The 57671-nt window shown below is 66.3% G+C and carries 32 protein-coding genes and 5 pseudogenes (1 of these 37 running past the window's edge); 17 read left to right on the forward strand and 20 right to left on the reverse strand.

Annotated features, from left to right (window positions below; genetic code table 11):
- Both X946_RS05910 and X946_RS05915 read right to left on the reverse strand, forming a co-directional pair.
- A partial coding sequence (locus tag X946_RS05910) for an ATP-binding cassette domain-containing protein (protein WP_235363995.1) occupies positions 1-1007 on the reverse strand: 1007 nt, incomplete at its 3' end.
- Positions 1004-2035, reverse strand: coding sequence for a sugar ABC transporter substrate-binding protein (locus X946_RS05915; RefSeq protein WP_052145016.1), 1032 nt, complete (start codon positions 2033-2035; stop codon positions 1004-1006). The genes X946_RS05915 and X946_RS05910, both read right to left, overlap by 4 nt.
- A 72-nt stretch (positions 2036-2107) precedes the next feature.
- Here X946_RS05915 and X946_RS34980 point away from each other — a divergent pair, with 72 nt between their 5' ends.
- The 3 genes from X946_RS34980 to X946_RS30370 all read left to right on the forward strand — a co-directional run bounded on the left by X946_RS34980 (position 2108) and on the right by X946_RS30370 (position 4001).
- Positions 2108-2455 carry a hypothetical protein gene (locus X946_RS34980; protein WP_156443915.1) on the forward strand — a complete coding sequence of 116 codons (348 nt, stop codon included), beginning with the start codon at positions 2108-2110 and terminating at the stop codon, positions 2453-2455.
- 234 nt (positions 2456-2689) lie between these two features.
- Positions 2690-3382: a methyltransferase family protein gene (locus tag X946_RS05920; RefSeq protein WP_235364000.1), complete on the forward strand. Its 693-nt coding sequence runs from the start codon at positions 2690-2692 to the stop codon at positions 3380-3382.
- A gap of 295 nt (positions 3383-3677) precedes the next feature.
- Complete coding sequence (locus tag X946_RS30370) at positions 3678-4001, forward strand: hypothetical protein (RefSeq protein WP_059582318.1); 324 nt, start codon at positions 3678-3680, stop codon at positions 3999-4001.
- Between the two features lie 87 nt (positions 4002-4088).
- Here X946_RS30370 and X946_RS05930 read toward each other — a convergent pair whose 3' ends face one another.
- The 3 genes from X946_RS05930 to X946_RS05940 form a co-directional block, all read right to left on the reverse strand.
- A complete protein-coding gene (locus X946_RS05930) occupies positions 4089-5351 on the reverse strand; it encodes an acyl-CoA dehydrogenase family protein (RefSeq protein WP_038744860.1) in 1263 nt (420 codons plus the stop codon).
- 560 nt (positions 5352-5911) lie between these two features.
- Complete coding sequence (locus X946_RS05935) at positions 5912-7363, reverse strand: MFS transporter (RefSeq protein WP_038744861.1); 1452 nt, start codon at positions 7361-7363, stop codon at positions 5912-5914.
- A gap of 328 nt (positions 7364-7691) precedes the next feature.
- Positions 7692-7940 (reverse strand): hypothetical protein, encoded by a 249-nt coding sequence (locus X946_RS05940; RefSeq protein WP_038744925.1) that lies wholly within the window; start codon positions 7938-7940, stop codon positions 7692-7694.
- Positions 7941-8690: 750 nt separating this feature from the next.
- On the opposite strand from X946_RS05940, the gene X946_RS05945 reads away from it, so the two are divergent.
- Positions 8691-8963 carry a DUF4148 domain-containing protein gene (locus X946_RS05945; protein ID WP_038744862.1) on the forward strand — a complete coding sequence of 91 codons (273 nt, stop codon included), beginning with the start codon at positions 8691-8693 and terminating at the stop codon, positions 8961-8963.
- Positions 8964-9095: 132 nt separating this feature from the next.
- Here X946_RS05945 and irlS read toward each other — a convergent pair whose 3' ends face one another.
- From irlS to X946_RS05975, 6 genes are all read right to left on the reverse strand, one after another.
- The gene (gene irlS, locus X946_RS05950) at positions 9096-10487 is read right to left on the reverse strand and encodes a heavy metal sensor histidine kinase IrlS (RefSeq protein ID WP_038744863.1); all 1392 of its coding nucleotides are present in this window, start codon (positions 10485-10487) and stop codon (positions 9096-9098) included.
- Positions 10484-11167: a heavy metal response regulator transcription factor IrlR gene (irlR, locus tag X946_RS05955; protein WP_038744864.1), complete on the reverse strand. Its 684-nt coding sequence runs from the start codon at positions 11165-11167 to the stop codon at positions 10484-10486. The genes irlS and irlR overlap by 4 nt, the downstream gene beginning before the upstream one ends.
- A 6-nt stretch (positions 11168-11173) precedes the next feature.
- Entirely contained in the window at positions 11174-14407 is a 3234-nt protein-coding gene (locus tag X946_RS05960; RefSeq protein ID WP_038744865.1) for an efflux RND transporter permease subunit, read from the reverse strand.
- 73 nt (positions 14408-14480) lie between these two features.
- Complete coding sequence (locus X946_RS05965; RefSeq protein ID WP_038744866.1) at positions 14481-15941, reverse strand: efflux RND transporter periplasmic adaptor subunit; 1461 nt, start codon at positions 15939-15941, stop codon at positions 14481-14483.
- Positions 15942-15965: 24 nt separating this feature from the next.
- Positions 15966-17333 carry a TolC family protein gene (locus X946_RS05970; protein WP_038744867.1) on the reverse strand — a complete coding sequence of 456 codons (1368 nt, stop codon included), beginning with the start codon at positions 17331-17333 and terminating at the stop codon, positions 15966-15968.
- A 355-nt stretch (positions 17334-17688) separates the two neighbouring features.
- Positions 17689-17979, reverse strand: a complete 291-nt coding sequence (locus tag X946_RS05975; RefSeq protein ID WP_038744868.1) for a hypothetical protein — start codon at positions 17977-17979, stop codon at positions 17689-17691.
- A gap of 166 nt (positions 17980-18145) precedes the next feature.
- Between X946_RS05975 and X946_RS35405 the strand changes: the two genes are divergently transcribed.
- Both X946_RS35405 and X946_RS36815 read left to right on the forward strand, forming a co-directional pair.
- On the forward strand, positions 18146-18574 hold the full coding sequence (locus tag X946_RS35405) for a hypothetical protein (protein ID WP_162483259.1): 429 nt from the start codon (positions 18146-18148) through the stop codon (positions 18572-18574).
- 143 nt (positions 18575-18717) lie between these two features.
- A pseudogene (locus X946_RS36815) lies at positions 18718-18825 on the forward strand (signal peptidase I); the annotation flags it as partial.
- A 198-nt stretch (positions 18826-19023) separates the two neighbouring features.
- Here X946_RS36815 and X946_RS05985 read toward each other — a convergent pair.
- On the reverse strand, positions 19024-19512 hold the full coding sequence (locus X946_RS05985; protein ID WP_081989383.1) for an adenosine-specific kinase: 489 nt from the start codon (positions 19510-19512) through the stop codon (positions 19024-19026).
- A gap of 187 nt (positions 19513-19699) precedes the next feature.
- Between X946_RS05985 and X946_RS05990 the strand changes: the two genes are divergently transcribed.
- The 3 genes and pseudogenes from X946_RS05990 to X946_RS36065 form a co-directional block, all read left to right on the forward strand.
- Positions 19700-20674 (forward strand): cysteine synthase A, encoded by a 975-nt coding sequence (locus X946_RS05990; protein ID WP_038744869.1) that lies wholly within the window; start codon positions 19700-19702, stop codon positions 20672-20674.
- A 99-nt stretch (positions 20675-20773) separates the two neighbouring features.
- On the forward strand, positions 20774-21259 hold the full coding sequence (locus X946_RS05995; protein ID WP_038744870.1) for an aminoacyl-tRNA deacylase: 486 nt from the start codon (positions 20774-20776) through the stop codon (positions 21257-21259).
- Positions 21260-21480: 221 nt separating this feature from the next.
- Positions 21481-21667, forward strand: a pseudogene (locus X946_RS36065) (integrase core domain-containing protein); the annotation flags it as partial.
- Positions 21668-21892: 225 nt separating this feature from the next.
- On the opposite strand, the gene X946_RS06000 reads toward X946_RS36065, so the two are convergent.
- On the reverse strand, positions 21893-22192 hold the full coding sequence (locus X946_RS06000; RefSeq protein ID WP_038744928.1) for a ferredoxin family protein: 300 nt from the start codon (positions 22190-22192) through the stop codon (positions 21893-21895).
- Positions 22189-22518: pseudogene (locus X946_RS30375) on the reverse strand (FAD-dependent oxidoreductase); the annotation flags it as partial. The pseudogene X946_RS30375 and the gene X946_RS06000, both read right to left, overlap by 4 nt.
- Before the next feature lie 73 nt (positions 22519-22591).
- On the opposite strand from X946_RS30375, the gene X946_RS34985 reads away from it, so the two are divergent.
- The 3 genes and pseudogenes from X946_RS34985 to X946_RS30380 all read left to right on the forward strand — a co-directional run.
- Positions 22592-22732 (forward strand): hypothetical protein, encoded by a 141-nt coding sequence (locus X946_RS34985; protein ID WP_156439864.1) that lies wholly within the window; start codon positions 22592-22594, stop codon positions 22730-22732.
- Positions 22733-23104: 372 nt separating this feature from the next.
- The gene (gene nifE / locus X946_RS06010) at positions 23105-24382 is read left to right on the forward strand and encodes a nitrogenase iron-molybdenum cofactor biosynthesis protein NifE (RefSeq protein WP_038744929.1); all 1278 of its coding nucleotides are present in this window, start codon (positions 23105-23107) and stop codon (positions 24380-24382) included.
- Positions 24383-24412: 30 nt separating this feature from the next.
- Positions 24413-24523, forward strand: a pseudogene (locus tag X946_RS30380) (integrase core domain-containing protein); the annotation flags it as partial.
- Between the two features lie 540 nt (positions 24524-25063).
- Here the strand turns inward: X946_RS30380 and X946_RS06015 are convergent.
- The 5 genes from X946_RS06015 to X946_RS30395 form a co-directional block, all read right to left on the reverse strand.
- Entirely contained in the window at positions 25064-26452 is a 1389-nt protein-coding gene (locus X946_RS06015) for an amidase (protein WP_038744872.1), read from the reverse strand.
- 582 nt (positions 26453-27034) lie between these two features.
- The gene (locus tag X946_RS30385; protein ID WP_059645659.1) at positions 27035-28273 is read right to left on the reverse strand and encodes an MFS transporter; all 1239 of its coding nucleotides are present in this window, start codon (positions 28271-28273) and stop codon (positions 27035-27037) included.
- A 12-nt stretch (positions 28274-28285) separates the two neighbouring features.
- Positions 28286-29851: a carbamoyltransferase C-terminal domain-containing protein gene (locus X946_RS30390; protein WP_081989384.1), complete on the reverse strand. Its 1566-nt coding sequence runs from the start codon at positions 29849-29851 to the stop codon at positions 28286-28288.
- 11 nt (positions 29852-29862) lie between these two features.
- On the reverse strand, positions 29863-31002 hold the full coding sequence (locus X946_RS06020; protein ID WP_235363997.1) for a SagB/ThcOx family dehydrogenase: 1140 nt from the start codon (positions 31000-31002) through the stop codon (positions 29863-29865).
- 595 nt (positions 31003-31597) lie between these two features.
- Positions 31598-32587, reverse strand: a complete 990-nt coding sequence (locus X946_RS30395) for a DNA-binding protein (RefSeq protein WP_442854587.1) — start codon at positions 32585-32587, stop codon at positions 31598-31600.
- Between X946_RS30395 and X946_RS06030 the strand changes: the two are divergent.
- A pseudogene (locus X946_RS06030) lies at positions 32520-34109 on the forward strand (type VI secretion system Vgr family protein); the annotation flags it as partial. The gene X946_RS30395 and the pseudogene X946_RS06030 sit on opposite strands and share 68 nt — an antisense overlap.
- Before the next feature lie 431 nt (positions 34110-34540).
- Here X946_RS06030 and X946_RS06035 read toward each other — a convergent pair.
- The gene (locus X946_RS06035; RefSeq protein ID WP_235363998.1) at positions 34541-35452 is read right to left on the reverse strand and encodes a helix-turn-helix transcriptional regulator; all 912 of its coding nucleotides are present in this window, start codon (positions 35450-35452) and stop codon (positions 34541-34543) included.
- Between the two features lie 1616 nt (positions 35453-37068).
- Here X946_RS06035 and X946_RS06045 point away from each other — a divergent pair.
- The 4 genes in view from X946_RS06045 to X946_RS06060 are tightly spaced (at most 26 nt apart) and all read left to right on the forward strand, a layout consistent with a single transcriptional unit that may run on beyond the window.
- The gene (locus X946_RS06045; protein ID WP_235363999.1) at positions 37069-42150 is read left to right on the forward strand and encodes a non-ribosomal peptide synthetase; all 5082 of its coding nucleotides are present in this window, start codon (positions 37069-37071) and stop codon (positions 42148-42150) included.
- 26 nt (positions 42151-42176) lie between these two features.
- Positions 42177-46829 (forward strand): SDR family NAD(P)-dependent oxidoreductase, encoded by a 4653-nt coding sequence (locus tag X946_RS06050; protein WP_052145018.1) that lies wholly within the window; start codon positions 42177-42179, stop codon positions 46827-46829.
- The gene (locus X946_RS06055; RefSeq protein ID WP_038744878.1) at positions 46826-50383 is read left to right on the forward strand and encodes a type I polyketide synthase; all 3558 of its coding nucleotides are present in this window, start codon (positions 46826-46828) and stop codon (positions 50381-50383) included. The genes X946_RS06050 and X946_RS06055 overlap by 4 nt, the downstream gene beginning before the upstream one ends.
- Positions 50380-57671, forward strand: partial view of a non-ribosomal peptide synthetase gene (locus X946_RS06060; protein ID WP_038744879.1) — the 5' portion only. 3661 nt of this gene lie beyond the right edge of the window; only the first 7292 of its 10953 coding nucleotides appear in the window; its start codon is at positions 50380-50382; the stop codon falls past the right edge of the window. The genes X946_RS06055 and X946_RS06060 overlap by 4 nt, the downstream gene beginning before the upstream one ends.

Here is a 57671-nt window from a genome sequence, read left to right on the forward strand (position 1 = left end):
TCGGCAGCATCGGCAGCATCGGCAGCATCGGCAGCATCGGCAGCATCGGCAGCATCGGCAGCATCGGCAGCATCGGCAGCATCGGCAGCATCGGTAGCATCGGCAGCATCGGTAGCATCGGTAGCATCGCCGTCGGCGTTTTGCGGCGCGCCGATCATCGCGGCGACGAGCGCATCGCGCGACGCGTCGCGCGCGTCGAGATGCGCGACGTCGACGCCGTCGCGCAGCACGGTCACCCGATCGCACACGCGCGCGATCTCGTTCAGGTAATGCGACACGTAGAGGATCGTGTGGCCGCCGGCGCGCAGCCGCTCGATCGTCTGCAGCAGCCGGTCGACCTCGCTCGACACGAGCGCGGCGGTCGGCTCGTCGAACACGAGGATCTCGTGGCGTCCGATCAGCGCGCTCGTGATCTGCACGATCTGCTGCTCCGCGACGGAGAGCTCGCCGATCAGGCGATCGGGCGGCAGATCGACGCCGAACTGCTCGTGCAGCACCGCGCGGCAGTCGCGCCGCATCCGGCCGACGTCGAGCGGCAGCAGGCGGGCGAGCCGCGACGCGCCGCCGAGCGTCGGCGGGCGCGGGAAGAACAGCGCCTCGGCGACCGTAAACGTCGCGGGCAGCAGGCGTTCCTGATGGATGAAGCCGATGCGGGCGGGCCGCTCGCGAGCGGAGCCGGCCGCCGCGGCGGAGAGCGTCGCCAGCGGCGCGCCGCCGACCGCGATCTCGCCTTCGTCCGGCGCGTGGAGACCCGCGAGCATCTTGATGAGCGTCGATTTGCCCGCGCCGTTCTGGCCGATCAGCCCGTGCACGGTGCCGCGCGTCACCGCGAGCGACGCGCCGCGCAGCGCGGCGACGCCGTTGAAGCGCTTGACGACGCGCCGCACGTCGAGCGCGAGCGGCGCGCCGGCGTCCCTCTTCGCGCGTGCGGCGCCCGCGTCGGCCGTGGCTGTCGACGCGGTGGATACAGTGGATACGGCGGATACGTCGGGAAGCGCCGCCGTCATCGCCGCGCGACCTCGGCGTCGGCGGACGCCTGCCCGAGCGTGCGCGGCGCGCCGCCCGCGTTGTCCTTGGTGACGAGCACCGACGGCACGAACGTATACGCCGGCAGCGACCGGTCGCCCGCCAGATAGCGCGCGACGTTGCGCACGGCGGTTCGCCCGATCAACGCCGGCTGCTGCGCGACGACGGCCGCCGCGCTCGATTTCGGATTCTTCACGAGCGCGACCGCCTCGGGGCTGCCGTCCACGGCGTACGTGCGGATCTCGCCGCGGCCGGCCGCGTCGACGGCCTGCGTCGCGCCGACCTGCGGGATGTCCCACGCGGCCCAGATCGCCGCGATCGAGCCCTTCGGATACTTCTGCAGCAACTGGCTGATCTGCGCATACGCGTTCTGCGCGGTGTTCGGGATCACGTCGCGCAGTTCGGGCTCGATGATCTTCACCTTCGGATACCACTTCAGCACGGCCTTCAGCTGGTCGTAACGGATCGCGCAGACGGGCACGCCGTAGAAGCCGTTGAAGACGAGGATGTTGCCTTCGCCGCGAATGTCGTTGACGAGCTTGAGCGCGAGCTGCGAACCGATCACGAAGTTGTCCGATGTGACGACGTTCAGGCTCGATGGCGACGCGGTGTCGATCGTGAAGAGCGGTATGCCCGCCTGCCGGATCTTCTTGAGCCACGGTTCGAGCACGGACGCGGTGCCGAGCTGCTCGATGATCGCGTCGGGCTTCTGCGCGATCAGCGTCTGGATCTGCGCGATCTGGCGGCTGTCGTTGCGGCCGGCGTCGAGCGCGATCGGTGTGCCGCCGAGGCGCTTCACTTCGTCGACGGCGCCCTGGTAGGCCTGCAAGTCCCAGTAATGATCGGTGCCGGCTACCGTGATGCCGATCCGCTTGCCGGCGAGCGGCGGCGCGCGATCGGGCTGCTCGGGCGCAGCGGCGCGAACGGAAGCGGCGGCTAGACCGAGCGCGAGCGCGGCGGCGAACAGCGTGGACAGCAGGCGGGCGAGCGGCGGGAGCGGGCGTGACATGGTGCGTGAGCGTTCGGTGCGGGCGTTGAGACGAACGAACGATTCTGTGCAACGGCGGCGGCGAAGGGAACGATGGATTCGTGCTTTGGTTATGGGATTGCGGCAAATGCGCGGGCCGCACAAGCAAAGATGCGGAGCGGGAATCGACGCGGACGGCGAACCCGCGACAAAGCGGACGCTTTCGGCGCTAGGCTCTCGGCGTTAACCCTCGACCGTCATCCGGATTTTGTCAGGGTAATGAAAACCGATGCCGGAGCAATGCTGAATGAATTGTCCGGCGATCCGATAAATCAAAATGGAATGAATGAAAGCGAATGGGAAAATGGCGTCGCGCGAATAAGATCCGATGAAAGGAAGCCGCCGAAGCCTTGGCCGGAGCGGCGCGAAACAGGCGCGCTCGCTTCTGGAAAACCCGAATGAGCGGCGGGAGCGTGGCGCCTTTTGGCAAGAGAATCATGCGCTCGGATTCTTCGGTTCATTCGCAAACGATTGTATTTGATCGAATCGGGAAAACCATCGATTTATTATCGAAGGACTTAACCTAATTTTTAGATTCGGCATGCCGGCGTGCGCGAGCCGCGTGATAAGCTCGATCGACAGAAAACAATGAGGCGACGAAACGGGGGGCTCGCGATGGAACACGATATCCGGCCACTGATGGCCACCAAGCGGCACGGCGCGGCGGCCGTACTTGCGGCGGCTGCGCGCCCGGGCGCCGCGCACGGCGCCGAGGGTTTCGCCGGCATCCTGATCGAAGTGTTCGCGCGCGTCGCCGCGGCGCTCGCGCTAGGAATTTTCGCGTATGCGGCGTACATGCAATGGCGGCTCGATCCGTCGCGGATCACGCTGATCCTGCTCGCGGTCTCGACGACGCTGACGGTCGGCTTGTCGCTGTTCGCCGAGCCGCCGAAACAGCGGGACTGGAGCCCGGTCGCGCTGTTCTTTTCGCTCGGCGGCACGTTCTACTATCTCGTCTTCCAGTTGAGCGCGAGCCACCAGTTGATCCCGGAGACGATCGGCGCGGCGATCCAGCTGTTCGGCCTGTTCTGGCAACTGTTCGCGAAGGCGTCGCTGAGAAAATCGTTCGGCATCCTGCCCGCGAACCGCGGCGTCGTGTCGCGCGGCGCATACCGGTTCGTTCGGCACCCGATGTATCTCGGGTACCTGATCATCGATACGGGCTTCCTGTTGACGAACTTCAGCGTGCGCAACCTGATCGCGGTCGCGCTGCAGATCGGCTTGCAGGTCGGCCGAATCCATCGCGAGGAGCGGGTCCTGTCGGAGGACGCCGCGTATCGCGCTTACCGGCGTTCGGTCCGCTATCGGGTGATCCCGGGCATCTTCTGATGCGCGCAGGCGCGCATCGGCCGGCCCGATCGCGCCGATCGCGCCGATCGACATCGCGCGGTTTCATCTTTTCGCCGGCCGCGCGCCGGGCCGGCGCTCGCTATCCGAATCGAAACGCCGCGCCCGCGCGTTGCCGGTTCGCGCGCGACGCGTTCGGACACCTACCAGAAATGCTAGGTTCGCGCCGCGGGCGATGTGACCTAGTATTCGTACTGGCTTCACGGACTGGCGGGGCGCGCTCCGGCGGGCCGGCGCCGCCAGCCGCCATGACCTGGCCCGCCTCGGGAGATGCGACATGGCTTACAAGAATCTCGTCAATCAAAGTGGATTGCCGCTCAGCATCGAACTGGTGACCCGTCAGGGCTCCGATCCCAGCCAATCCGGCGCGACGATCACCGTATCGCTGGCTGCCAACGGAAAGCAGACGGTCGAATACGGCAACAGTCAGAATCCGTACCTGAACGGGCTCGTCATCACGTCGGCGGCGAACGGCGCGTTCTCGAACGGCGCGCAGATCGTGACGGCGCGCGGCAGCACCTGGGACAACGTGCTGAACACCAACAACACGCTGACGTTCAGCGGGTCGGGTGGGCTGAACGTCGTCGGCTCCAATACGTGACGGCGCGGCACTAGCGATCGGCCCGCCTGGCGCCGCACGGGCGCCGGGCGGGCATGCGCGGCGCGCACGCCGCAGCGCCTGCGCGCGTCACGCCGCCTTTTCCTTTTCTTCTTCTCGCTTGCCGGCCCCCGCGCCGATCTGCCATACGTACGGCGGCTCGGTTCCGTTGACGGCACGGTCCCCGACGATCCGCGCCTTGTAGACGAGCGGATTGTGCGACGCGACCGTGCGCGCGTTGCGCCAATGACGATCGAGCGCCTTCGCCGCGCTGATCGCCGACGCGCCGAGCGCGTCGAACAGATGCGTCGCCGCGCGCAGCACCAGCTCCGACACGACCAGTTGCCCTTGCGCCGATTCGATCTCGGCCGCTACGTTCGCATCGTGCTCGGCGGCGGCGTCGCCGCCGAAGCGGGCCTCGTATGCGCGTTGCGACGGCTGCGCGGCGCGCAGCGCGACCGCCTCGGCCGCGTACGCCCACGCGGAGATCTCGCCGACGACCTGCAGGATCTGCGCATCGTCGCTCACGCGCGGCGCGTTGCCGTGGCTGTAGATCCGCTTGCGTTCGCGCACGAGCGCGCTCGCGTCGCGCTCGACCGCGCGGCCGATGCCCGCGAGCGTCGCGAGATGGAACAGCTGATAGAACGCGGTCTGATACTTGAAGCGCCGCGCGAAGTCGGTCACGTGCGCTTCGTCGACGTGCGCGTCGACGAAGCGCGTCGTGCCGCTGCCCGTCGTCGCCTGGCCGAAGCCGTCCCAGTCGTCGTCGCGGATCACGCCGGCCTGATGCGTGGCGACCGCGGCGATCACCGGGCTGCCGTCGTCGGCGCGCTGCGCGTAGACGTCGATCCAGTCGGCGAAGATCGTCCCGGTGCTGTAGTACTTCGCGCCGTTGACGACCCAGCGGCCGTCGCGTTTCGACACCCGCGTCTTCACTTCGCCGAGCGCGACGTCGCCGACCTCGGTCCACGCGTTGCCGACGAGCTGGCCGCTCGCGAAGCGGTCGAACCATGCCTGCGGCGCGGGGCCGGGCGGCGCATTCAGCGCGTCCTCGACGAACGCGAAGTGGCCGCGCAGCGCCTGCGGCAGATTCGAGTCGGCGGCGGCGAGCTCGATCAGCAAGCGAAAGAGCTGCGGAATCGACGCGCCGGCGCCGCCCGCCTGCACGGGCACGCGCACCGCGCCGAATCCGGCTTCCTTCAGCCAGCGAATCGGCTCGTGCGGCAGCGTGCGCGTGCGGTCGCGCTCGATCGCGCCTGCGGCGATGCGCGCGAAGATCGGGCGGAAGCGGGCCGCGAGCGTTTCGTAGTCGGTGCCGGTCGAGAGCGGATGATCGGGAAGTGTCTGGGGCATGGCTGGGTCCTCGGGTGAATGATCGAAAAGGAGATTCGACGGATGTGGGGCGGCTTGCGTGTTGTACGTCGCCCGGCGAGAAATCGGGCGCGGCGGGGCGGCATCGGGCGGTTCGGCGATCCGGTGATCCGGCTTTCGCGCATCCGGGCGTTGCCGTCGTTGAGGGCGCAGACGCGCGGACGATCGACGGCGAATGCACATGCATCGTTCGCCGTAAGGCGCTTGCCGTGTGCGGCGCATCGCGATGTGTGGCGATGCGCCGCACGAATCGCGTATCGCGTATCGCAGATGACGCCGCCGAAATGCCGGATGCGGCGGTAAGCGACGCTCGACCCATGCGGATCGCGCGATGTCATGGCGGCATCGCGAAGAAGTCGGGACCGCCACGGCAGCCGCCCCGGATGTCGCGAACACATCGCGGTGCCGTCGCGCCGAACGTCGAACGTCGAACGTCGAACGTCGAACGTCGACCACCGACCACCGACCACCGACCACCGAACACCGACCACCGAACACCGAACACCGAACACCGAACACCGAACACCGCGCGGCGACATCGCCTACGCCGCTTCGCGCGCGATCTCGCGATCGTCTTCGACATCGATATCGACGTCGCGCGCGGTCGGTTCGAAGCGAATCGCGGCCAGAAACACGATCGGCACGAACGCCGCGATCGACACGATCCAGAACATCCCGGTGCCGAGGCGCGCGTTGAGAATCGGCAGCACGAAGAGCGCGAACGCGCTGCCGATACCGGTCAGCGAGCGCCCGAAGCCGAGCCCCGTGCCGCGAATCGACGTCGGATACGACAACGCCGGATAGATCATCATCTGCGCGCCGGGGCCGAAGCCTTCGGCGAAGAGCCACAGCCCGAGCATCAGCACCGCGACGCCGATCCCGAGCGCGGTCTGCGGATGGCCGAGCAGCGCGAGCGCGACGAGCGCGACGACTTGCAGCGCGAAGCCGGCGATCGCGACGCGCCGCGACGGCTGTCGGTACGCGAGCCGCATCCCGAGCAGCCCGCCTGTCAGCGCGAACAGCACGTTGAGCGCGAGCGTCGCGGCGATCGTCTCGAACACGCCCGCGCCGAGGAACTGCGACAGGATCGTCGGCAGGAAGAACGCGATCGCCGTGTATTCGAACGGAATGCACAGATTCATCGCGCTCGCGACGAGCGTGCGCGGCAGATACGGCTGCCTGAACAGCTCGCGGAAGCTGACGCGCGGCTGCGTCGGCGCGGGGCGCGCGTCGTCGTCGGCCGCATGCGCGCGGATTCCGTACGATTCGCGCAGGATGCGCGCGGCGTCGCTCAGCTTGCCCTGATTCGCGGCCCACAGCGGCGATTCGTTCATGTAGCGGCTGCGCACCATGATGATGACGAGCGCCGGCACCGCGCCGAAGATCAGCGACGCGCGCCACAGCCAGCCCGCGTGCTCGGCGGGCAGCAGGAAATACAGCCCGAACACGATCAGGAAGCATACGGACGACGCCGCGTACCACATCGGGCACCACGCGGCGAGCCGCGACGCCTTGTTGCCGCGCCCGCTGAACTTCGAGAACTCGGAGAGGAACGCCATCGCGACCGGCAGATCGATGCCGACGCCGAGCCCCATCACGAAGCGCGCGGCGATCAGCACCCACACGTTCGGCGCGAGCCCGGCGGCGATCGCCGCGACGACGAAGAACAGCATGTCGGCCATGAACACCTGATAGCGGCCGATCTTGTCGGTGAACCAGCCGCCGATCAGGCTGCCGAGAATCGTGCCGATCATGATCGATGAGCTGACGAGCCCGCTCAGCGCGGGCGTCAGCGCGAATTCGCGAGTCACGTCCTGGATGCCGTACGACAGCGTCGTCAGATCGTACGCGTCGAGGAACACGCCGCCGAGCGCGAGCAGGACGATCACGCGCGCATGGCCGGAGCGCGAGCCCGACGAGTTGATGAGGCGCGAGACGTCGCTCGCGGAACGGATCGGCGTCGAGATCGGCGCGTCGAGATCGAGTGTGCTCAAGGGATGCTCTTCGGTCGGGGCGGTTCGGACGGGAAGTCGCAGTTATACGAAGCAGGCCCGCAAAACACAAAGAAGCAGTTTGCGATTCGTTATGAAGCGCAAGGCGATAAGCAATCGACGCGGCCGGGCGGCAAGCGAGGGGGAGCGGGAAAGCGGCCGTGGTTCGAGGCCGGAGATCGGGGAGAAGCCGCGCGCGGGCGGTTCGCGCGGCGCGACGTCGGATGGGCGCGCGGCGCGGCGGTCGGCCAGCGCATCGCTTCGTGCATCGGCTCGCGACGGCGTGCGGCGACGCGCCGTGCGGTGCGGTACGCCGCACGCGCCAGGCGGTTCAGCGCTGCAACCGCGGAAAGATGCACGGATGCATCTTCACGTACAGGGTTTGATTGACGCACGGGCGTCCGGCGTAGTCGACGACCTCGTTCGCCGGGCGTCGCGATTCGCGTTTCACGCCGCGGTCGTCGCCGGGCTTCGACGATGCGACGGATGGCCCCGCTTCGCCGGACCGGAGATCCTGGCGAAGCGGGGCGCAGGCTGCCAGCGCGATGCCGAACGCGACTGCGATGATCGGCGCTTTCATGATGTTCCTCTTGTCGTATGTCGTTCGATTCGAATTCGGCGCTCGCTGCGAGGCGATCGCGTCGGCGCCGGTTCGGGCCGCCGGGTGCGCGAATCGCCGGATGCGGAGCGCGTCGTTCGATGTGCTCACATGTTGCGCGGGCGACGCTGCGCGGACGTGATCCGAACATGACAAAGTTGTCGGCGAAGCGAGGCGAGACGCGTTCGACGTGAGCGATGCGGATGCATCGGAGAACCAAGCAAAGTGCTTTCGGCGAAGGCCCGGCGAACGCGACGCCGGGCCTTCGCCGAAGACGCAAGCGCAAACGCGAACGCAAGTGAACATGAAAGCGAAAGCGCCGCCGATCGCTTCGCGTCGCCGCCGATCGACACGCGCGGCGCGCATCCGCAAGCCGCGCCCTTGCCACGTGTGCGCGCAAAAAAAATGCCGGACAGGGGGAGACTGTCCGGCATAAGTGCGACGGCACCTGCTGGTGCCAATGCGCCTCGCGTGCTCGAGGGGGGGGAACCAAGCACCTCGGTCCAATCTCGTCTGATCGGCGATCTTGGAATACAGATGCTAAAGGATCGACACAGCGCCACGCTGACGCGAACGTGAAATTTTCGTCATGCGCGCGCGTCGCGCACGCTTGATTCCGAGCACGGCGCGGATGACGAATTTGTCATCGCGCGCTCATGGCCGCGTACCGTTCGGCGTTCAAAGTGGAGGCTACTGTCGCACGACAGTGATCAACTCGATGGAGAACGAACGATGAACACGACAAAACTCATGGCATGGGCCGCCGCCGCGGCACTGACGACGCTGGCCGTCGCGCCCGCCGCATTCGCGCAAGGCAAGACGCGCGCCGAAGTCCGGCAGGAGCTGATCCGCGCGCAGCACGAAGGCATCGTGCCCGCGGGGAAGAATGACTATCCGCCGAGCCCGGCGCTCGTCGAGCGCAACAAGCAGCTGCATGCGATCTCGGTTCACGGCGGCAAGACGAACGTGGCGCTCGATCAGCATGACCGCACGGTTGCGCGCTGATGCGCGGACCATCGACGCGTGCGCGGCCCGCGTCGCGCGGGCCACGCACCCCGCGCACCCGATAGCGGCCGTAGGGGCCGAAGCGGGGGCCGCAGGGGCCGCGCGCTGCGCCGCGTCGCGCGACGCAGCCGGTCAGGCCGCGTGCGCGGGGAACGTGAGCCAGAACGTGGTGCGCACGTGTGGCTCGCTGTCGACGCCGCACGCACCGCCGTGGTTGTCCATGATCGAGCGGACGATCGCGAGGCCGAGCCCCGTGCCCGACGCCGAATTGTGCCGCGCCGGATCGACGCGGTAGAACCGCTCGAAGATCCGCTCGCGATGCTGCGGCTCGATCCCGCGGCCCGTATCCGAAACGCTGATCGTCGTCGCACCGCCCGCCTGCCGGCATTCGATCGTGATCGTCGAGCCGCGCGGCGCGTGATTGAGCGCATTGCTGATCAGGTTGCTGAGCGCGCGGTGATAGAGGAGCGCGTCCGCCTGCACGGCCGCTTGCCCGCGCACGACGATATTCACCTCCGCGTCCTCCGCCATCGGCTCGTAGTAGCCGGCGACGCGCTCGGCCTCCGCGGCCGCGTCGAGCGTGCGGATCGCCAGATGGCTCTCGGCGTTGTCCGAGCGCGCGAGGAACAGCATGTCCTCGATCATCCGCGACAGGCGCTGATATTCGTCGATGCTCGATTCGATCACGTCGCGATATTCGTCGGCCGTGCGCGGCTTCGATAGCGCGACCTGCGCTTCGGCGAGCAGATTCGTGAGCGGCGTGCGCATGTCGTGCGCGAGATTCGACGAGAACTGGCTCAGGCGTACGAACGATTCGTCGAGCCGCTTGAGCATGCCGTTGAACGCATGCTCCATCTCCTTGAGCTCGCCCGACGTGTGGAGCTCCGGCAGCGGATGCGCGAGCCGGCTCGACGACATCTGCTCGGCGCGCGAGACGAGCCGGCGCAGCGGGCTCAGGCCGAGCATCGCGATGCCGTACGCGAGCGCCGCGGTCAGCGCGACGGCGAGCACCTCGATCACCACCACCGTGTACGCATACGCGCGCAGCAGCGCGTGATCGTTCCTGCCGTCGTACTGGACGACGATGCGCGCCGTCCGGTTGGCGTCGCGAAGCGGCGCGTCGCCCGCGAGATAGCTGTAAGTCGTGCCGGCGTGCGTCGCGCTCGCCGGCACGCGCGCTTGCGGCGCGCCGAGCGCGAGCTGCGTCGCGACGAAGCCGCGCGTCGCGAACAGCATCCGACCGTCTGCGCCGTAGATCGCCAGATCCAGATTCTGATGGCCGTGCAGCTGATCGATCCACAGATCCGACTTGCGCGGAATTTCGTCGACGCTTCGCACGTTCACGAGATGCGTGCGCATCGCCGCGAGCGTCGCCGACATTTCGTACAATGACATGCCGGCCAGCCGATTGTGCAGCGCGCTGTAGAGCGCGATGCCGCTCAGCGCGAGCGTCGCCGCGGTCGACAGGATGATGAGCGCCGTCAGGCGCGCGCGCAGCGTACGGGGCAACAGGCGCTTGATCATCGGCTCGGCGCGCTCCGCACTTCGAGCACGTAGCCCATCCCGCGCACCGTATGGATCAGCTTGGGCTCGTATGCGTCGTCGATTTTCGAGCGCAGCCGGCGGATCGCCGCGTCGACGACGTTCGTGTCGCTGTTGAAATTCATGTCCCACACCTGCGACGCGATCGTCGCACGGGGCAGGATCTCGCCTTCGCGGCGCATCAACAGCCACAGCAGCGCGAATTCCTTCGCGGTCAGCAGCACGACGTCGCCCTGGCGGGTCGCCTTGCGCCGCGTGAGGTCGAGCTCGAGATCGGCGATCTTGAGGATCGTCGATTCGCGCCCCTGCCCGCGGCGCAGGATCGAGCGCACGCGCGCGACGAGCTCGACGAAATCGAACGGCTTGACGACGTAATCGTCGGCGCCCAGCTCGAGCCCCTTCACGCGGTCGCCGACGTCGTCGCGCGCGGTGAGGAACAGCACGGGCGTCGAGTGCTCGCGGCGCAGCCGCTCGAGCACGGTCCAGCCGTCGTGGCCCGGCAGCATCACGTCGAGGATGATCAGGTCGTACTCCTCGGTTTCGGCCTGATGCAGGCCCGTCACGCCGTCATCGACCCAGTCCGCGATGAAGCCCGCTTCGGTCAGCCCCTTGCGCAGATACATGCCGGTCTTCGGCTCGTCTTCCACTATCAGTATTCGCATCTGGTTTCACCTCGATGATTCGCGCCGCCGGCGCAGGACGGCCGCGGGCGCAAGCTTCGCGAGCCGCCCGGCGAACCGCTCGCCGAGCGCGGCGCGCAGCGACGCCGAGTGCGCCACCCGATAGAGTACCGGCAAAACGAGCAGCGTCAGCGCGGTCGACGACAGGATGCCGCCGATCACGACGGTGGCGAGCGGCCGCTGGACCTCCGCGCCGGTGCCGGTGGCGAACGCCATCGGCAGGAAGCCGAGCGACGCGACGAGCGCGGTCATCAGCACCGGCCGCAGGCGCGTGAGCGCGCCTTCGCGCACCGCGGCGCCGAGCGGCATGCCTTCGTCGCGCAGATTGCGGATGAACGAAATCATCACGAGGCCGTTGAGCACGGCGACGCCCGACAGCGCGATGAAGCCGACCGCGGCCGTGATCGACAGCGGAATGCCGCGCAGCCACAGCGACACGACGCCGCCCGTGAGCGCGAACGGAATGCCGGTGAACACGAGCAGGCCGTCCTTCGCGTTGTTGAACATCACGAACAGCAGCACGAACACCATCGCGAGCGCGAGCGGCACGACGATCTTCAGCCGCTCGCTCGCGCTTTGCAACTGTTCGAACTGGCCGCCCCACGACAGCCAGTAGCCGGCCGGCACCTGGACATCCGCCGCGATCTGCTCGCGCGCGTCGGCGACGAACGAGCCGACGTCGCGCTCGCGCACGTTCGCGCTGACGACGACGCGGCGCTTGCCGTTTTCGCGGCTGATCTGGTTCGGCCCCGGCGACAGGTCGACCGTCGCGAGCTCGGCGAGCGGCACGTACGGCGCCTGGACGACCGGGCCGCTCGCGCCCGCCGAAGCCGGGAACGGCAGCGCGATCGGCAGCCGCTTGATCGCCTCGACGTCGGTGCGCAGCTCGTCCGGCAGCCGCACGACGATGTCGAAGCGGCGATCGCCCTGGAACAGCAGGCCCGCCTTGCGGCCGCCCACCGCCGCGGCGACCGCGTCCTGCACGTCGCCCACCGTCACGCCGTAGCGCGCGAGCTTGTCGCGATCGAGGTTGACGGTCAGCACGGGCAGGCCGGTCGTCTGCTCGACCTTCACCTCGGAGGCCCCCGGCACCTTCTGCAGCGCGGCCGCGATCCGCTCGCCGGTCGCGTTGAGCGTCGCCATGTCGTCGCCGAAGATCTTGACCGCGACGTCGCTGCGCACGCCTGAGATCAGCTCGTTGAAGCGTAGCTGGATCGGCTGCGAGAACTCGTACGCGTTGCCGGGCAGCCCGGCCAGCGCGGCCTCGATTTCCTGGCGCAGCGCGTCGCGCGACTTGCGCGGATTCGGCCATTGGTCGACGGGCTTCAGCATGATGTAGCCGTCGGACATGTTCGGCGGCATCGGATCAGCGGCGATCTCCGCCGTGCCGGTGCGCGCGAACACGCGTTCGATCTCGGGAAAGCGCGCCTTGAGCGTCTTCTCGATCGAGCGCTGCATCTCGATCGACTGCGTGAGGCTCGTGCCCGGAATGCGCAGCGCGGACACCGCGAGATCGCCTTCGTTCAGGCTCGGAATGAACTCGCTGCCGAGCCGCGTCGCGAGCACGAGCGTCAACGCGACGATGGCGGCCGCGCCCGCGAGCACCTGCCTCGGCCGCGCGACGAACGCGTCGAGCGCGGGCGCGTACAGACGCTTCGCGGCGCTCATCAGCCGGTTTTCCTTTTCCTCGACGCGCCGGCCGATGAACAGCGCGACCGCCGCGGGAATGAACGTGACGGTGAGCGCCATCGCGGCCGCGAGCGCCATCACGACGGTGATCGCCATCGGATGGAACATCTTCCCCTCGACGCCCGTGAGCGCGAAGATCGGCAGATAGACGACCATGATGATCAGTTGCCCGAAGATCAGCGCGCGGCGCGCTTCCTGCGACGCGGCGAACACCTCGGCGAAGCGCTCGTCGCGCGTGAGCGGGCGGCCGGCCGCGTGCTGCGCGTGCGCGAGCCGGCGTATGCAGTTCTCGACGATCACGACCGCGCCGTCGACGATGATGCCGAAATCGAGCGCGCCGAGGCTCATCAGGTTCGCGCTGACCTTCGCGTTGACCATTCCGGTGAACGTCATCAGCATCGACAGCGGAATCACGAGCGCGGTGATCACCGCCGCGCGGATGTTGCCGAGGAACAGGAACAGGATCGCGATCACGAGCACCGCGCCTTCGAGCAGGTTCTTTTTGACCGTCTGCACGGCCTTCTCGACGAGCACCGTGCGGTCGTAGACGGGGATCGCGCGCACGCCGGCGGGCAGCGTGCGGTTCACGTCGACCATCTTCGCGGCGACGGCCTTCGCGACCGTGCGGCTGTTCTCGCCCATCAGCATGAACACGGTGCCGAGCACGACTTCCTGGCCGTTGGCCGTCGCGGCGCCCGTGCGCAGCTCGCGGCCGATGTCGACTGCGCCGACGTCCTTCATCCGCACCGGCACGCCGCCGACGTTCGTGAGCACGATGTTCGCGATGTCGTCGACCGAGCGCGCCTGGCCCGGCACGCGCACGAGATACTGCTCGCCGCGCTTTTCGATGTAGCCCGCGCCCACGTTGTCGTTGTTGCGCTCGAGCGCGCGCACGACGTCGGCGAGCGTGAGCCCGTACGACATCAGCTTCGTCGGATTCGGCGCGACGCGGTATTCCTTCACGTATCCGCCGATCGAGTTCACCTCGGTCACGCCCGGCACGTTGCGCAACTGCGGCCGCACGACCCAGTCCTGCAACTCGCGCAGATCGGCGCTCGTGTAGCGCGTGCCGTCCGGCTTGCGCGCGTCGGCGTCGGCTTCGACGGTCCACAGGTAGATTTCGCCGAGGCCCGTCGAGGTCGGCCCCATCGCGGGCGCGACGCCGGGCGGCAGCTTGTCCTTCGCCTCCTGAATGCGCTCGTTGACGAGCTGGCGCGCGAAGTAGATGTCGGTGCCGTCCTTGAAGATCACGGTGACCTGCGACAGCCCGTAGCGCGAGATCGAGCGCGTCTGCTCGAGATTCGGCAGGCCGGCCATCGCGGTCTCGACCGGATAGGTGATCCGCTGCTCGGCTTCGAGCGGCGAATAGCCGGGCGCGGACGTGTTGATCTGCACCTGGACGTTCGTGATGTCGGGCACCGCGTCGATCGGCAGCTTCTGGTAACTGTAGACGCCGAGCGACGCGACCGCGACGATCGCGAGCATGACGAGCCAGCGGTGCGCGATCGCAAAGCGGATCAGGCGCTCAAACATGGTGACAGTCCTCTGGAATGCGAAAAAAAGCGCTGCGCGCCGGCGCGGGGCGGAGCGCGGCGCGTGCGGCGCGTCAGTGCTCGTCGGCGACGCCCTTGCCGAGCTCCGCCTTCAGCACGAAGCTGTTCGCGGCGGCGTAGATCTGGCCGGGCGCGAGGCCCTTGACGACCTCGACGCTCCCGGCGTCGCGCCGGCCCGTCTCGACCGACTGCGCGACGAAGCCCTTCGGCGTGCGCACGAACACGGCGGGCGCGCCGTCGATGTCCTGCAGCGCGTCGCTCGCGACCGCGACCGGCACGTTTTGCGTGCCCGCGTCGACGGTCACGTTGACGAACATTCCGGGCCGCCACGCGCCGTCGGGGTTCGGCAGCACGACGCGCGCGGGCGCGGTGCGGGTCTGCTCGCCGAGCAGCGCGCCGACGTACGCGATCGGCCCGCTCGATTTCGACTCGAACGCGGCTGCGTTGACGCTCGCGTGGCGGCCGACGCGCACGTCGTTCAGGCGTTGCGCGGGCACGGCCATCTCGGCCCAGACCGAGGACAGATCGGACACGACGAATACGTTCGCGTCGGCGGCGATCGCCTCGCCGGGCGCGATGTGCTTCTCGACGATCGTGCCCGCGAACGGCGCGCGCAGCTCGTAGCGGTTGAGCGCGCCGGACGCGGCGCTCGCGTTCAGCGCGGCGAGCTTTTGCCGCGCGTTCGCCGCGGCGATCTCCGCCTCGCGCAACTGCACCTGCGCCAGCAAATAGTCCTGCTCGGCGGAGATCCGCTCTTCCCACAAGGTCTTTTCTCGCGCGTACGACGTGCGGGCCGCCTCCAGCCGGCGCTCGGCCGTCATCAGCTCGCTGCGGCGGTCGGCGAGATCCGTGCTCGCGATCACGGCGAGCACCTGCCCCGCTTTGACGTTCTCGCCGATCGACACGGCGACCCGCTCGACGATCCCCGCGACGCGCGGCACGACGTGCGCGGTGCGGTCCTCGTTGAACTTGATCTCGCCCGGCAACTGGAAGCTCGCGACCACCTGCGCGGGGCCCGCGCGCGCGACCCCGATCTTCGCCGCGCCGATCTGCTCGTCGCTCAGCGCGATCGCGCCGTCGGCGCGCGAGAACGGGAACGACGCGCGCCGCGCGCCGATCTTCACGTCGATCGACGCGTCGAATACGTGAGGCTTCGCGATCGCCTGCGCCGACGTGTATTTCGCGCCCGCTTCCGAGAACTGCAGCGCGACGCGGCTGCCGTCGTAGCGGGTCAGCGTGCCGGAGACGCTCGCGCCTTTCGGCGCGGGCTTGCCGTCGGCGAACGGGTAGACGACGAGGCGCGCGTCGTCGGGCTTTTCCGACAGCACGATTTCGACCGACAGCGCGCCTTGCGCGAGCACCGTGCCGCCGTGCCGGCCGGCCGCGCCCGATGCGGGAGCGGCGGCGGCTCCGGCCGGCGTGGACGACGTGGACGGCGCGCGCGCGAGCGCCAGTGCGATGGCGAGAGCGCCGGCCGCGGCCGCCCCGGCGAGGATCAATTGCTTGCGTTGCATGGCGAGTTCTTCAGTGAAATGGGTTCAGCGAAGTTGGGCGAGGGGGCGGGACGCGTCGCGCGACGGCGCGCCGACGAGGCGATCGATGTCCGCGTACGACTGGTGCGCGTCGGCGAGCGCCAGCACGTAGCGCGACTGCGCGTCGAACAGCGTGCGCTGTGCGTCGAGCACGTCGAGGAAGCTGAACTTGCCGAGCTGGTAGCCGCGCGACATCGCGTCGAGCGATTGCCGCGCGGCCGGCAGCACGTCGGCCTTCAGCCGCCGCGCTTCGTTCGTCGAGCGCTCGAAGTTCGCGTAGGCCTGCGTGAGATCGAGCCGCAGGCGCGCGCGCTCGGCGTCGAAATCGGCGCTCGCCTTCGCGGCCTTGTGGACCGCTTCGAGAATCGCGCCCTTGTTCGTATCGAACAGCGGCAGCGGAATGGATATGCCGACGACTGCTTGATTGTCCGGCGCGCCGCCCGTGACGACGCGCTTGACGCCCGCGCTCACGGTGATGTCCGGCACGCGCTTCGCGCGCTCGATCGCGATCTGCGCGTTCGTGCGCAGCATGGCGGCCTTCGCCGCGCGAGAGAGCGGCGCGTCGTCGAGCCGTCCGAGCAATTGCGGCAACGGCTCGACGGTGGGCAGCGCATCGAGGTCGCCCGACGCGGTGCGCTCGCGCACGAGGGCGCTGCCCGTCACGTTGGCGAGCCGCGCGAGCGCCGCCGTCACGCGCGTCTGCGCGTTCGACAGCTCGATCTGCGCGGCCGTCTGCGCGACGCGCGCCTTCGTCGCCTCGACGGGCGACACCTTGCCGGCCCGCGCGCGCTTGTCCGCCATGTCGGCCGAGCGCGCGGCGATCGCCGCGGATTCCTCGGCGACCTGCAACTGACGCTGTGCGGCGAGCAGGCCGTAGAACGCGCTCGTCACATCGGCGCGCAGCGCGCTCGCGCGGCCGTCGAGCGACGCGAGCGCGAACTCGCGGCCGTACGATGCGGCGTCGACGCGCGAGCGCCGCTTGCCGCCCAGCTCGATCGTCTGGTTGACGAGGCCGGTCGTCGTCCGCTCCTGCCGCTCGAAGCCTTCCTGCAGGAGCGACACGGTCGGATTCGGCCGCGCGCCCGCCTGGACGAGCGCGCCGACGGACGCATCGGCGTCGGATTGCGCGCTCTTGAGCAGCGGGTTGTTCGCCGCGGCGAGGTTCAGCGCGTCGTCGAGCGACAGCGCGGGCGGGGCGGCGGCGGACTCGGCGGTGGACGCGGGCGGCGTCGGCGCGGAAGGCGCGCCGGCGTCGGCGGGCATGGCGGTCGGCCGGCCGGGCGCGACGGCGGGCGGTGCGGACTGCGCTTGCGCCTGCACCGCCGACGCCGCGATCGCGGCCGACACGAGTGCGGCGAAGATACGCTTGGGCATGGGTGATCGAGTTTGGGTGAAACGCGATCGATGCTACGGGGCGTGCCGCAATGCAAACATGAGGCGAACATGACATTTTTGTCACGTTCGCGCGGGAGGGGGGCGATCGGTGCGGCGGGGTTTGTCGGCGTGCGGAGTGCGGAGTGCGGAGTGCGTGTCGAGGGCCGATGCGGCAGATGCGGCAGATGCGGTGGAACGCATCTGCCGAGCCGGACATGGCGGATGTGTCGCGACGGCGCGCGGACGCGCGCTGGAGTCGAACGCCGTGACGCCGTGACGCCGTGACGCCGTAATGCCGTGATGCCGTGATGCCGTAATGCAGTGACGCCGGATCGCCGCTCAGTCGCTCGACCGCTCAGCCGCCGCTGACGGCCGAATGCGCGCCGGCGGCGGTTTCGATATCGACGGGACGCGGGTTCGCGCCCGGCGCGCCGTCGTTGCGTTGCGAGAGTTTCGCGCCGGCCGCGCAGTCGCGCGCACAGGCGGGCGACGGCGCGTCGCGCTGCGGCTGTTGCGGCTGTTGCGGCGTTTCGGCGCGAATCGGCTTGCGCTCCTTGAACACGCGCTCGGGCATTCCGTGCGCGAACGCGGATGAGACGGCGACGGCGAAAAGCGCCGCGACGGCCATGGATGTTGCTCGTTTCATCGAATGTCTCGCTTGGTGGTCGCCGCCGGAACGGCGGACCCGGCCAGTGTGACGACGGCGCGGTGCGTGGCGATGACCGCGCGGTGACAAGTCTGTCAGGAACCGGGCGAGCCGCGGCATTCAGGCGGCTTCCCGCGGCAGAGGAGCGGCGTCGGACGTCGTCGTCATGCGGTCGTCATGCGTTTCGGCGTTGATCCGCGCGGCGCGCGCCGCGCCGATCGGCGGAGCATTGCGTCAGTACACGCGCATCGCATGCAATGCAATCGCGGCGACGCATGCAAACCGCCGCGGCGAATCGTCGATCGAACGAAAACCGGGATTCGACACCCGTTCGGCGACAGGCGGGCGCGCCGCTCGCCCGCGCCCGCATCGGTTGATCGCCGCCGAATCAGCAGCCTTCGCGGCAGTCGGCGACGCCGCATGCGATGAGATTTCCCGCGACTTCGCGCAGCAGGTGTTGCGTGAGCGCGCCGGCGCCGCCTTGGGCGAGACGGAGCAATTCGATCAGATCTTGCGCGGCGAGGCTCATGTTGGTCTCCTTCGCTGCGGCGCTTCTCGAGCGCCGCCGCAAAACATGAAATTCTCTTTGTTGTGACCCAAGTATCGTCCACGGGCCGCACCGATCCAATCAGCCGACGACGAACTTCGCGTCATCCGCTGCAGCGGTTTGTCGGCGTTTTCCTACGCAATCCTCAGCGGAAATCGGCGGTATGGAGCGGGGTGACGGAAGGGGGCGGCGAGATCATGGGGCGCACGCGGCGCGTGGCGTTCCCGTTCGATCCGTCGCGGTTTTGTCTGCCGCGCGGCGAGCGGTTCGGCGCGCGCCGGGGCGGCTCGCTCGGTTGAACGGCGGGCATCGATAGCCGGCGCGGCGAGCGTCTGATTCGAGCCGGCATGCAGGCACGCCGGCACGCCGCATCGTGCCCGTGAACGGGGCGGTAAACGTGCCCGCGAAGTGCCCGCGAACGCATCGATCCCACGCAGCGCGCGATCAGCCCGAAATCGGCCGAAAATCGGCCCAAAGCGTCGTCCGCCGCCCGGCGGCTACGCCTTGTAGCCGATGTTGCGCAGCAGCGCCTTTCGCCAGCTCACATCCTCGTCGTTTTCGACGCCGAGCGGCGCAAAGCCGTCGACGACGCCGAGGATGCTGCGTCCTTGATCGGTCTGCGCGACGACGACCTCGGTCGGATTCGCGGTCGCGCAGAAAATCCGGCAGACCTCGGGCACGGCCTTGATCGCGTTCAGCACGTTGACCGGATAGAAGCCCTCGCCGAGAAACACGAGAAAGCAGTGGCCCGAGCCGATCGCGGTCGCGTTCCGGCACGCAAGCTCGGTCAGCTCGCCGTCGGTGCCGGAGCGGCGCACGAGGCGCTTGCCGGACGCCTCGCAAAACGCGAGGCCGAACCGAATGCCCGGCACGGTGCCGACGAGCGCCTCGTGGATGTCCTCCACCGATTTGATGAAATGCGTCTGACCGAGAATGAAGTTCGTCGTCTCGGGCTTGTCGATCGCAACGGTAAGCAATTGCAGCATGTCGCACCTCGTCTCGTGGCGACGCGAATGCACCGGCGCGCGAGCGCCGCAGGCCCGGTCGCTTTCGGGCCGCTTTCCAGCTTAGTACGCGGCTCGCGGCGGCGAAAGCGCGGTGCCGGCCGGTGCCGTCACCTATCCTTGATGTAGGTCGAGCCGCCGACGCGCGGGCGGGGAAGGGGGAACGATCATGGACGTGCGGCAGGGTTTCGTCGACTGCGTGGGACGCACGCCGCTCATCCGCCTGGCGAAGCTCAGCGCGGAGACGGGCTGCGACATTCTCGGCAAGGCCGAATTCATGAACCCGGGCGGATCGGTCAAGGATCGCGCGGCGCGCTACATCATCGAAGACGCCGAGCGGCGCGGCGCGCTGAAGCCGGGCGGCACCGTCGTCGAGGGCACGGCCGGCAACACCGGCATCGGGCTCGCGCATCTTTGCGCGGCGCGCGGCTACCGCTGCGTGATCGTGATTCCCGAGACGCAGTCGCCGGAAAAGATGGCGCTGCTGCGCACGCTCGGCGCGGACGTGCGCTCCGTGCCGGCCGCGCCGTACAAGGACCCGAACAACTATCAGAAGATCGCCGGGCGGCTCGCCGCCGAGCTGGACAACGCGATTTGGGCCAACCAGTTCGACAACCTCGTCAATCGGCAGGCGCACTACGAGACGACCGGCCCGGAAATCTGGCGCGATACGGCGGGCACGGTCGATGCGTTCGTCTGCGCGACGGGAACGGGCGGCACGCTCGCGGGCGTGAGCCGCTATCTGAAGGAGCGCGATCCCGAGATCCGCATCGTGCTCGCGGACCCGTGCGGAAGCGGGCTCTACAGCTACGTGAAGACGGGCGAGATCAAGGTCGAGGGCAACTCGATCACGGAAGGCATCGGATCGAGCCGCGTGACGGCCAATCTGGAAGGCGCGCCGATCGACGACGCGGTGCGCATCGACGATCCGGCGTGCGTGGCGATGGTCTACCGGCTGTTGCGCGAAGAGGGGCTGTACGTCGGCGGATCGAGCGGAATCAACGTCGCGGCGGCCGTCTGGCTCGCACGGCAGATGGGGCCGGGGCATACGATCGTGACGCTGCTGTGCGATCGCGGCGACATTTACCGCACGCGGCTCTTCAACCGCGAGTGGCTGCGCGAAAGAGGGCTCGAGCCGTCGTAGGTGCGGCGCCGCCGCATTGTTCGGACGAGCGAGCGCGACCTATTCTAGAGACATCCTGCCAACCGGCGGCGATCAACGTTTGTTAGACGGAGGTGTGCCATGTCGATGTCCGTCACTTTGCAGGACTGCCTGCGCCAGAAGGCTTCGCGATACGAAGTCATCCATCATCCTTACAGCCACTCGAACATGGAGGCGGCCGCGGCGGCGCACATTCCAGGCGACCGTCTCGCGAAGACCGTGCTGCTCGAAGACGCACAGGGCTACGTCGCGGCCGTGCTGCCGACCACGCACGCGGTGCGGCTTTCGGAACTCTGGGCGAAGACCGGACGCCATCTCGTGCTCGCGAAGGAAGTCGAACTGCGCGAACTGTTCAAGGACTGCGACGTGGGCGCGCTGCCGCCCGTGTGCATGGCCTACGGGATGCAGACGTTCCTCGACGAGAGCCTCGCGCAGCAGCCGGACGTGTATTTCGAGGCCGGCGACCATGAAGAGCTGGTCCACATGGATCGCGACGAGTTCCTCTCGCTGATGGACAAGGCGGAACGGGCGAGCTTCTCGCACAAGATTCAGGGCGTGGTTTCGTGAACGACTTGGCCGGCCTCGGCCCTCGAGCCGAGGCCGAGCAGCGGGCGCGGGGCGACGGGCTCGGAGGGGCCCGTCGCCCCGTTCGATTTGACTGGCGTCGCACCCGCGGGAGCAACGCCCCGCAAGCATCGGCGGGTAGCGCCAGCCGCCGGAAATCCTCGGGAGATTATTGTCGGTCGGCCCGCTCGGGCAGCGCGCGCCTCGTCATTCTTCGCGCGCTCGATTGCCTAAGCGAGCACTGGTTCACGAGCCTCGCGCATGCCCAGGTGCTTATCGCCGCCTGGCGCCTGGACTACAACGAGTAAAGGCGACACGGCGCACTGGATGGATTGCCTTTCGCCTGCAGCGTTCGCGGCGAAACTTCCGGCAACGGCGGATGCGCCTGCCGCTTTCCGGGAGCTGGTTTGAAGGGACTTTGCTAGAAGCCCGTTAGCCTTACTGAGGGGGCAGGTCAGTATCGTCCCTCGACATCACTCCAGGTAGTTCGGTCCCGCCCCTCGTTGCGGCAAATCGCGACGGGATAATGGTTTCTTGTCCGTTCAAATGCCGCTCTTGGGATCAAACGTTACCGGCAGATGGACGAGGCGTCTGGCGCACCATAACAGGCTATGTTCGGCTGGCGGTAGTGTTCCCTCAACCGAACTTGAACAGCACCCCGTGGCCGCCCCGCGGATACTCCCATTCGATGTTTTGATGGTCGCTGCACAGGATGCGGCAGCTTCCGCATTCGAGGCAGCCGTCGGTGATCAGCGTCACCGAGCCGTTGCCCTCGGCCTTGTAGCACGACGCCGGACAGACGAACGTGCAGCTCTTCAGACCGCATTCGTTCAGGCAGACGTCAGCATCCTTGATCCGGATGTGAGGCCGGCCCGCGTCGACGCGGTAGCGGTTCTGGAACAGCTTCTCCTCGACGTTGACTGTCACGGTGCTCATCGAAATGCCCTCCAAAGTTTGTATGCGTCGCCGACGAGGCCGGCGAGCGAACGGCTCTTGCGGAAGCTCGACATGATCGACCGCTCCTTGCTCTTCTTGTCGACGCCGTCGACGGTGATCATCGTGCGCGCGGCGTTCGCGACGAGATCCGGATAGGTCGTGAAGAACTGCGGATTGCGGTGCAGCGTGTTCGGCATGTCGCGGTACTTGCGCAGATCCTTCATCACGAAGCTCGCGTCGAGCTTCGACTTGTACGCCTTCAGCTCGCCCGCACGATAGCCGCGGCCGGCCGCCTTCGCGGCGATGACCGTCTCGGCGGCGACGCGATCGCTTCGCGCAACGAGCTGCCCCCGCCGGTGACGGATCTCACGGCGCTCACGCTTGTCGAGGCACGACCGCGTGCATCGTGCGACGGAGATGCGCGCGGGCGCGGCGTTGCTCGACCGCGTGAGCGCCGATGCGCAGCCGCAACGCTTCGAGCAGTGGCTGCTCGTCTGCGCGTGCGACTACGCCGCGGGGGCATGGCGGCGCGGGTCATGACGCCGCCGACCACCCGAAGGCGGGGTGGTGGCGCCGCGCGCTCGCGGCCTATGTGGTGGTGCAGGCGCCCGCGTCATCCCGCGCGTCGCTCGACGCGCGCCCGAGCGATTGCGCGGGCGGTCGCGATCGAGCGCGGGAACGGTTGAGCGGGTCGGCGTCGCGCGCGTGTCGTCCCCGTCGTCGATCGTGCGACGGCCGCCGAGCCCGCGCGCCACCGTCGATTGTCGCAATCCGTTCAAATCGTCCAAAGCGCGTCTCGATACCGACAACGCGCGCCGTCCGGCGTGCCGCTGCGCACGGTGTTCATGCGGTTCCGGCGCGTGGTATGGAACTTGCGGCTATCCCGTTGCCCGATCCCGTAAGGAGCCCGACATGTCCGCATCGCTGAAAGCCAAGATCGCCGAAGTGTTCGACGAGCCGGGTTGCGACAAGAACCAGGGCAAGAGCGAGAAGCAGCGCAAGAAGGGCTGCACGAAGCAGCTGTCGCCCGGCGCAGCCGGGGGCGGCTGCGCGTTCGACGGCGCGAAGATCGCGCTGCAGCCGATCGTCGACGTCGCCCATTTCGTGCACGGCCCGATCGCGTGCGAAGGCAACTCGTGGGACAACCGGCACTCGGCCTCGTCCGGATCGCAGCTCTACCGCACGGGCTTCACGACCGACATCAACGAGCTCGACGTCGTCTACGGCGGCGAGAAGCGGCTCTTCAAGAGCGTGCGCGAGATCATCGAGAAATACGATCCGCCGGCTGTGTTCGTCTATCAAACCTGCGTGACCGCGCTGATCGGCGATGACATCGAGGCCGTCTGCAAGCGCGCGTCCGAGAAGTTCGGCAAGCCGGTGATCCCGGTCAACTCGCCCGGCTTCGCCGGGCCGAAGAACCTTGGCAACAAGCTCGGCGGCGAGGCGATCCTCGACTACGTAATCGGCACGCGCGAGCCCGCGTACACGACGCCGTACGACATCAACATCATCGGCGAGTACAACCTGTCGGGCGAGCTGTGGCAGACGAAGCCGCTCCTCGACGCGCTCGGCGTCCGGGTCCTGTCGTGCATCTCCGGCGACGGCCGCTACAACGAGATCGCCGCCTCGCACCGCGCGAAGGTCAACATGATGGTGTGCTCGAAGTCGATGATCAACATCGCGACGAAGATGCAGCAGCGCTACGGCATTCCGTATTTTGAAGGTTCGTTCTACGGCATCGGCGACATGAGCGACACGCTGCGGCAGATCGCGAAGCTGCTCGTGCAGCAGGGCGCGCACGCCGGCCTGATCGATCGCACCGAGCGCCTGATCGAGGCCGAGGAAGCGCGTGCGTGGAAGCGTATCGCGCACTACAAGGCGCGCCTCACCGGCAAGCGCGTGCTGTTGATCACGGGCGGCGTGAAGTCGTGGTCGGTCGTCGCCGCGCTGCAGGAGGCGGGGATGGAGATCGTCGGCACCAGCATCAAGAAGAGCACGAAGGAAGACAAGGAAAAAATCAAGGAGATCATGGGCGACGACGCGCACATGATCGACGACATGACGCCGCGCGAGATGTACGCGATGCTGCGCGACGCGAAGGCCGACATCATGCTGTCGGGCGGCCGCTCGCAGTTCGTCGCGCTGAAGGCGCGGATGCCGTGGCTCGACATCAACCAGGAGCGCCACTGACTTGAGACGTTTCTTGTAGCCATCGGTCCTGCCTTCATCGCACCGGGCAGTCCGTGGCAAAACGGGTTCGTCGAGAGCTTCAACGGCAAGCTGCGTGACGAATTGCTGAACCGGGAATGGTTCCGCAGCCGCGCCGAGGCCATTCGCCTATTCCGACAAGGAAACGGAATGGGCACGCCGTGTCGTAAGAGCCGCGCAGGCGAGTGGTGGCGAAGCAGTCTCCGTTGACGGGACGATGGTCGACAAACCGATAGTCCTTAAAGCACTTGAAATTGTCTCGATCTGCCGATCGATAGGCCATGCCATCAAATTGGGGGGGGCGTCATGGGCATCTGCGGACACGAGGCAGAGAAACGTATTTACTGGTCTCAGACCATCGCCTGCTTCTATCCGGTTTTCCTCAGAGGGGGGGGCGCGATCGCCGAAACGGCGATCACTCTTTTATTTCGAGATGTTGGTCAGCATCAACTCAACATGCAAGTGCATCGACCACCGTCGTCGTATCTCGAGGACGCATTCAATATGATATGTACTGCGACAACTTGTGATGAATTTGATGTGTGTACTGACGAAATATCGTGGGAGACACGTCGTGACATTAAGGTTAGGCCAATCCACGGGAATCATGGGCACGAGCTTTGGCAAAAATTATTTGGAATTGCCTGGAGAATTCTGGCCCTCTCACGCGCCTACCGGGTGTTTCGCATGCCAGTCAGTCGCGGATTGGAATGCGTTGGATGCGTTCACCAATTCTGCTTCAGAAAATGGTGCACCGATCAACTGAAAAACCAGCGGCATCGCGTCTGCAGAAAATCCGCAGGGCAAGACCACGGAAGGCAAACTGGCCATATTGAATGGGCATGTGAATCGATGGATGTCCGCAATAAGTTCGTCGTCAATTCTAGACATGCGTTCGATCGTCGGAACGCCAGCCGGCAATACAGGCAGCGCGACGAAATCGACTTGACTGAACAACGCCAGCAGCCTGCCTCGGAACTCCTGACGGCGCAACAGCAATCGTTGGTACTGCGTGCCCGGCAGTGCGCGTCCTTGCTCAATCAGCGTCGCGAGACTCGGACTGTATTCGCTTCTGCGAGATGGGTAGGTCGTATCGTGTGCGACTGCCGCTTGTACCGCGCATACCGGAAACCAGTCCCAGATCATTTCTTCGACATTTGGTAGCGCAACCTCCACGATCGTCGCGCCGAGGTCAGAGAGCGTCGCAATGGCATCGGAGATCGCCAGGGACATCACGTTGCTGAGGCGCGCGCCGAGCCACGACGTGTCGACGCCAAGCCGAACGCCTTCGAGGTCATGGCACGGCTCGACGGAAAATTGAGGCACTGCGCGGAGCGACGTAGTCGGGTCGGCGGGGTCCCGGCCGGCGACAATTCCAAGAGCGGCCGCAGCGTCAGCAGCCGATCGAGCGATCACACCAACGTGGTCGAGGGTCGAGGCAAGCTCGAACGTTCGATGGCGAGACACACGTCCCCAAGTAGGCTTGATACCCGTAACTCCGTTGGCAGCGGCGGGCAGGCGGATCGAGCCGCCAGTTTCGGATGCGAGCGCTGCGTAACAGAGACCGGCGGATACGGCAACCGCGCTACCGCTCGACGACGCACCAGGCCAATAGTCGGCGTGCCACGCGTTACGTGGTGTCGGGAACGGCGCCCGATGTTCCGCGTAAGCGCCCTCCGTCATAGACAACTTACCGAGTATCACAGCACCTGCTTCGCGCAATCGCCGAATGACTGTGGCGTCTTCCGTCGCAAGGGCATTGGCGCGAATTGCCATGCCTGCCGTTGTTGGCACTCCCTTCATGTCAAAAATGTCCTTCACTGCCACTGGCACACCGTGCAAGGGCCCGCGATCTATCCCACGCGCGATTTCCCGCTCGGCTCGGTTCGCTTCGGCGAGCGCGGAAGCTTCCGTTACCCGGATGTATGCCTGCATGATTGGGTCGACTGTATCAATGCGAGAAAGCATGATCCGAGTCAACTCAACCGCGGAGAGAAGCCGCCGCTTAAGCATCGACGATATCTCGGACACGCCCAAGTATGCAATATCCACGGTGGTATCAATTAAATTTATAGTAGTTAGGATATAACGTGCGTCGATCACTGAAATTCAGAATATCATCAATATATTCGATGAAATTTATGGTTACTCGACAACCACGAATATACAGAAATTTGGCCTTTGGGGATCAATGAAACGGAAAGTGCACTTAAGGGTAATCAGGTCGCCTTTATTGGGGCCGCCGTGGTGGCTTTCAGGCATGACAAGGGTTAGGGCCAGCCCCTCTCGAGTCGCCCATTAGCAGGTCCGGTGTCAAGCAACCGCTCCCCTCGACTGCCTGAACAAACGATTCCCGGATTCTTTTAATGACCGGATGTGGTTGCCGATCACGCCCGTTTCTTCATTCCATCGACGGATCGCGCGAGACACCCATCAGGATCAAGCGATTGGCATACAGAGATTGCCTGTCGGCCTAGTGGTTTCACCACCCCAGAAGAACGTTCGCGCCACAACGTGTGCAATGGAATCGCGCAGGACTGTGGTTGCCGGCTAACCGGTACCGACCAAATCCGCAGCTGGCGCGCTGGCGCGCGTTGCGGAGCCCATATAGTCGCTTCTCAGCCTGTAGGCTGCCTAATCAGGTGTGCTGCCTGCCTGTGTACGAGACAGGACGTCAGTGCACGTGAGCATTGCGTAGGCTGCTGCTGCAAGTCCAAATGTTCCTGACCCGATGAATGTTGTTGCGAGGCCAAAGCGTAGGGCAATCCATGCCCCGATCACTGGTCCGATCACTAGAGCAGCCAGTTGTAAGCTTCGCCCCGACGTTGAAAACACGCCAAGTGCGTCGCGTGGCGCTTCTCGTTGCATCGAGATGGAGTAGCACATTACACCACCGCCGTAGCAGAAACCATTGACGTACCAAAGAGCGCACAACACAACGAGGTTCAAATTCGTGGTGAGGAGGGCTAGCAAGCCTGCTACAACGACCGTACCGCTGAAGCCGGCTAGGAAGGCCGCCATCGATTTAGCTTCGCTAATACGCGCCAGTACCTTTTTCAATAATGTGGCACAACTGATTGCACCGATTGCGGTGAAACTGACGATCGTGCCAAACGCGGCAGCAGGCAATCCGTGATCGCGTAGTAGCACGACCACGATCGAATCGTACATGCCAAGGATTGCCGAAAACGTCAACATCAGGCCAAGTGAAGTCGCCAGCGCAGGGTGTTCGGCCAAGACGCGACGGACTAGCTTGAAGTCCGGATAGCGCCGCTGCGCTTGCCTTGCTACGTCCCGCCAGCCCACGGTTTGGGCGACGACGATTGCGCAAACTGCGGACGCAATCGCCAGACAAGCCGTCAACGCGAACCCGCCTCGAGAATGCAAAGCGAACGACAGTCCTGCGCCGAGCAGAGGAGACAGGATCTTCGTACACTGATCAACGACGGAGGTCAGCGCGACGGTTGAGACGATCTGTTCATCGGATAAGAGACGCCGGATCACGATCTGTTCAGCCGGTATCGTGCCGAGATTACTGATACCTTTGATCAATACCCAGGCAACGAAAACGCTCTCATTGGGAGCAAACGCAAGTCCCAGCGACGTTACGAGACGAGCGAGTGCACTAATGACCATGATCAACGCGGGTGACTTCCGATCGGCGAGAGCGCCGATGAAAGGTCCCACAAGCAATCCAGGAAGTCCGTACAATGCGGCGGTCAGGCCTAGCATGCTGGTGTTCGCGTGATAATGAAACGACATCAGCGAAAAGATCAACGTGAAGTCGACCCAAACAGCGATGGAATTGAAGATACGTCCGAAGAAGAACGGCGGATAACCTCGAACCGAGAATAAGGCAATAGTCGAACGCATAAGCTCCACGCTTCAAAGCGGTTTGTTCTTGACGTACAGTTTGTCGTTCACCACAAAGCCGTCCAGTCCCGTCTCGACAGCATATCGTGCGAGATCGCTGGTCCGGTTGATGAAACCTGCGCCATTGAAGTTCAGTGAGGTGTTGCATAGTACGCCGGTTCCGGATTCCCTCTCAAACGCCTCAAGCAAAGCATGAATCCGAGGATTTTGGCTGGGATTGACTGTTTGGGGGCGAGCGGAACCGTCGACATGCGTGACAGCCTGTAGGTCGTTATGTTTGACCCGTGCAAAATACAGCATGTGCGGACTGGGCGCATGCAGGTCGAAGTGATCTTGCGCGCACGCCTCCAGGCAGATTGGAGCGATCGGCCGGAACGACTCCCGGCGTTTGATCGTGTTCAGACGGGTGAGCGCAGTCTTCGCAAACGGAGCAGCCAGGATCGAACGATTTCCCAGTGCTCGCGGGCCAATTTCCGCCCTGCCGCTTGCCCATCCGAGGATAGAGCCTTGGTTTAATAGTGCGGCGACCTCACGATAGCCCATCACCTCTTGACGCCAGCCATCGATGTTGTCCAGATCGTCGATAAATGCTTGACCTCGATACACATCCCATTCGATTTTCGCGTGGCCCGTCAATGCAAGCTGAGCGTCAACCGCAGTGCCGATTGCCGATCCGACATCGTTCGGACACGGAGGTACAAACACATCGGGAAAAAGGCCACTATCCACCCAAGCTCGATTCCAATCGCAATTCAGCCCACATCCGCCACTAATCAACAGCGGAATCTTTCGATTGACAAGTGGCCTTATGCGCTCGAGGAAACGCTCAAAAATGCCATCTGATAGCGCACGTGCGAGATTTTTGAATGCAGGATGCTCAACGCCAATGTTGAAATACTCGGATTCTGCGAACTGTCTTTTGTCGAGCGCATCAAGCGTCAGGGTACTCGACAACATATTCGAAACGAACTCGCGCTCGCCTCTCGATCCATCCGCGCGTTGGCCGAATGCAGCGAGTGCCATCATTTTGCCCGCATCGCCCAATCTGACCTGCCCACTGCGAAAATTAAAGGTAGGATCGGCAACACCATATGCGAACGCATATCGAATACCTGGGTAAGGCATGACATCGCACAGTCGTTCGATATTGACATATTCATCTACAAAGTAAAATGAGCCGATATATCCTTCCCAGACCAATACGTAGCACGCTTGCCCTTGAGGAAACGGCGACATGCCGTAAGCACACATGATATGCGAGCGCTCGTGAGAGTCCGTTATCCGACGAATTTCGTTGCCGAAAAATGAGGCTGGCAAAACCTGCGGCCGAGCGAGACCCAGATAGCCACCGCCAATTGGCGCACCTTGATCAGGCCGAATCCCTTTGCTCCACCCGCTCACGGCAATCACATCCGGGATCCGATCAACTGCTCTGCAAGCGTCGATCAGCAGATCGACATCGACAGGGGCATAACGCGGATTGGTATCTTTTTCCGCTTCATACGAAAATTTCAGGACGCCATTTTCAAGGCTCGCAATGTGCCCGTCGTGTCCAGGCTTAAAGCCGAGAATGAGCATGGGAATGTCTCTCAGGACGCGTTTCTGAGCTTTTCGACAGCAGTCAGCACCTCGGGGGCGAAAGGCGTATCGGCCCCCTCGCCAGCCCCCACAAAAAACAGTACTGATTCATTGATTTCGTCCACGGCCAGCAGACGATTGATTTCTCTGTCAAGGAAGTAGCCTGTCAGCCAAGATTTCAGGCCAAGGCCGGTAGTTACGAGCTGGAAAGTCTGGGCAAGGCAGCCCATATCCAAAAGCGCGACGCGGTAGGCACGGGAGTGCGGGTACTTCCACCACATCTTGTCGAAACGGGACGTCATAAAAACCCCGAATGCCAGGTTCTGGGCAAACATTTGTGCGCATAGCAAGCGACCAAGTGTGTTGCCGTCGATATCGTGCGTTACTAACGTTAACTGATGCGTACTCGCGCGATAGTGATAGATTCCGGCCCGCAATCCATCCACATGCAAAGCGACCAGATACGCCTCGCTCGGATGCAGCGACCCGCCGGAAGGGGACGTTCGTCGGTAACCGACCGGTTGGAGTCCTGCAGCCCGCATGTCTTCACGCGTGTCGCCGTGGACTGTTCCGAATGTCCAGTAGAGAGCATCGGCCACTGTCTGCAGCGGTATCGTCTGCGTGACGAAGGAGCGACTAGTGCGTCGCTGCATCAATACTTCAGTAAGGCCTGGTGCAGTGGGAAATTTATGCCGTGCGACTGGGAGTTCGAACAATTCTCCCTCGCGTTGATACCTCGTTTCCGGAATTTTGTCGCTTATCGACGCACAGTAAGCAACGTATCCCTCGTAGCCATCATCGACTGGTAGATGAGCGCCGTCCTCCAATACGATCTGCGTGCCTATATGAAATATTTGCGACAGACAGTCCCAGCCCCAGTCTTTGAAATTCCGTGAGTCATCCTTCAGGATTCCGCTACCTATAATTTCACTATCGATCACGGAGTCCGAAACAGCAGCGCCTTGAGAGAACTCGAGAAGACGTTGTACATGGCCTGACGATATTTCGTACTGGTCATGCTGCCTGTAATCCCACAAAATCAATTTTCCATCTATTATTTTAATAAAAAAAAGAGGGTTGGATTTGATTTCCATATGACTGGCCGAAGAGGATACGACTTTCCTATCCGATGGCTGGTACACAACAGCCATCGGGCTTTCATCAGCAATACATCAACGTTTTACTTCTGAGCAGCGCCGATCGGTGACTGATAGGCATCATTCGATTGACAGGACAGCGATGGCTCGATGCCAATTTTTTGCATCTTGACAGGAGCACCGATCGGGCTCTGATATGCATCGTTCGATTGGCATGAAAGGGTAGGTTCAATATTAATCTTCGTCATAACGATATCCTGTAAGGTAACCAATATATTAAGAAGAATTAAAGCGCTCGCCAATGCGAGCGGAAATCATCATACCAATTAGTTTGACTTGGTGGTAGAGATTTCGCCGCGGAATCCCAGAAATTTCCGTCACTTCAGTTTCAGCCCTGCCGCGAGTGGGTCGAGGTCGATTTCGCTGTCGCTTTGAAAGGTGTAATGTCCGTTCAGCAGGATATGCCACAGGCCGCCGGCGACGTCTGCTTGAGCTCCGCGCCCGCACTTTGGTGTTGCCGCCGGCCGCCCATTTCGTCGGTAGGCGCGACCAGTTGCCGGTCGGCTCTTCTGACAGGCTGGATTGGGTACTTCTCATACAGCGCGGGAACACAGATCTGCCTTTGGGGATCAACGGAACGGAAAGGCAATCAGGTCGCCTTTGTTCGGTGGCTGGTTCGTGCCGCGGATGATTGGCTGAGTTCGCCGACGAGTCTTCGCGTGATTTCTGCTTCTGTTTCAGCGCGTCCGGCGCGCGACTGTGCTTCCTGCAGGAGCGATCGGGTGCGCGCCAGTTCGTCGATCGTGGTGTGATACTGGTGAACGGCGGTTTCAGTCTGTTGGTTTGCAAGGCCCAGTTCCGTGCGCGATGTGGCAAGTGTTGCGGCGTGCTGGACGGCGATGTCCTTGAGGTGGTCCTTCGCTGCTGCCAGTTGCGCGCGCAGTTCTTCGAGGTGTTTCTCGCTCTTCTGGCGGGCCGTGCGCTCCTGGTCGATTTCCCGCAGGGCACGTTTTTCGTGAGCAAGCGCGCGTGTCTCGGCGGCTTCGGCGCGCTCCCGTGCGTGCTCGAGCTCGATGTCGAATTCGATCTTGAGCTGTGCACGCTGATGCGACGCGTCGTCAAGCTGACGGCGTGTCTCCTGCAGACGGGCGTCCGTAGCCGCGTGTGCCTGCCGCTCGGCGGATAGCGCCTCGCGACTTTCTGCAAGCTGCGCACGACCTGCATCAAGCTGGGCCTGAGCGGTGACCACTTCCTGTTGCGCCGCTTCAAGGCTGACGATAGTCTGATCGCGGATGGCTTGGGCTTCGTGAGTCTGGTGCCTCGCTTCGGCGCGTAGCGCGGCAAGCTCCGTCGTGGCCCGCTCCGAGGCCGCCCGCCAGATGGTCAGCACCGCCTCGGCGGCAACCTGCTTCATGACGTCGGGCAGATCCGGGTGGTCAATTTTCACGCGCGTCCTGTCGCGCAGATCCTGCCAGAAACGGTTCAGCACGTCGGCCGGCGTGCTCATGCTGCCCTTGCGCACCAGGCTGTAGAGCCGGCTGGCTGTCGGCGTCACGCCGTAGCGGAAGTTCGGGATTCGCGGAAGTCTGGCCTGCGTGTCGACCCGCCGCAACCTGCCGCCCGGTGTGTTTCTCGGCATGCCGGTCTCGATCCGGCTGATGACCGACCGCGGACAGCCGCACACGATGAACGCAATCGTGAGCGACGTCCAGATCGGACAAAGCGACGGCGAACTCTGCGTGTACCAGTTGACCGTGTGCGATGCGTTGTCGCCGATGGACAAGCGCACCAATTCGCGCGTGTTTCGAAAGCGGAACGTCGTCGACATTCTCATCGCGCTGTTCAACGAGTGGCAGCAGCGCAGTCCGGCTCTCGCGCGCGCGTTCGAATTCGATCTTTCCCACCTGCGCGCCGACCGCTATCCGCCCCGCGAATTGACGCGGCAGGTCAACGAGTCGGACGCGTACTTCGTGCGTCGCCTGCTGCGTCGCGAAGGGATCACCGTGTTTGTGAAGGCCGGCCCGGCGAAGCGCATGCAGAACGTTCACGACGAAACGCCGGTGCATACGCTCGTATGCTGCGACGATCCGATGTCGCTGCCTCAAGCGCCCGCCGGCACGGTTCGATTGCATCCGCGTGACGGCGGCACCGAGCAACGCGACACGGTCACGCTGTTCGCGCTGCACCGGCAACTGGTTCCGGGCAAGGCCGGCCGGCCGTCGTGGGACTACAAGAAGGCGAGGATAGACGAATCGACCGTCGGCTCGAGTCTCGATCAGGGCGAGTCAGGCAACGACCTGGCCAAGTTGCTGACCGACGTCGCGATCGACATCCCGCACGCGGGCGATTCTTGGAGCGATCACGAGCGGCTCACCCGCGCGCGCATGCTCGCGCACGAGTTCGAAGCCGAACGCTATGACGGCGTCAGCAGTGTGCGCGATCTTGCCGTGGGTGCGTGGATCACGCTGACGGGCGCACCGGAATGGGACAAGCAACTCGCCGACAAGCGCCAGTTCGTGATCACGTCGATCGACCACGCCGTCTGGAACAACCTGCCGAAAGGACTCAACGAACGCGTGCAGGCGCTATTCGCGGCGAGCCGCAATCTCGCGCAGGCAGCTCCTGCGTTACCGGCCGCGCTCGCGGAGGATGCCGATACGCGTTACAAGAACACGTTCAGTTGCGTGCGCCGCGGCGTGCCGCTTGCGCCCGCGTACGATCCGCGAACGGACTTGCCGCCAGTGCATCTGCTGACGGGCACGATCGTCGGCACGGAGGACGAAGAAGTGTTCTGCGACGAGGACGGCCGCGTGCGCGTGCGGATTCACGGCCTCGATCCGGCGGACCACGCGCACGCGCAGGTCACGGGCACCACCGACAATGCGGGCGATAGCGCGCCGATTCGCGTCGCGACGAGTCTCGCGGGAACGAATTTTGGGGCATCGTTTCTGCCGCGCGTCGGCATGGAAGTCCTTCTCGGTTGTGTCGGCGGCGATCCGGACCGGTTGGTGATCATCGGGGTGCTGAGCAACGGCGCGCATCCGCTGGCGACGTTCAGCCACACGGGCCGGCTGCCGGGCAACCGTTACCTGTCCGGCATCAAGACGAAGGAAATCAAGGGGCAGCGGTACAACCAGCTGCGCCTCGACGACACATCGAATAGCAGGAAGGACACGCTAACTATCGCAAGCCGGATGCGGGCGCCAGCCGACAACGTGATCACTTCACGCACTCCTGCAGGGACGCCTCGGCGCTGGCGCCAGCAGCCCGCGAATCCGCACACGTCGATTGCGGACCTCCCTGAGGGTCGGCCAGGATTCGCATATTTTCGAATCCCGGCCGACCCTCAACTTCCTCCGGAGGCGTTCGCGGCACGCAATCGCGATCGGCCTCGGGCTCATTCTGGATTCCGCCGGCCCAACAAGCGCCCATTTGCTGAGCCCGCTATGACGGCCACGCGGCCCTCGTGCTGGCGACGACTCCGTTTCGCTTGTGGCGAATCGTTGATCGAACGGTATGAGTCGCGCAGCACGAGCGACTGCGACGCGAGGCAACATCGTTGTCAGCCAAATCGTGACGACTGTATTTCGCTCTACGTACTTTGTGCGACTTCGTCAACGGACATCAAATAGCAGCGCGGAGATTGGCCGGTGACCCGGCGGAACGAGCGCGACAGCTGAGTGTTGCTTTGGAAGCCGACTTCGATCGCGATGTCCAGCAGCCGCATATTTCCCCGGCGCATCAGCCGTTTAGCTTTCTCGACTCTCCTTTCCGTGATGTATTTGCACGGCGGCACGCCGAAATGATGCTTGAACGTACGGGAAAAATGGTACACGCTTAGCCCGACCACGCCAGCCAGGTCCCTCAAAGTGATCGACGAATTCAGATTTTCGTCGATGTGATGGGTCAGTCTGCGGTGCTGCGCGCTGGAGAATCTCTTGCCGCTCGCGTTGTCTTCGGTCGATTGAAGCCGGAGCATCTCGGACAGCAGCGCGACTGCCATGTGATCGTGAAAGTACGGCCATCTATGGCGATTGGTCGATGTGTCCACGACGTGTCGCATGAGCTTGAGCAACACCTCGCCGGTGACGTTCATCGCCGGCTTGAGCATCGATGACGCACTGTCCATGAAGCCCGTTTCGCGAGCATCCACGGCAAATATGAAATAGCTGACCTTCCCACCGGAGCCGCCCTTGCAACTGAGCGTGTGCAGCGGCGGCAAGTAGTCGAGCCCGACGTCGAGCCGGCGTGGCCCCGCGACGCGCCGTCCGTCGATCCACGTGCCGCCCGTGGACACGGCGTGCCGGTCGTATAGGAAAAACAGGTGGCGATTGCTTTCGATCTCGACCTGGTATGTCTCGGACAATACTTCGCACCGGTACATGCCGCATACGTCGGTCTGCATGAGCGGAGTCACTCTCGCATGATCGCGGTCCTGATAGTGAAGCCATGTGGGCGCATCGGCTGAGACGGGAAAGTTGTCGCGGGTAGTGACGGAATGCATGGGTGGCCTCAAGTTTCTTATGCTTGCAACAAACGGAGTCACGGGTGAAAGCTCGAGCGAAAAGGGGCGCTTTGCGTGATGCTCGACGTGTTCCGCAAGGAAGCGCTTGAACAGAGCCGGGAGGCGCCGGATGGAGTGCGGGCGGAATGTGTGATGTTGTTGCACATGATCCAATGCTATGCGGCCGGATTCGAAGGCGGTGGGCGAGCGGAGGCGCTTCCCGCGGACTCGCGCGAACTCGCTGTGACGTGGGCGAAGCGAATGCTTGATTTAAGAAATCGCTGTGCGCATCTTTCTGGCTCCTTGATTGGGAAAGCGAAGAATCACTTTTCATTCGCTAACAGACGGGAATCAATGGCGCATATCGCCGAACGGCTTCCGATAGCCGTTTTGCATTTTCCTGTTGGTTCGCGACCCTCAGCGCCATGTGACTTATATAAACAAAAAACGTTCAAATCGGAATCAGAGTTGAATAAATTGGATGGTCGTCTCACGAGATAAAAATGACTTTTGCCGATTGCATTATCTTATTCCGAATGCAACATGGATGCGATGAAGCCGTGCGCATGCATTGATGGGACATGCCCCAATTTCGATAGACTTTGCGCCATGTCGGCATGCGCCCTCGTGCAATCGCCACAAGGGCAGGCAATGTTGCTCTCTCGCCGATTTCCCGGTTCGTCCATCGATCAGCCCGAGCGTGCGTTCCGTTCGTCTTGCAGCGCACGGGGCTGGTGCGCTGGCAGCGTAGGGAGGCGCGAGGCAGCTGCGGGATTTCGATACGCTGGACGATGCAGCGTCGCTGAATCGTGGGCACCACGAGTGGCCGGAAATGCCATCGCTAAACGAAATGCGGTATATGCTAAACGGGAAATAATTCACCTGAACATCGAAAATAATTTTCGATTTGTTTCTAATCATCGTCAATTGATGATCAATTAGATGTTGGTTATGCGCATGTTTCCAAGGAATCGGGACGGATAGAAAGCAATTTTGATCAAATTTCCGCAATGGTGATGGGGACGAGGAAACGCGGATATAGACAATGTGAGCGCATATCCGAGCGTTGATAAAGAGTTGCTCAAGCGGTCAAGCACGGAGACGATGTTTATATCAAAAGCGAGGTCAAGTCGGAGCCGCTCGCATTATGTTCGTACGCGTGACGGCACATGTCTTTTCCCGCAGCGCACGCATCGAGACTCACGTACCGCGGCCATTCCTGGCAAGAGGCCTTCGCCGACAGCCCGGTCATTCACGAGGGGGCGTCCGGCAATCTGTCGATGCTCGGCACGTGACATGTCCGATTTCGGGCGACAGCAGCTCGCAGTCGACGTGATCGTGAATGTTCTTGCGCAGCCGGATATCGATGTAGATGTGACAAGGAGATACTCGATGATTTCCGATGTGAGCCGGCAAGTTTGCAGTGTCAGCCGAGAACTACCGACGGGCGGATGCGTGATCGGGCGCCAGCGCATGAAGCCCGATGATTCCAGCGCGCGCCGCGCTGAGCGAAGAGGATGGCGCGCGCTTCATCCTCCGCGCGCGGCGGCATGCGGCCCCCTTCGGCGCGTCTGCACCGCCAGCCGGAACGAAAGCCGAAATAGGAAAGCGACGTCATGAGCACCTCTCGTATCGGCGCATCGCCCCCGCCTCCCGTCGACGACAAGGCTCGGAACGGTCGCTCTTCCACGTATTCCGGCGCCGAGTCGATCGCCGGGCAATTGATGTCGCGTGCCGAAGCGGCCCCCGATTTTCCTGCGTTCGCTTCCGTCGGCTCATCGGAAGACGTTTGTTTGACCAATGCGTGTCTATGCGAACGCGCATCCGCGATTGCTTTCCGCCTGGCGCGCATCGCGTCGGTCGGCGATCGCGTGATGCTGGCTTTTCGGAATCCTCTCGATTTCATTCCCGCTTTCTTCGGCTGTTGCCTGGCCGGCACGATTCCTGTTCCCGTGGCGCCTCGGCATGGCCGCGACACGATGCTCGCGATCGCGCAGGATTGCGGCGCGGCTATCGCGTTGACCGCCGAGGAGCGTGAGGCGCTGCCGGGTATTCAGTGGATGCGCACGGACGACGGTGAACGTCGCGCGCCGTTCCTGAGCGTGGTCACCGACGACCATCCCGCCCTGTTGCAATACACGTCCGGCTCGACGCGAACGCCGCAGGGCGTCGCCGTGACGCACTCGGGGCTGCGCGCGACGATCAGGGACCTCGACAGCGCCGCGCTGCACGACCCCGACAGCGTCATGGTCAGTTGGTTGCCGTATTTCCACGACATGGGCCTCGTCTACGGCATTCTCACGCCGTTGTACTGCGGCTTCACCGCGTATCTAATGCCGCCGGAAAAATTCATCGCACAACCGATGTCATGGCTGCGGGCGATCGCGACCGTGCGCGGCACGCACACGGCGGCGCCCAATTTCGCGTACGCGTTGTGCGCGGACCGAGCGGCCGATCTCGCGCCCGAAACCGATCTTTCCTCGTTGCGCTTCGCGCTCAATGGAGCCGAACCGATTCGTTGCGAGACGGTACGCCGCTTCGAGGCGGCGTTCGCGCCGTTCGGCTTGCGGCCATCGGTGGTGACCCCCGGTTACGGGCTGGCCGAAGCGACCCTGAAGGTGGCGTCGGGACGCCGTGGCGAGGGGATGCGCAGCGCGCGTTTCGAGCGCGATGCGCTGGCGCTCGGCCGCGTCGTCCCGCATCGGGACGGTGTCGAACTCGCATCGTGCGGCACCAGCCTGATCGACACGCGTGTGAGAATCGTCGATCCGCAAACGTGCCGGCCGTGTGCGCCGGATGTCATCGGCGAAATCTGGGTGAGCGGGCGAACCGTCGCCGGGAGCTACTGGCGTCGTCCTCAAGAAACGCAGCGGATCTTTCGCGCGCGACTCGACGACGGCGAAGGTCCGTGGCTGCGGACCGGCGATCTCGGCTTCGTGCACGACGGCTCGCTGTTCGTCGCAGGCAGGCTGAAGGATCTGATCATCGTCGGCGGCCGGAATTTTTATTGCCATGATATTGAGGACTCCATATCTGGATGCCACCCCGCCATCCGGATGGGGCGGGTATTCGCCGCGGCGATCGAAGGCGCGGACGGCGAAGGGATATTGGTCGGCGCCGAGGTGCGCAGCGGCTGCGACGAGACGGCGGCCCGCGCGATCATTCCGGTGATCCGCTCGGCGTTGATGAACGAACACGGCGTCGCGCCGGCGCGCATCGTGTTGCTGCGGCGGGGGAACATCCTTCGTACGTCGAGCGGCAAGACCCGCCGGGCGGCGACGCGCGACGCGCTTGCGCGCGGCGACTTGCAGATCGTTGCCGATGACGGTGGCGGCATGGCCGGCGACGCTATCTTGGCCGAGATCGCGCGATTTGTGCCGGGGGCTGCGGCGCAGCCGGCCAGCCGGCTCATCGACCTCGGGCTCGATTCGCTGTCGGCCGCGCGGCTGGCCGCGTCGGTGCGCGCGCGCCACGGTGTGGACCTGACGTTCGCGACGCTGTTCGCCGCTTCGGCCGATAGTCTGAGGCGCGAAATCAGCGACGGGCACAGCGCGCAGACTGCGGCCCCCGCGGCGCCGAGGCACTACGAGGCTGACCAGCCGTTCGAGTTGTCCGAGATGCAGCAGGCCTATTGGATCGGCCAGCAAAGTGGCGTGCCGCTCGGTAGTGTCCAACCGCATATTCGCGTCGATTTCGAAGTCGACCACGCCCGCGTGCCCGATCTGAGCCGGCGGCTGGCGCAGCTTGTCGAACGCCACCCCGCGCTGCGGATGGCGGTGCGCGGCGACGGGCGCGCGGTCTTCGAGGCGCACGCCTACGATCCGGTCCTGCCTCAGCAGGACCTGCGCGATCTGGAAGAGTCGACATTGGCCGAGCGCTTGTGCGCCGTGCGTGCGGAACTGGCCGACGGCAACGGACGCCCCGTCGCCGCATGCTTCAGCCGCATCACGGACACGATGTCCGTTCTGCATGTGCGCCTGGGGCTGCTCGCCGGCGACCTGCGCAGCTTTTTGCGGCTGGTGCGCGAACTGGCGCACGGCGCGTCTCGCGAGCCGTCTCCCGGCATCGTGCCGCCCGCGCCGCCGCCGTTGCCCGATGAACGCCGCGAAGCGTGGCTGCGCCGCGTCGAGTCGATTGCGCCCGCGCCGGAGTTGCCGGCGGCGATGGCGCTCGCCGACGTCGTCGACCCACGTTTTGTCAATCTTCGCCGGGAATTGCCGGAGCCGCTGTCCGCGGCGCTGACGGCGCGCGCGCAGGCGCTGGGCGTCACGCTCGCTTCGTTGTGCACCGCCGCGTTCGCCGACGTCGTGCGGTTGTGGTCGGCGGCGCCCGAGTTCACGCTCAACGTGACCTGCAATACCCGGGCGGCACAAGCCGGGGAAGCGATCGGCGACTACACCAGCAATACCTTGCTTTCCCTGCGCGAGCGTCACGCTTCGTTCGTCGAGCTTGCCCGGGCGGTGCAGCGGCAAGTCTGGGCCGACCTGGACGAGCCATGGTGCTCCGGCGTGGCGATCCTGCGCGAGCTCGGTCGCCGCAACGGCGCGCCGGTGCTGATGCCGGTGGTCCTGACGAGCCTGCTGTCGGGCGACCCGGCGGACGATCTGGCAGTGCTCGACGCGCTCGGGCGGGTGGTCGACATGGCCAATCCGACGCCGCAGGTCTCGCTGCATGCCATCCTCGGTCGGCGCGGCGAGCGTCTCGTCGTGATGTGGGAATACGTCACGCAGCTGTTTCCCGAACGGATGGTGGACGCGATGTTCGCCGCGTTCGTCGAGTCGCTTGCGACGATCGCGGCCGAGCCGTCGGCCGTCGAGCTGCCCGTGGTTGCGAAGCTTGCGCCGGACGAGGCCGCACGGCGTGCGGCGACCAATGCGACGGAGGTCGAGCGCGCGCCGCGTCGTCTGGAGGCGGCGTTCGTCAGGCAAGCGAATGCGCGCCCCGATGCCGTCGCCGTGAGGCAGGGCGGTGCGGCACTGACCTATGGCGCGCTGTTGCGCGACGCAGAAGACATCGGCAGCGCGCTGCAGCGGCTCGGCGTCGCGCGCGGCGATGTCGTGGCGGCCGTCGTCGAGCCGGGGCCGCGCGCGATTGCGGCGCTGCTCGGCATCGAATTGGCCGGCGCGGCCTATCTGCCGGTCGAGCCGTCCTGGCCGTCGGCGCGCATCGACGAGTTGCTGCGTGAGGCGGGCGCCCGTCACGCGGTCGTGACGACGGGCGACATCGATCTGCCGATGCCGTCGCTGCGCCTCGACCGTCCGCTCGCGCGCGTCGCGCCCGCGCCGGTGGCGGATGCGGGCCCGGACGACGCTGCCTATGTGATCTTCACGTCCGGCTCGACGGGCCGCCCGAAGGGCGTGGTCATCACGCACGAAGCCGCGGCGAACACGATCGACGACATCAATGCGCGTTTCGCCGTCGGCCCGGCCGATCGGGCGCTCTGCGTATCGTCGCTTGCTTTCGACTTGTCGGTCTACGACATATTCGGACTGCTCGGGGCAGGCGGCACCGTGGTGTTCCCCGAGCGCGCGCGCGATCCTGATGCGATCTCGCAGGCGTTGCGCGATGCCGAGGTGACGATCTGGAATTCCGTGCCGGCCGTGCTCGAACTGTTGCTCGACGTGGCCGTGCCGCGCTCGCCGCACCTGCGGCTCGCGCTGCTGAGCGGCGACTGGATCGCGCCGACGCTGCCCGAGCGGCTGCACGACGCGTTCCCGAACGTCCAGCCGATCAGCCTCGGCGGTGCGACGGAAGCGTCGATCTGGTCGGTCGTCCACCCGATCGCGCCGGCCGACGCGGCGCTGGCTTCGATTCCGTACGGCAAGCCGCTGTCGAACCAGCAGTGCTTCGTGCGCGCGCCCGACGGGCGTGAGCGTCCCGACGGCGTCGCCGGCGAACTGCTGCTCGGCGGATGCGGCCTCGCGCTCGCCTACCTCGGCAACGAGGCGGAAACCGCCCGCCGTTTCTTCGTCGATGGGGATGGCAGACGGCTTTACCGGACGGGCGATCTCGCGCGCTGGCTGCCCAATGGGGAACTCGAGTTGCTGGGGCGGATGGACGGCCAGGTCAAGGTGCAGGGATACCGGATCGAGCTGGGCGAGATCGAGGCCGCCGCGATGCGCGCGGGCGGCATCTCGCGCGCGGTGGCGTCGGTGGTCCGGCGCAGCGGCGCGACGGTGATTCAGTTGCACGTGGTCGCGTTGCCGCAGCGGCGCGGCGACATTGTGTCGGCGGTGCGCGCCGAGCTGGTTTTGCATTTGCCCGCCTATATGCAGCCGCACCACGTCGCCGTGCTCGACGCGCTGCCGCTGACGGCGAACGGCAAGGTGGATCGCGCGCGGCTGGCCGCGCTGCCGGCCCCGGCGGCACGGGTCGCGGCCGCGGCTGCGGCGCGGCGCGACGCGTCGCTCGAAGCGACGATGCTCGATGCGTTCGCCGAGGTGGTCGGCGTCGACATCGATCCGCAACAAGGGTTCTTCGACGCCGGCGCGACCTCGATGCACATCGTGCGCTTGCGCGCGCTGCTGGCGTCGCGGGGCGTGGCGGTTGCGCCGCTCGTCGATTTCTTCTCGCTCGCCACGATTCGCGCGCTCGCCTCGCGCTCCGCCGCGAGCGGCGCAGACACGCTCGACACGAAGGACGTCGCCGGCGTGCGCGCCTACAGACAGCGCGCACGCGCACGCAAGGAGGCTATGTGACTGTTTACGAAACACCCGTGGATGCAGTGGCGATCGTCGGCGCAAGCTGTCGGCTGCCGGGCGCGACCACGCTGGAACAATTCTGGTCGCTGATCGCCGATGGCCGCATCGCGATCGAGCGCTTCACCACCGATGCGGCCCGCCGCGAGGGCGTGCCGGAGGAAGTGTTGGCGCAGCCCGGCTTCGTCGGGGCGGGCGGGCCGCTCGAAGGCGTCGACCTGTTCGACGCGGCGTACTTCGGCATTGCGCCGTCACAGGCGGCGGCGATGGACCCGCAGCAGCGGATTTTCCTCGAATGCGTGCACGAGGCGCTCGAGCGCGCCGGCCACGGCGCGGTGCGCGGCCCTCGCGTCGGGATCTGGGCCGGGTCGGCCACCGTCGATTATCTGGTCGACCATGTGCGCGACCGGCTCGATCGCGCGTCGCCGAACCGCTTCCTGCAGCAATGGGTGGGCGTCGACAAGGACTATCTCGCGACGCAGGTCGCGTACCGGCTGGATTTCGGCGGGCCCGCGGTCACGCTGCAGACGGCCTGTTCGACTTCGCTCGTCGCGGTGGTCCATGCGCTGCATGGGCTGCTGAGTTTCCAGTGCGACTTCGCGGTGGCGGGCGGCGTCAGCATCGCGCTGCCGCAGCGGCAAGGGCATGTGTACGAGGAGGGCAGCATCCTGTCCGCCGACGGCGCGTGCCGGCCATTCACGACGGAAAGCAGCGGCACCGTCTTCGGCAACGGCGCGGGGGTCGTGGTCCTGAGGCGTCTGGAGGATGCGCTCGACGACGGCGACCCGATTCTGGCGGTGATTCGCGGTGGCGCGATCAACAACGACGGGGCGGCGAAGGTCGGCTTCACCGCGCCGGGCGGCCGGGGGCAAAGCGAGGTGATCCGTCACGCGCTGGCGTTGAGCGAAGTCGACGGCGCGTCGATCGGCTATGTCGAGACGCACGGCACGGGCACGGCGATCGGCGACGAGGTCGAGCTGGCGGCGCTGACCGCCGCGCTGGGCGATCGACGGCCCGGCGACGCGCGGTGCGCGCTTGGATCGCTCAAGGCGAACGTGGGGCATCTGAACGCGGCCGCGGGAGCGTGCGGCCTGATCAAGGCCGCGCTTGCAGTGGAGCACGCGCAGATTCCGGCGGCGGTGGGGGCCGAGCAGGCGATCGCGGCGCTGCGCGGCGAATCCGCGTTCTACCTGCCGACGAACACGGTGCCGTGGGACGCGCCGCTCAGGCGTGCGGGCGTCAGTTCGTTCGGCATCGGCGGCACCAATGCGCACGTGATCGTGGAGGCCGCGCCGCCGCGCGAACCCAGGACGCCGCAAACGGTGCCGCTGCTGTTGCTGTCGGCGCGCGGCGACGCTGCGCTGCGCGAACTGTGCGCGAATTATGCGACGTTTCTCGAAGGCAACCCGGACGTGCGGCTCGAGGACGTGTGCTTGACGGCGGCTATAGGCCGCCGCCATTGGGAACAGCGCGCGGCGTTTCGCGCCGAATCCCGCGAGCGGTTGATCGGTTCGCTGCGGGCATTCGCCGCGGGCGATTCCGGTGCCGACGTGATCAGCGCCGAAGTGCCGGCCCGCGTGCCGGAAGTGAGCTTCGCGTTTGGCGGCGCACGCGATCTCGACGCGGTCCTCGCCCGCGTGCGGGCGTGCGGCGTCGTGCCGGCGAGCGTGTGCGCGACGGGCGACGGCGTGTTCGCGGCGGCTTTCGCCGCCGGCGCGCTGAGTCTCGACGACGTACGGAACCGTCGCGCGGACAACGTCGCCGCGCCGGCGCTGCTGTGGATCAGCGCATCGTCGGGCTTGCCCATCGACAGCCCGGCGGCGGTGCGCGACGAACTGGCGTGCGCGAACGACGCCGCGTACGATGCCGCGGCGGCGCTGGAGGCCGCGGGCGCCGCGCTGGTGCTGGAATTCGGCGACGTGGCATTGGGCGCGGGGGGCGCGGGCGTGGTGTCGCTCGATCCGGCGTCGCCGGAAGCGATCGCCCGCATGTGGACGGCCGGCGTGGCGCTCGACCTGACGCAACACTATCGCGACGGCAACCGGGTCATGCTGCCGACCTATCCGTTCCAGCGTCAGCGCTTCTGGATCGACCGCGCGCCACGCTTCGCCGAAAGCGGCGTGTCGCCGTTCCTCGGCCGGCGGACCGACGCGCCCGCGCTGGATGCGACGTTCTTCGACGCCGACTGGAGTGTGGCGACGCTGCCGTTTCTCCAGGATCACGTGATCTACGGAAAGATCGTCGTGTCGGGCGCGGCCCTCGCGGTGATGATCGCCGACGGCGTGCGGGAGCTCACCGGGGCGGATGCTTGCGTGTTGAGCGACCTGCGCTTTCCGGCGGCACTGGTGATTCCGGCGGGCGCGGCGCGGCGGGTGCAACTGCAACTGGTGCGGGACGGCGACGGTTTCGAGGCGGCCGTGCTCACGCCCGAGCCCTTCGAAACCCATGCGACGGCACGCGTCGAAGCGGGCGCGGATCAAGACGCCGCGCCATCGGCGCAGGTGCGCGGCGAAGCGATCTCCACCGATTTGCTGGATACGTGGCTGCGCGCTCGCAGCGTCGTCATGGGGCCGACATTCCGCCGGCTCTCGGAGATCGTCGTGAGCGACGGCGAGGCTGCCTGCGCGATGCGTGCCGATCCCGGCGACGCGGGCTGGTCGCTGCACCCCGGAATTCTCGACTCGGCGCTGCAACTGGTCGCGGCCGCCGCGCGGCCCGACGGAAGCAACGCGTTCGTGCCGACCCGCATCGCGCGGTTGACGATCCGGGGGCGCGCCGGCGCGCAGATGCGATGCTATGCAGCCGCCGACCGCGGTTACGCGAGCGTGTTCGACGGCAACGGCGCGCTCGTCGAGCTGACGGGCCTCGAATCGCGCGAGGTCAGCCGCAACGAACTGCTGCGGATCGAGCCGCTGCGCGACGGCTACGCGGTTCAATGGCGGGGCGTGACGGACAGTGCGCCATTCGCCTTGCCGGAGCCGATCGTCGTCGTGCGCGATGCGGGCGAGGTCGCATCGGGGCTCGCGTCGATCTTGCGCGACGAGGGCAAAGAGACGCTCGTCGTCGCGACGCCGGACGAGATCCCGTTCGAGCGGGCCGGCCTGATCGTCGATTGCCGGGGCATCGACGCGCGCTCGGCCGCGCCGGCCCCGGCGCTCTATGAGGGCGCCCTTGCGCTGTTCGCGGCGGCCGCCCGGCGCGACGAGCCCTGCCGTATCGCCGTCGTCCTGGCGCCGCAAGCGCCGGCGTCGGCACCGTTGCAGGCGCTGGCGCGAGCGGCCGCGATGGAAACCCCGCACCTGCGCACGCTCGCGCTGCATGCGGACGACGCCTGCGCGATTCGCCGCGGCCTCGACTGCTTCGATCGGGAAACCGAGGTGTCGATCCGCGGCGCGGAGGTCACGGCGCCGCGCCTCGACGAGCGCGCGCTGCCCCGGCGCGCCGAATACGCGCCGGCGGGCGACGGAACCTGGCTGATTACGGGCGGCCTGGGCGATCTCGGGCTGCAAGTCGCGGGCTGGCTCGCGGCACTCGGCGTGCGCTCGCTGATGCTCGTCGGCCGCCGGCCGCCCGGCGACGCGGCCGACGAGACGCTGGCCGTATTGCGGCGGGACGGCGTCGATGTGCAGGTAAGGCAGGCCGACCTGTCGCGGGAAGCGGACGTCGACGCGCTGCTGAACGACATCGGCGCGACGATGCCGCCGCTACGCGGAATCTGCCATCTCGCGGGCGTCGTCGAAGACCGGCTGGTGAGCGACGTCACGCCGGCGTCGCTCGCCGCGACCTTCGCCGGAAAAGCTCAGGGCGCGTGGCTGCTGCACGAGCGCACGCGCGGCCATGCGCTCGAACACTTCGTGCTCTTCTCGTCCGCGGCCGCCGCGTTCGGCGCGCCGGGGCAGGCGAGCTACGCGATGGCGAATGCGTACCTGGACGCGCTGGCCGCGCATCGCCGCGCTCAGGGCCTGCCTGCGCTGTCCCTCGCATGGGGGCCGTGGCAGGACGTCGGCATGCTGGCCCGCACGGCGGCGAGCGCCAAGCGCCGGCTGGCGCAACTGGGCATCGGGCAGATCGAAACCGAGTGCGGGCGCGCGACGTTCGAGATCGCGCTGGCCGCCGATTTGCCGCCGCATGTCGTGCTGTTGCCGATCGACTGGCAGCGGCTCATCGATCAATGGCCGCCGCACGTTCCCGCAAGCCGCTTCGACGGCATCGCCACCGCGCGGCCCGGCGCCGGGCTCACTTCGTCGGTCAGCGAATTGCTGGCGCTTCCGGCAGCCGATCGCCGGCATCGATTGTTCCGGCTGCTCGCCGAGGATGCGGCGGCCGTGACCGGCACGAGTCTCGCCGCACTCGATCCGGAACGCTCGCTGTTCGACTACGACTTGGATTCCCTGCTGATCACCGACCTGCGCGTGCGGCTAGAAAAGCGCTTCGGCCGCACGATCTCCACCACGGTCATCTTTTCGAACCCGACGATTGCCGCGCTTGCCGACTACCTGGCTCGGACGATCTTCGGCGCCGCGCTCGACGCTCCCGCCGCCGGAGCAGGCGCGGCTACGGCGGCGCCCGCGCCCGGCGACGCGCAACCGCAGGCGCCGGCGGAGCGGCTGTCGCAAGAGGAGATCGTCGAACTGCTGTCCGCAAAGTTGGACGAGCTTCGGGGGGCGGACTCGCGATGAATCCGATCGATCCCACTGCGCTGATGCAGGACGCGCTGCTCGAAATCGAGCGCCTGCAACACAAACTCGGCAAGTTCGAGCAGCAGCTGCATGAGCCTATCGCGGTGATCGGGATGGGCTGCCGGTTCGCCGGCGCGAATTCGCCGGACGACCTCTGGCGACTGCTGCTGGACGGCACGGATGGCGTTCGCGAGGTGCCGCCCGATCGATGGGACGCCGAGCGATATTTCGACTCCGATCCGGATGCCGCCGGCCGCATCTACTGCCGGGCCGGCAGTTTTCTCGACGACATCGCCTCGTTCGACGCCGGCTTCTTCGGAATTTCCGCGCGCGAAGCGGTGATGCTCGATCCGCAGCAACGCATGCTGCTGGAGGTGGTGTGGGAAGCGATCGAGCGCGCCGGCATTCCGGCGTCCGCGCTGAAAGGCACGGCGACGGGGATGTTCGCCGGCGTGATGCATCAGGACTACGCGCACCGGTTCCGCCGCGCGGCCGACGTCGATCTCTACACCGCCGCGGGCAACGCGCCCAGCGTGCTCGCCGGTCGCGTATCGCACGTGCTCGGCCTGCACGGGCCGTCGCTCACGGTCGATACCGCGTGTTCGTCGTCGCTGGTCGCGGCGCATCTCGCCTGTCATGCGCTGCGCGTGCGCGAATGCGACATCGCCATCGTCGGCGGGGTGAACGTCGTGCTGTCGCCGCTGTCGACCGCTGCTGAGTGCCGGGCGCACATGCTGTCGCCGAGCGGGCGCTGCCGGTCGTTCGACGATGGCGCGGACGGCTTCGTACGCGGCGAGGGATGCGGCGTGGTGGTGCTGCAGCGGCTTGGCGACGCGCAGGCCGCGGGCCGCACGATCGACGCGTTGATCGCGGGTTCGGCCGTCAATCACGACGGCCGCAGCGCGGGCCTGACCGTGCCGAACGAGCACGCGCAGCGCGAACTGGTGCGCAGCGCATTGAGGGCCGCGCGCCTCGATGCGTCGCAGGTACGCTACGTCGAGGCGCACGGCACCGGCACCGCGCTCGGCGATCCGATCGAGGCGGCGGCGCTCGCGTCCGTATTCGCGGGCCGTGCGAAGGACGCGCGCGTGCTGCTCGGCTCGATCAAGAGCAACTTCGGGCATCTCGAAGGCGCGGCCGGCATCGCCGGACTGATCAAGGCGATCCTCGCGGTCCGCCACGGCGTCGTGCCCGCCACGCTGCACGTCACGCAACCGAACCGAGGCATCGACTGGGACAACTTGCCGCTGCGGCTCGCGCTCGGCAACGAGCGGATCGATCGGGACGCCGGGCCGTGCATCGCGGGCGTCAGCTCGTTCGGCTTCAGCGGCACCAACGCGCACGCGCTCGTCGTCGCGCCGCCGCGCGTCGAGCAGGCGGTTCAGCCGGACGACCGGCCCGGCGCGCAACAACTACTGACCGTGTCCGCCAAATCGGATGCGTCGCTGCGGGCGAACGCGGCGCGATACGCCGATCACCTGGCGGGCCTCGATGCGCGCGCGTTCGCGGCCGCCTGCCACGCGTCGCGCGTCGCACGCTCGCATTTCCCGCACCGGCTCGCGGCCGTCGCGGAAAGCGCGGACGACATGGCGCGCGAGCTGCACCGCTTCGCGCGCGGCGAGGACACGGCCGTCAGCGCCGGCGTGTGCGGCGCGATGCCGCTCGGACGCGAGTCGTCGCCGGACCTTGCCGGCGGCGCGAACGGTCTCGACCTGCTGCCGTCGCTCGCGCAGCGTTACGCGGCGGGCTTGCCGGTCGACTGGGCGGCGCTAGGCGGCGCTGGCCGCCACCTCGCGCCGTTGCCGACCTATGCGTTCGACCGCCAGCGCTACTGGGTCGACGAGCGCGCCGTCGGGGCGCCGTCGCAGCTCTTCCGGATCGCATGGCAACCGGCCTCGACGCCGGCGGGCGCGCACCGCACGGGTGCGCGCGTCATTGCGGGCGACCCGGCGCTCTGCGCGGAAGTCGCGCGCGCGCTCGAAGCCTCGGGTGAACGCTGCTCGATCGTGGCCGCCGACGCCGATGCGATCCTGCAAGCCGGACCCGCCGACCTTGGCATCGTGCTCGCGTTCGACAGCGCGGTGCATGACGGCGAGCCTGTCGAGGCCGTGGCGTGCCGCGGCGCGCTAGTCGGCGCGCTTGCGTACCGCCTGGCGGCGGCGCCCGCGGCGGGGCCGGTGACGCTCGTCACGCGCGGCGCGGTTGCCACCGGGCCCGCGGAGGATGTCGATCCCGTCGCCGCCGCCATGAACGCCGCCGTTCGCGTGGCGCGGCGCGAGCAGGGCCGTGCATGGCGCGGCACGATCGATATCGACGGATCGGCGGCGTCGTTCGAGACGCTTGCCGCGCTGCTCGGCGACGAACCGGGCGACGAGCAGATGGCGGTACGCGGCGCGACCGTGCTCGTGCCGCGGCTGCGCCACGCCGGAGCGGGCGCGGCGGGCGGGGTTCCGGCGCTCGACGGAGACGCCGCCTACGTCGTGACCGGCGGCACCGGCGCGCTCGGTCTCGCGACCGCCCGCTGGCTCGCGGGTCGCGGCGCACGCCATCTGCTGCTGATCAGCCGGCGCGGCGAGGTCGGCGACGGCGTGCGGGCAACCTGCGAACGCCTGCGCGGCGACGGCGTCGACGTGCAGGCCGTCGCCTCGGATGTCGCGGACGAAGCATCGCTGCGCGGTGCGCTCGCGGCGGCCGCGCGGCCGATCCGCGGCGTCGTGCACTGCGCGGGCATCGTTCAGGACGCGCCGCTCGCCACGCTGGATGCCGCCGCATTCGCGAACGTGCTGCGCGCGAAGGTGGGCGGCGCGGCGCTGCTCGACCGCCTGACCGATGCACAGCCGCTCGACTTCTTCCTGCTCTATTCGTCCATCTCCGTCGTGGTCGGCCGCCACGGCCAGGCCGCGTACGCTGCCGCGAACGCGTATCTCGACGCGCTCGCGCAACGGCGCCGCGTGCGCGCGCGTCCCGCGCTGTCGATCGGCTGGGGACTATGGACGTCCGGCATGGGCACGGCCGATGCGAAGACGGCCGAGCGAATCCGCTCGAGCGGCCTCCATCCGCTCACCGAGGTCGAGGCGTTCGCGTCGCTGGAGCAGGCATTCGCGGGCGAGCCGCACGTGATCGTCGCGGCGATCGACATCGATCGAATCGCGGCGCAGCCGGATCTTCCGCGCGCGATCGAGGGCATCACCGGCCGCGCCCAGGCCCCGCGCGCACGCGCCTTCGACATCGAGCAACTGCGCGGCCGCCCGGCCGCCGCGCGCCGCGCGCTGATCGCCGGCTATCTCGACGCCGAATTGCGGGCGGTGCTGTCCAGTTCCTCGGCGTTCTCGCATCAGGCGTCGCTGATCGAGCTCGGCGTCGATTCGCTGACCGGCTCGGAGCTGCGCAATGCGATCGAGCGCTCGATGGGCGTATCGGTGTCGATTTCGAACCTGGTCGACGGTTCGTCGCTCGACGCCGTGATTGAAGCCGTGGCGGCGCAGATCGAGCGGCGACTCGTCACTGAACACAGCTCGACGACCGGAGCCGAGACGGAGGAAATCACGCTATGAATATCGTTCGGCTCATGGCCGATTTGGCCGATGCGGGGATCACGCTGCGCCGCCGCGACGACCGGCTCCACGTGGAGGGACCGCCGGGCGCGCTTGACGGCGCGCTTGTCTCGCGGCTGCGCGACGCGAAGGATGCGCTGCTGGCGATGCTCGACGACGACGCATCGCGCGCGCCCCCGCTGCCGCCGCCGTTGCCGGGCGAGGGCGGCGACGCGGGCGCGCTGTCGCCGGGACAGGCCCGCCTCGTTGCCGCGACGCGGCTCGGCGATCCGGCGATGTACAACGAGCAGATGGCGATCGAACTGGCGGACGCCGTCGACTCGCAGGCAATCGGCCGTGCGTTCGTCGCGCTCGCGCGCAGGCACGACATCCTGCGCACCGTGTTCGTCGGCGGCGAGCCGATGCAGCAGACCGTGCTGCCCGAGCCGGTGGTGCAGATCGAGCGGATGTCGGTCGACGGCGACGGTGCGTTGCGCGCGCGCGCCGCGGAGGTTGCCCGTCTGCCGTTCGCCGCCGGGCGGCCGTTGTGGCGCATCGACCTGTTCTCGACGCCCGAGCGGCCGCTCGTGCTCGTGCTGACGATTCATCACGCGATTTTCGACCGGTGGTCGATGAGCGTGCTGATCCGCGACTTCAGCGCGTATCTCGCCTCTCCGGACGAAAGCGATGCACCGGGGGGCCGGCTGAGCTACCGCGACTTCGCGGCCTGGCAGCGCCGCTGGATGGAGACGCCCGACTACGCCGCGCAACTGGACGCGTGGCTCGAGGCGCTGGCGGACCTCGATGAGGTGCCGGCGATTCGCGGCGACCGCCCGCGCGCCTCCGTTCCGAGCTGGCGCGGCGGCACCGAACGCGTCGAGATTCCAGCAGACTGCATCGAGGCGGCGGCGGCGTTCTCGCGCACGCGCAACACGACGTTGTTCACGACATTGTTCAGCATGTTCGCGCTGCTGCTGCATCGGTATACCGGCGATCCGCGCGTCGTGGCGCTCACGCCCGCGGCCAACCGGCCGTTCCAGGCGGCCGAGGACATCGCCGGCTATTTCGTCAATCTCATCGCGCTCGCGACGAGCGTGCGCGACGACGACAGTTTCAGCTCGCTGGTCGAGCGGATGCGTGAGGCGACGGCGCGCGCGTTCGCGCATCAGGGCGTGCCGCTCGACGCGATCGTCGACCGGTTGCGCGCGCGCGGCGGCCCGCAGCACGATCAGTTCGCGCAGACGGCGTTCGCATTCCAGAACGTACGTCTACCGGCGGTGCGCACCGCGAGCGGCACCGCGACGCCGTTCGATCTCGACAGTCCGTTCGCGCGCTTCGACCTTTATCTGTCGATCGAGGGCGATGAGCGCGGGATGTTCGCGGTCTGGCAATACAACGCCGATCTGTTCGACGCGGAGACGGTTTGCCGGCTCGGCGCGCACTACGTCGCGTTGTTGCGCGCGGCGCTCGCGTCACCGGAGGCGAATGCGCATGCGCTGCCGATGCTGTCGAACGCGGAACGCGCGCAACTCCTGGTGGACTTCAATGCGACCCGGGCCGACTTCTCGCATGGTGTGCTGATCCACCAGTTGTTCGAGGCGCAAGTGCAGCTCACGCCCGACGCCACTGCGGTGGTGTTCGAGGACCGGGCGCTGAGCTATGCGGAACTGAACCGCCGGGCCAATCGGTTGGCGCACCATCTGATTGCACTGGGGGTGCGACCGGACGACCGTGTGGCGATATGTACGGGACGCGGCTTGGAGACGGTGGTGGGCTTGCTCGGCGTCCTCAAGGCGGGCGGCGCCTATGTGCCGCTGGACCCGGCATATCCGGCCGCGCGGCTTGCCTACATGCTCGACGACGCGGCGCCGGTGGCGGTGCTGACCACGGCAGCGCTGGCCGATGAGCTGGCGTTCAAGCTGCCGACGATACTGCTCGACGCTCAAAATGCGTCTTTCCAGTCGCAGTCGAATGACAATCCCGACACCGCGGCACTGGGGCTGACTTCGTGCCATCTGGCGTATGTGATCTACACCTCGGGCTCTACCGGGCAGCCCAAGGGGGTCATGGTAGAGCACGACAGTTTGGTCAATTTGATCCAATCGAATTGGCAGCATTTTTCGGGAGTCAGCCACGCACGCACGTCTTGCTGGACCAGCTTCGGCTTTGATGTTTCCGTTTTCGAAATATTCATTTCGCTCGCGATGGGCGGCGCAGTCCATATCGTGCCGGATCGCGTGCGTATCAGTGCGGACGGTTTTTTCCAATGGTTGATCGCGCAACGTATCGCGATCGCGTATCTGCCGCCATTTCTTGTTCGGCGTTTGCGCGAGTACCCGGATGAGTTGGTAGCCTCGCTGTCGCTTCGTCGCATTTTGGTCGGCGTCGAACCGCTGCGTGAAAAGGATCTTTATCGGCTTGAAAGGCTGTTGCCCGAGCTGACCGTCGTTAACGGGTATGGGCCGACGGAGACGACGGTCTTCAGCACTTGCTATCTCGATATGCGGGAATACGATCGCGCGGCGCCGATCGGCCGCCCGATCGCCAATACCCGGATCTATATCCTGGATTCGCACGGCCAGTCGGTGCCGATCGGCGTGGCGGGCGAGATCCACATTGCCGGTGCCGGCGTCGCGCGGGGCTATCTGAACCGTCCCGAGCTGACCGCCGAACGCTTCGTGTCCGATCCGTTCGCGGCCGCCACGAACGCGCGCATGTACAAGACCGGCGACCTCGGGCGCTGGCTGCCCGACGGCACCATCGAATACCGCGGCCGCAACGACTTCCAGGTCAAGGTCCGCGGTTTCCGCATCGAACTGGGCGAAATCGAAGCACGCCTCGCGCGATGCGACGGCGTGCGCGACGCGGTGGTGATCGCTCGCGAAGACACGCCGGGCGACAAACGCCTCGTCGCCTATGTGCTGCCGCAGTCCGGCGTCGCGCTCGTCCCCGGCGAATTGCGTCGGCAACTCGCCGGGCAACTGGCCGAGTACATGCTGCCCAGTGCCTTCGTGATACTGGATGCATTACCGCTCACGCCCAACGGCAAGCTCGACCGCGAGGCGCTGCCGGCGCCTGATTTGGCGGCGGTCGCGTCCCGTGGCTATGAAGCGCCGACGGGCGAAGTGGAAACGGCGCTGGCGCGGATCTGGCAGGACTTGCTGGGCCTGGAACAGGTCGGCCGCAACGACCATTTCTTCGAGCTCGGCGGCCATTCCATGCTGGTCGTCAGCATGATCGAGCGGCTGCGGAGCCTCGGCTGGTCGCTCGACGTGCGCAGCCTGTTCCTCGCGCCGGTGCTCGCTGATCTGGCTCGGGCCATCGACACCCGGCGCAGCGACGCGACCGCTTTTGTGGTGCCGCCCAACCGCATCCCCAACGGTTGCGGTGCCATCACGCCGGCCATGCTGCCGCTGGTGGCACTTTCCCAGGCCGAGATCGACGCCGTCGTCGACGCGGTTCCCGGCGGGGCAGCCAATGTGCAGGACATCTATCCGCTGGCGCCGCTGCAGGAAGGCATCCTGTTTCATCATTTGCAGCAGACGCAAGGCGATGCCTATCTGTTGCGCAGCCTGCTGGCTTTCGATACCCGCGCGCGTCTCGACGCCTTTCTCGCGGCCTTGCAACAGGTCATCGATCGTCATGACATCCTGCGCACCGCCGCCTGCTGGAAGGACTTGGCGCAGCCGGTTCAGGTCGTTTGGCGTCAGGCGGCACTGCACGCCGAGATCTTCAGTCCCGCAGAGGAGGGCCATGTTCCCACCCAGCTGCTAAGGCATACCGATCCGCGCGCGCGCCGCCTCGACTTGAGCCGTGCGCCGCTGTTCGCGCTCGACATCGCTCACGATCCGGAGCGGGGCGAGTGGCTGCTGGCGCTGACCTTCCACCATCTGATCGCCGACCATCTGACGCTGGAACTCATCGTCGCCGAAATTACCGCGATTCTGCACGGGCAGGCCGAAGCCCTTCCGGCGGCGCTGCCTTACCGAAACTTCATCGCGCAAGTCTCGAGCGTGCCGGCGGATGTGCACGAGACCTACTTTCGCGAGGTGCTCGGCGACGTCGATGAGCCGACCGCTCCCTTCGGCGTGCTCGAGGCGCGAGACGACGGAAAGGAGATAACCGAGGCCCATCTCGCGCTGGCCGACGACCTGGCTCGGGCGATCCGCAATCAGGCGCGGCGGTTGGGTATGAGTCCGGGCGTGCTGTTCCATGTCGGCTGGGCCCAGGTGCTGGTGCAGACCAGCGGCCGCGACGACGTGGTCTTCGGGTCGGTGCTGCTGGGTCGTCTGCGGGAATTGGCCGGCGCCGATCGGGTGATGGGGGTGCTTATCAATACCCTTCCGGTGCGGATATGCCTGGCGGAGCGCAGCGTGCAGGAGGTGGTTCAGGCCGCCTATCACGGTTTGACGGGGCTGCTGGAACACGAGCAAGCGCCCCTGTCGCTGGTTCAGCGCTGCAGTGGGGTGGTGCCGCCGCTACCGCTGTTCAGCACCTTGCTCAATTATCGCCACAGTACCGCCGGCATAGCCGACGGGACCTGGGAGGGAATGCGCCAGCTTCACTCGGAGGAGCGCACCACCTATCCGGTGACGCTCTCGGTGGATGACCTGGGCGAGGGCTTTGGCTTGACCGCCCAGACGGTTGCGGGCATCGACCCGGCCCGGATGGCCGCCTACCTGGCGACTGCCATGCGTGGCCTGGTCGAGGCATTGGCCGCCGAACCGCAACGGCCGATCCTGAGCCTGTCCATTCTGTCGCGGGAGGAAGAACGGTGCCTGATTCACGATCTGAACGCCACGCCGCCGGAAGGCGACGGTTATCTGCTGCACGCCGGCATCGAGCGCCACGCCGCGCTCACGCCGCTCGCGCCCGCGGTCATCTGCGCCGAGGGCTGCATGCAGTATCGCGAACTGGCGGCAGAAACGCGCCGCGTCGCCGGCGCGGTCGTTGCGGCTGGTGCGCGGCGTGAACCGGTCGCGGTGCTGCTGCCGCGCTCGGTCGGCGCGATCGCCGCGTATTCCGGCGTGATGCGTGCAGGTTGCGCTTATGTGCCCATCGACCCGGCGACGCCGCCGGAGCGCATGCGCGACGTGCTCGCCACGCTCAACTACGTGCTGACGACGCGCGAACTCGCCGCGGCGCTTGACGGCATCGACGCGCGGGTGATCCTCGTCGACGAGGCCGCGCCCGCCGATGTCGCGCCTCCGACGGTCGCGCTCGGCGATCTCGCCTATGTCATGTTCACGTCCGGCTCAACCGGCAAGCCCAAAGGCGTGATGATCGACCATCGCTCCGCCTCGCTAACTATCGAGAGCATTCTCAGGCGTTACGCGATCGGCCCGGCCGACCGGCTGCTGTGCGTGTCGTCCGTGGGATTCGACCTGTCGGTGTTCGATTTCTTCGGCGCGTTCGCGGCGGGCGCCGCGGTCGTGCTGGCGCCGGAATCGTCGAACGTCGAGCCGCACGTCTGGCTCGACCTGATGGAGCGTGAGCGGGCGACGGTGTGGGAGTCCGTGCCGGCGGTGATGGAGCTGCTGCTGCTCGAGTGCCGCAACAGCCGGCGAAAGCTGCCGCCTTCGCTGAAGCTCGTGATGCTGAGCGGTGACCGCGTGCCCGTCAATCTGCCCGCGCGAATCAGAGAAGCCGCGACCTCCGAACTGCACGTGATCGCACTCGGCGGGGCGACCGAGGCGGCGATCTGGTCGTGTTACTACGACACGCGCCACCTTCCCCCCGACGCCTCCTTCGTGCCTTATGGGCGGCACCTCCCGGGGCAACGGCTGTACGTGCTGTCGTCGTCGCTGCGGCCTTTGCCGATCGGCGTGCCCGGCGATCTCTGGATCGCCGGCGCGGGCGTCGCGCGCGGCTATCTCGGCCAGCCGGACCTGACCGCCTATCGCTTCGTCGACGATCCGCACGTGCCGGGTGAGCGGATGTACCGCACCGGCGACCGCGCGCGGGTGCTCGCCGACGGCAACCTCGAATTCCTCGGGCGGGTCGACGATCAGGTCAAGATCCGCGGCTTTCGCATCGAAATCGGCGAAATCGAGGCGGCGCTCGGCGCGGCGCCCGGCGTTGAGCGCGGCGTCGCGACGATTGTCGAGCACAATGGGCGCCAGACGATCGCGGCATATGTAGTGGCCCGCGCCGACGCCGTGCTGGACCATGCCGAGATTCGCGACGCGCTCGCGCGGCGCCTGCCGCCATACATGCTGCCTGCGTCGATCGTGTCGATCGACAGCGTGCCGTTGACCCGGAACGGAAAGATCGATCGACGCGCACTCATGCAGGTGCGTGCACAGACGTCGCCGGCGGAGGGGCCGCGAAACGCCGTCGAGAAAGCACTCGCGTCGATCTGGCAAGTGGTCCTGGGTCGCGAAGCCATCGACGTTCACGAAAATTTCTTCGACGCCGGCGGCGACTCGATGCTTGCCATTCGCATCGTGACCCGCGCACGGGAGCAGCGGATTCACATCATGCCCCGCGACGTGCTCCAGTTGCAGACGATTGCCAAGATCGCGGCCGCCGCGGGAGCGGCCTCCGATGTCGTCGAGCCGGACGGCGAAACCGCCGCTCCGTTACCGCCGATGGCTCGCTGGTTCTTCCTGCAGCAACCGCGGGAGCCTGACTGGTTTCACCAATCGGTCCTGTTGCAGGTGCCGGCGCAGACCGAAACCTCGGCCATTCGCGGCGCGCTGGAAACGCTGGTGACGATTCACGAGGCTTTGAGGACCGCTTACTTTCACGAAGAGGGTGAATGGCGGCAGCGGGTGATCCAGCGGGTGAAGCCCGTCTTTGAAACCGTGAAGCTTGCCGTCGCCGAAGACGATGCGATTGACGAGGCCGCGGATCGGCTTCGGGCATCGATCCGCATCGAGCACGCCGCGTTGCTCAGCGCCGGGCTGCTCGAATTCCCGGACGATTCGCGGCGTCTACTGCTCATCGCGCATCATCTCGCCGTCGATGCGGTGTCCTGGCAGATCATCATTGACCAGATTGCTTCGCTTTGCGCGGGCAACGACCTTGGCGCCGTGCCGACGACGATGCGGCGCTGGACCCGGCGTCGCATCGACTGGGCGGCCGCGGCGCCCGCGGGCCTGATCGACGAATTGCTCGGCGGCGCGGCGTCGTCCGAGTCGCTGCCGCTCGACGGCACGGACGAAGCTGGCGACGTGGCGGCATCCGGCGAACAATCCTGCGCGCTGGACAGGGCGACCACGTCGCGGATCATCAGCGGCTTTGCCGCTGCCGAGGGCTATCGCATCGACGAGGTGACGGCAGCCGTTGTCGCCGGCGCGATCATGCG

This window comes from Burkholderia sp. ABCPW 111, assembly GCF_000773065.1.
Classification (GTDB): Bacteria; Pseudomonadota; Gammaproteobacteria; order Burkholderiales; family Burkholderiaceae; genus Burkholderia; species Burkholderia savannae.

What these genes read in the sequence shown, in the direction of transcription:
- X946_RS05915 (WP_052145016.1), bottom strand. Translation starts at nt 2,035, where the DNA reads ATGTCACGCCCGCTCCCGCCGCTCGCCCGCCTGCTGTCCACGCTGTTC.
- X946_RS34980 (WP_156443915.1), top strand. Translation starts at nt 2,108, where the DNA reads ATGGATTCGTGCTTTGGTTATGGGATTGCGGCAAATGCGCGGGCCGCA.
- X946_RS30370 (WP_059582318.1), top strand. Translation starts at nt 3,678, where the DNA reads ATGGCTTACAAGAATCTCGTCAATCAAAGTGGATTGCCGCTCAGCATC.
- X946_RS05930 (WP_038744860.1), bottom strand. Translation starts at nt 5,351, where the DNA reads ATGCCCCAGACACTTCCCGATCATCCGCTCTCGACCGGCACCGACTAC.
- X946_RS05940 (WP_038744925.1), bottom strand. Translation starts at nt 7,940, where the DNA reads ATGAAAGCGCCGATCATCGCAGTCGCGTTCGGCATCGCGCTGGCAGCC.
- X946_RS05945 (WP_038744862.1), top strand. Translation starts at nt 8,691, where the DNA reads ATGAACACGACAAAACTCATGGCATGGGCCGCCGCCGCGGCACTGACG.
- irlS (WP_038744863.1), bottom strand. Translation starts at nt 10,487, where the DNA reads ATGATCAAGCGCCTGTTGCCCCGTACGCTGCGCGCGCGCCTGACGGCG.
- irlR (WP_038744864.1), bottom strand. Translation starts at nt 11,167, where the DNA reads ATGCGAATACTGATAGTGGAAGACGAGCCGAAGACCGGCATGTATCTG.
- X946_RS05960 (WP_038744865.1), bottom strand. Translation starts at nt 14,407, where the DNA reads ATGTTTGAGCGCCTGATCCGCTTTGCGATCGCGCACCGCTGGCTCGTC.
- X946_RS05965 (WP_038744866.1), bottom strand. Translation starts at nt 15,941, where the DNA reads ATGCAACGCAAGCAATTGATCCTCGCCGGGGCGGCCGCGGCCGGCGCT.
- X946_RS05970 (WP_038744867.1), bottom strand. Translation starts at nt 17,333, where the DNA reads ATGCCCAAGCGTATCTTCGCCGCACTCGTGTCGGCCGCGATCGCGGCG.
- X946_RS05975 (WP_038744868.1), bottom strand. Translation starts at nt 17,979, where the DNA reads ATGAAACGAGCAACATCCATGGCCGTCGCGGCGCTTTTCGCCGTCGCC.
- X946_RS35405 (WP_162483259.1), top strand. Translation starts at nt 18,146, where the DNA reads ATGCGGTCGTCATGCGTTTCGGCGTTGATCCGCGCGGCGCGCGCCGCG.
- X946_RS05985 (WP_081989383.1), bottom strand. Translation starts at nt 19,512, where the DNA reads ATGCTGCAATTGCTTACCGTTGCGATCGACAAGCCCGAGACGACGAAC.
- X946_RS05990 (WP_038744869.1), top strand. Translation starts at nt 19,700, where the DNA reads ATGGACGTGCGGCAGGGTTTCGTCGACTGCGTGGGACGCACGCCGCTC.
- X946_RS05995 (WP_038744870.1), top strand. Translation starts at nt 20,774, where the DNA reads ATGTCGATGTCCGTCACTTTGCAGGACTGCCTGCGCCAGAAGGCTTCG.
- X946_RS06000 (WP_038744928.1), bottom strand. Translation starts at nt 22,192, where the DNA reads ATGAGCACCGTGACAGTCAACGTCGAGGAGAAGCTGTTCCAGAACCGC.
- nifE (WP_038744929.1), top strand. Translation starts at nt 23,105, where the DNA reads ATGTCCGCATCGCTGAAAGCCAAGATCGCCGAAGTGTTCGACGAGCCG.
- X946_RS30385 (WP_059645659.1), bottom strand. Translation starts at nt 28,273, where the DNA reads ATGCGTTCGACTATTGCCTTATTCTCGGTTCGAGGTTATCCGCCGTTC.
- X946_RS30390 (WP_081989384.1), bottom strand. Translation starts at nt 29,851, where the DNA reads ATGCTCATTCTCGGCTTTAAGCCTGGACACGACGGGCACATTGCGAGC.
- X946_RS06020 (WP_235363997.1), bottom strand. Translation starts at nt 31,002, where the DNA reads ATGGCTGTTGTGTACCAGCCATCGGATAGGAAAGTCGTATCCTCTTCG.
- X946_RS30395 (WP_442854587.1), bottom strand. Translation starts at nt 32,587, where the DNA reads ATGCCGAGAAACACACCGGGCGGCAGGTTGCGGCGGGTCGACACGCAG.
- X946_RS06035 (WP_235363998.1), bottom strand. Translation starts at nt 35,452, where the DNA reads ATGCATTCCGTCACTACCCGCGACAACTTTCCCGTCTCAGCCGATGCG.
- X946_RS06045 (WP_235363999.1), top strand. Translation starts at nt 37,069, where the DNA reads ATGAGCACCTCTCGTATCGGCGCATCGCCCCCGCCTCCCGTCGACGAC.
- X946_RS06055 (WP_038744878.1), top strand. Translation starts at nt 46,826, where the DNA reads ATGAATCCGATCGATCCCACTGCGCTGATGCAGGACGCGCTGCTCGAA.